The organism is Chryseolinea serpens (assembly GCF_900129725.1).
Classification (GTDB): domain Bacteria; phylum Bacteroidota; class Bacteroidia; order Cytophagales; family Cyclobacteriaceae; genus Chryseolinea; species Chryseolinea serpens.
Map to the genome: position 1 here is coordinate 516,569 of NZ_FQWQ01000005.1, position 57,671 is coordinate 574,239.

The following is a 57,671-nucleotide window of genomic DNA, read 5'->3' on the forward strand; positions in this document are numbered from 1 at the left end:
GACACGGTTCCAGCATTCAGTTGCAACGCTGCGGCGCGCTGACCCCGTTGTTCGATCTCGGCCACGACCTGGAGCGCTTCGTCTTTTTTAGAGTTATAAGTAACGATCACGTCGTTGCCTTTTCTGGCCAGGTTCAGGGCCATGTCTTTTCCCAGTCCACGGCTTCCGCCAGTGACTAAAGCGATTTTCTTTTGTGTTGTGTTCATATTTGCGTTCATTGGTTATGACATCACAAAATTGATCACAAAGCCACAAAGCGATTTATACGTTTTCGGGCATTCCTTATACTTTTAACAGCTTTGCTCCGGAAGTCCCTTCATCAGGTTTTGATTGGGGAGGGTGCCAGACAGGGAGATTAGCTTTGAATGGCCACAGAAAGCTCTCCTGCTTTTTCCATCACATCCCTATGTGCAAGCCCCCATTGCTCCAGTTGTTTCCAGACCGGCGCCAGCTGCCGGGCGCTCTCCGACAAATGGTACTCCACCCGGGCCGGCACTTCCGCATGGACGGTCCGGATCACCAGACCGCTCTTTTCCAGTTCCTGCAGATGCAAAGTGAGCATGCGATCGGACACGTTTGGCAGGCGTTTCTTCAGCTCGCTAAAGCGCAACGTCCTGCCTTCGAGTTTGTATAAAATGAGCAGCTTCCATCGGCCACCCAAAATGTCGACGGCATAGACCATGCCGCAGAAATCGATCAGCGTTTCGCGGTTGATGGTATTGGTGGAGGTTGGTTTGCGTTTTCCCATGGCTTTATTTTTTTGCGCTTACATTTTTGTGTGCTCCGCACAATGCGCTGTGCACTGTCCATGTAAACCCACACTGCGATAATTTTGTTCGGCCCATTAAAAAAACAGGGTCTCTTATGAAAATATTGATCGTCCTGGCACATCCCGAGCCTCAAAGTATGAACGCCACCATGTTTACTACCGCGATTGAAACGCTCACGGCGGCCGGTCACGAAGTGAAAACTTCCGACCTGTATGCTATGCGTTTTAATCCCGTATCCGATCAAAGCAATTTCACAAGACTTCAGAATGCGGCATTCTTTAAACAGCAGTTGGAAGAAGTGCATGCCACTGAGACCGTCGGCTTTGCTGCAGACATTGAACGTGAACAACAGAAAGTAGAGTGGTGCGATCTGATGATCTGGCAATTTCCGCTGTGGTGGTTTAGCGTGCCCGGCATCCTCAAGGGTTGGGTTGATCGCGTTTTTGCCATGGGACGTTTCTATGGGGAGGGAAGGCTCTACGAACAAGGTGTGTTCAAGACTAAAAAAGCCCTGCTTTCTCTAACCACCGGGGGTCGTGAGGAAGCTTACCGTGAGGATGGACTTCAGGGTGATATTCAGAACATTCTCAAACCCATCCACCGCGGCATGCTGCGGTTCACGGGGTTCAGTGTCTTGCGGCCACAGATCATTTATGGACCGGCACGACAATCGCCCGCCATGCGCGAGCGGGAACTTGATCAATGGAGGAGCAGGCTGGCGGAGGTGTTCAATGAATCACCGGTAGAAGTGGGGACGTATTGACGCGGGATGCCTGCCTTTTGCAAAGTGGAGCTACTCCCGCTTCAACACCTCGGCAGGATTTGACCGCGCCACCTTGAAGGTCTGTGAACCGACCATCAGGAACGCAATGGCCATGACGGATAGAAAACCGATCAGCATCTCCGGCCATCCGATCGGATCGTGATATACGAAGTTGGCCAACACCACCTTGTCGAAGAACAGATAAGTAATGGGAAGAGCAATGCCGGCAGCGATGCTGAGCAGCAGGATAAACCCTTTGCTGAGCAGGACGATCAATTTGCCCTCGCTTGCACCCAGCACTTTGCGTATGCTGATCTCTTTCAGACGCGTCTCGGTCGTGAACACCACCATTCCAAACAAGCCCATCGACGAAATACAAACGGCAAGAAACGCCAGGAAACCGATCACCTTCAACATCATGGAGAACGCGCTGTAGGCCTGCTCGATCTGGTCATCATAAAATTTTGCGTCCAGGGGATGAACCTTGTCCACTTTTCGCCAAGCCTCTTCGATGCGCGCACGGGTGGCCGGCAAGTCGTGGCTGTTGATCTTTACGTTCACGAAACCGTAGTTCGTATTCGCAAAATAGCGGAAGGCCATGGGCTCGATATTGTCTTCCACCGTCTCATAATGAAAATCCTTTACCACGCCCACGATCGTCAATTTCTTTCCGTCAATCGTAACTTCTTCACCGATGGCTTTGGCCGGATCGCTGTTCGCAATGTTGAATCGTTTCAGGAGACGCTCATTTACAATGGTCTCACTCTCCGTGGCACCCTCCTGTTTTGGTGTAAAATTTTTTCCCGCCAGAAGCGTGTGGCGATGAAGCGGCAAATAGTGTTCGTCGATAATATTCAGCCATACGCCAGCAGAGTCGTTCGTTTTTTCATACTTCATGGGCAACCCATAGATATGACCCAGGCTCATTACGATGAGCGACTGCGAAGCCCCTTCCACTTCAGGGAGCTCCTTCAATTCTTTTATGACTGCGTTGGCGCTGTTTCCCTGAAGGTTGATGTTCAGGATATTCTCGGTTGTGAACCCTAAATCGAAGGCCAGAAAACTGCTGTATTGTTTGTAACCCACCAGGGTTGAGGTGATGAAGATCAAGGAAAAAAAGTATTGCACCACGATCAATCCCTTGCGCAGGTTCACGTGGCGAAAGAGTTTCAGCGTCGATGCGTCCTTTAATACTTTGTTGGGATTGATCCGCGAGAATAGCAGCGCAGGAATAATGCCGGCCGCGATACCCACGGCGATGGCGAATGCAATAAAGCTGAGAACAATTCCGGGAGTAAGCTTTAGTACGGCAAGGTTTTCAAGAAAACTATGGAGTGAAATGAATTGCGTGCGCAAAAACAGGAACAAAAGAAACGAGACCACCAGGGCCATCAACGAAATGATCACAGATTCCATAAGGAACTGTCCCATCACATGACCTTTTCCGGCACCGATGATCTTGCGAATGCCCACTTCACGTGAACGCCTGAACGCGCGCGCCACCGACAGGTTTGTGTAGTTGAAACACGCGGAGAGGATCACCACGGCGGCGAGCCCTGCCAATATCCATATCGCTGCTGAATTCATGACCGGTCCGATCTGGTTGACCAGTTTTTTTCCGATCGCAATATCAGCCAGGGGCTGTAGCGAAAGGGAGATCTTTGAATCCACCAGACCTCTATTTTCAGCAGCGCTTATCTTATCGAGGCTGGTTTGTAGAACGGAAGGGTCGCTGTCTTTTTGGAGAACCAGGTAAACATAATTCATGTATAGGCTGCCCCAACTCATAAAACCTCCATCCGTATCCGGCTTTTGCAATTCCACAGTAGAAAAGGAAGCGAGCGACTCAAACCGCAGGTGCGACAGTTTGGGAATATCTTTCATCACACCGGTAATAACATAATTGAGCGTATCCACTTTAACAGATCTGCCCAGCACATCGGTCACGCCGAATATTTTCTTTGCCGACTGCTCTGTCAACACCAAGGAGTAGGGCTCTTTCAGGACCGTGGCGGGGTCGCCGTATAACAGGGGAAAGGTAAAGACCTTAAAGAAAGATGCGTCGGCCCATAAGCCGCTGATGGGCAAAGTTGCCGGGCCCGCCGTCACATCACCACCAAATCCCCGGCGAAGAAGGGTGAGCGCCTCGATGCCTGATAGCGTCTCGTCGATCTTTTTTCCCGCCACCACCGATGTTGAGGCGCAAACCATCGATCCGTTGGTGGTGATCACGCGGTATATCCTGTCCCGCTTTTCATGAAAGCTGTCATACGACATCAGGTCGGAAATGAAAACGATCACCACCAAACCCACCGACATGCTCACGGCAAGCCCGGCAATGTTGATAGCAGAGAATAATTTGTGCCGCACAATACTACGGCCCGAGGTTTTGATGTAGCTGCCGATCATAATCCACTGTATTAAAAGATCTACGAAATTTGGTTTACGAACCGTATACGACCTGAAAAACTTGAAAACATCGATGACGTAAATCAGCCTGGCCCTCCCTATCCCCTTTGATCTCGCATGCCGCTGAAAATATTCATTGAGATCTCCTTCCAGATCCTCTACGATCTCAGCCCGGCAATACCAATGAAGCAATCGCGTTGCCCAACGCGGTGGACGTATATCACCCCGCTTCATGACGCCCCTATTTTTAAAGCGCTATCCAAAATAATAAGCACCATTTGTATTAATTACGTAAATGTATGTAAAATGGTTGGATGCACGACGATCTGACCAAGCCAGTGCTGTGACCCGTCCTGAAAACTGACTACTAACTACTGAATGCCGAGAACAAGCTCCTGGCTCCCGGCTCCTGGATTCTGGCTCCTGAAAAAACGACCAATCACTCTAATCCCCCTCTGCTTTAAATATCCCTCCACCTTCCCAACACCCGCCGTGTGTTTTTTCACACATCGCCCACCCCAATCCTCCTTCAACGGTTGCAATAAAAATTATTCCCCCGTCAGCATATCATCCCATGTTTTTCGATCAAGATTCCTTTAAATTCATGTGGAACCTGAAAAACCCTATTTCCACCTATGAAAACGCGTTACGGCATTGTCTTCCTGATCCCACTACTTTCCATTCTTATTCTGCTCACCCGTTGTGCTGGTAAAAAAGTCCAGGCCGAAGCCATGGAGTCTGCGGCCGCACCGCTTCCTCACCCGTTCGATCCCCTCGGCGAAAGCGAGATCAGGACCGTGAAGCAAGTCTTGCTCGCGGAAAAGAAAATAGACAGCACGTATCGCTTCTTTGTCATCAATCTGAAAGAGCCGGCAAAGGCCGACATGCTCAACTACAAACCTGGCGACGCTTTTCAACGACAAGCCTTTGCCGTGTTGTATGATTGGAACACCAACAAGACCTTCGAAGCGGTGATTGACATCACGGCAAAAAAAGTAAAATCGTTCGAGTACATGGCGGGCGTCACAGCCGGTGGAATGGCAGGCGATACATTGGTAGACAAACTGCTCAAAAGCGACCCGGCCTGGATGGAGGGATTGAAAAAACGCAACATCCATCCTGACTCTATTAAGACTTCCTATGTGTTTGCCGGCGAGATGGGCATGGCACCGGCCGATCATCGTGAAATGATCTGCACACCACAATATATCAACAAGAAGTATCACGAGCTTTTGATCGATGGTCTTGTGGCCTATGTGGACCTCACCACGAAAAAGGTTCTCAAAGTTTTGGATGATGGGGGCAAGGGATATTACAAACCCGAAGACATCGGCTATTTCAATCCTGCCGTGGATACGGTGGTGGCACCTAAAACAAAACCGTTGCAGATGAGTCAGCCCGAGGGAACAAGCTTTACCATTGAAGGCTACGAAATAAAAAGCAAAAGCTGGACATTCCGTGTCGGCATCGACAACCGCGAGGGGTTGGTCATCCGCGACGCCAAGTTCAACGACAACGGCACACTCCGGCCGGTGCTGTACCGCGCCTCCGTAGCCGAAATGTATGTACCCTATGGATCCACCGACATGACACACGCCGCGTGGAACTACTATGACGTGGGCGCCTACCGCATGGGACAGGGCGATCCCAAAGTGATGAATGGCCTGAAGGCAGGCGCCGATGTGCCGATGAATTCAAAATTCCTGTCCACCTTCTTTCACGACGAACGCGGCGAGCCCATGAAGCTCGACAGCGTGATTGCCGTGTATGAAGAATACGGCGGCCCCATCACGCGCCACGGCCGCTTCTCGCATGAGGCGCGAAATCTCGTCGTCAAATATTTTACACGCGTATGGAACTACGACTATGGATTGAAGTGGATCTTTCACGAAGACGGCACCATCGACCTCAAAGCAGAACTCACGGGCATCGTGGGCATCAAGGGTGTGAACCGCACCAGCGACCTGCCTGGCGGACCTGATGAAACATTCAATGGAAATTATTACGGCACACTCGTAGCGCCTCACGTGGAGGCGGTGAACCACCAGCACTTCTTTTCATTCCGCTTGGATCTGGATGTCGACGGAACCGAGAACCTGGTGGAGGAGATGAACACCGTGGCCGTGCCGCCATCGAAAACAAATCCCTACGGCAATGCCTTTGCCAAACAGATGTCGCTGATCCGGAACGAAGGGGAAGGCCAGCGCAACCTGAACCCGGCCAGCAACCGCCATTGGATGATCGCCGACTCCAAGGCCGTGAATGCATTGGGGCAAATGAAAAGTTATGTGATCATGCCGGGCTCCAACGCCATGCCGTATGCAGGAACCGGCTCGGGCCCGCGAAAAATGGCCGACTTCCTGGAACGCCAGGTATGGGTGACCGCCTACAAAGAAAATGAAACACACCCCGCAGGCGAGTATCCCAACTCAAGAGCCATAAAAGACGGCATCACGCAATGGACCAGCGACAAAGAAGACCTGGTGGGCAAGGATGTCGTGCTCTGGTATAACCTGGGCATCACCCACATCGTGCGACCCGAGGAATGGCCCATCATGAACACGCATACGCTAGGCTTTACGTTGGCGCCTTTCGGATTTTTTGAAAGCAATCCCGTCATCGGAGGCAAACACGCGAAAACAAAAACCACGGTGGTTCAAGGGACAAAGGTGCCCCCGGATGTTTCGCTGTGCGTTCCTTTGCCCGGAGAGAAGGCGCAGCCGGTTCTCGTGAAGCGATAGAAAAATTAAATTTTTCCGACCAACTTCTTTCCGGCGGCTGCATCCAAAAGGATCTCGCAGTTGGGATGAAGCTGCACCACCGAAGCCGGTATATCCGTAGTGACCGGGCCGAGGATGGCTTGCTCAATGATGTCGGCCTTGTGTGCTCCTTTGGCGATCAGGATAAGCTTGCGCGTATACATGATATTTTTTATGCCGCGGGTCAATCCTCCCAACACGGTTTCGGGTGGTACTTGAGTTTCGCGGCGAACGCGTGCTTCAAAGTCGGGATCCATCGGCGACACCCACGTCTCACTTTCAAAGGGAGTGCCGGGCTGGTTTATGCCAATGTGCCCGTTGCTGCCAATGCCCAGCATTTGAAGATCGGCGCCACCGCGTTCGGCAAGCCGCTGTTCGAATAACCGCGCTTCCCGTTCAAAATCATCCGACATCGTCGGAGGCATGATAAAATTTTCGTCGGGGATGCCCAGCGGACCGGCGAGTTGGTTTAGGATCATGGTGTAGCAGCTGCCCGAATATTCGCGGGGAAGATTCGTAAGCTCGTCCACATTGAAAAGCGTGATGCGCGACACATCGAAAGGATATTGTTTATGGATGGCCGAGACTACGGCGTGCATGTTGATGGTGGTTTGTCCCGTGGACAGTCCAATCACCGCGTTGGGCTTCTCCAGCATCTGGGCAATGATGCGCCAGGCGGCGGTGACGTCAAATTGGTGTTCGTCTTTCGTGATCGTGATCTTCATGATACTGTATTTTGAAAAAATGCTTTTATAAATTCTTCAACTCCTCTTTAAAAAATGTCTCGATCGCGGCGGCAGCCTCGGTTTCGTCTTCGCCCTCCACGATCAGCGTAACCGTGTCGCCGCCCTTCAGCGCCAGCGACAAGATGTTCAGCATGCTGTTGAGCTTCACGGTCTTCTCGCCTTTTTTCAGACTGGTGGCCGACTTGTATTTTTTGGCCAGCCGGATCAGGTTGGTCGCCGGGCGGGCATGGAGGCCCTCGGCCGCGGTGATCAGGTAATCGTGTGTTATCATCGTTTTGTTACAGCTTGTAGATATTGTATAATTTCAGGAGTGCTGCGCATGGCCATCACCGTCCGGCATATTTCCTGGGCGGCCGTGATGCTGGTGTTCAGGATCAGATCTTTGACATAGGGTATCGACGCGGCGCTCATCGAGAATTCTCTCAAGCCCATTCCCAGGAGCAACAGCGTGGCCGTTACATCCCCCGCCATCTCACCACACATGCCGGTGTGATGATGGAATTTGTTTCCTTGTTCGATCACGTTTTGGATCAGCCGCAACACGCCGGGGTTGAAAGGATCGTACAAATGTTTCACCTGTTCATTCATCCGGTCTACCGCCAATGTATATTGACAGAGATCGTTTGTGCCGATACTAAAAAAGTCAACTTCGCGAGCCAATAGGTCAGCCATCACCGCCGCCGAGGGAATTTCGATCATAATGCCCACCTCGATCGCCGCATTGTAGGGCGTGGACGCCGATCGCAGCGCCGTTTTCACATCCTCCAAAATGGCTTTGGCTTGCTCGATTTCAGAGACGTTGCTGATCATGGGAAACATGATCTTCAGATCGCCGAACACACTGGCGCGCAAAATGGCGCGCAGTTGGGTAATAAAAATATCTTTCCGGTCCAGGCAAATGCGAATGGCCCGGTAGCCCAGAAAAGGATTTTGTTCAGCAGGCAAGTGAAGATAGGGCAGGGGCTTGTCGCCGCCGATGTCGAGCGTTCGCACGACGACGGGTTTGCCGCCGGCCTGCAACGCAACATTTTTATAGAATTCAAATTGCTCTTCTTCGGTTGGCAGCGTGTTGCGGCCCATGAAGAGCAGCTCCGTGCGAAGCAAGCCGCTTCCTTCAGCGCCAAACGCAAACGATGCTTCCAGGTCCGCCGCATTCGAAATGTTTGCCATCAATTTGACGCGCACGCCATCGGTGGTCACAGCGACAATATCTTTCAAAGCATTTAATGCACTCGCCTGGGTAGTGAATGCTTTTTTCTTTGCCGTATATTCATTCAGTATTTCCGTCGTCGGATTCACCACGAGCATACCCTCGCTGCCATCGACGATAACGACGTCGCCGCCCCTCACAGACGCGAGCGCGTCGCCACATCCCACCACGGCCGGTATGCCCCGGGCCTTTGCTACGATGGCGGCATGCGACGTCTTGCCACCGGTCCGTGTGACCAATCCGATCACTTTGGCAATGTCTACCGAAAGGATATCCATCGGGGTGATGTCTTCGCCGATGAGTATGGTATTTTCGCTTACGATAAGCTCGCTGGGTTTCAGCGTGGGATCGAGTTCCATCAAGATCCGGTTGCCGGCTTCTTCCACATCGGCCGCCCGCTCGCGGAGATAGGCGTCGTCCAGATTGTGTAACGTGGTCACGGCGGCGGCAATCACTTCCATCACGGCGTCCGTCGCCGTGACGTGTTCCGAAGTGATCTTTTCGACAACATCGGTGATGATCTGCTCGTCTTGCAACAATTCGATCTGGATCTCCAGCACTTCCGTGGGACCATCGTGCGCGACGAGTGTATCCATCACGGCTTCCACTTCCGCTACTGCCGAGGTCACGGCCTGTTCGAATCGCAGCACTTCTCTTTTTACTTCCGCTTCGCTTTGCAGGGTCACGCCCGTGAGACGCGGACGTTTTTTCTCCACGACCACTGCCTTTCCTATCGCGATACCCGGTGAAGCGCCGATGCCTTTCATGTATTGAGTTTGATTATGCCAGGATGTGAAGAATACTGCCCAGGAACCCAACGACTAACAAACCGAGTAACAGCCACGTGGGTTTCATGTTTTTCTTTACGAAATAAAACGTCAGAAAGGTAAGCCCGAGTGGGATGATGTTGGGAACGATCTGATCCAATATGGATTGCAAAGTAGCGGCGGTGTCGTCGCTACCCAAGGTGATGGGCGTTGTGATGTTCATCAACGTGGCCGTCATGGCGCCGATGACCATGAGGCCGAGGATGGACGAGCCCACAGTGAGTTTGTCCATCACGTTTGTCTTGGCCAGGTTTTGCAGGAAGCGCGTACCCGTGTTGTAGCCGATGAACGTGAGTTGATAGCGCAACACTAAATGCGGCACATTAAAGATCAGCAAAAATAAAATCGGCCCCAGCACATTGCCCTTGATCGCCAGCGACGCGCCCACACCAGCGGCAATAACTTTAAAGGTGCCCCAGAACAATGAATCGAACACGCCGGCCAACGGCCCCATGAGACCGGTCTTTACGGAATTGATAGACTCCTCATCAAAATCTTCCGATTTGCTTTTCCGCGCTTCCATCGCCGCCGTGATACCGAGGATCAACGTAGAACCGTAAGGACTCGTGTTAAAAAACTGCAGGTGACGTGTCAACGCAGCCGACATGCTTTGCTTGGTGGTGTATAATTTCTTCAACACCGGGATCATGGCAAAAGCAAACCCGCTGTTTTGCCAGGTCTCGAAATTGAAATTGGCCTCCAACGCCAGCGAGCGGAAAAATAAACTTCGTATCGTTTTCTTGGGAAGCTCGGGTGCAGGTTCAACGGGGCTTTCGCCTTCATCGGCATCGTCGTCTTCCGTGGAAGCCGACTTGTGTGTGATGTCCGTAATGATGAGGGCGACAATCACACCCAAAGCGCCAATGGCGATGACGGGCAGCTTCAAATAACTTGTCAAGACAAATCCCAGGAAGAAATAGGGAGCCACCTTTTTATTGAACATCAGGTTGAGCAATAACGCAAAACCAAGCGCGGGGAGCATGTTGCCGGCGACCTTCAAACCATCATTCACCCAAACGGGGATGCTGTCGAGGAACGCTTTCATCACGTCGGCTCCCAGCAGCAGGGCCGTAAAGGTGATGAGTCCCATCAACAGTGGTTTTAAGAGGCCCGACAGCACATGGAGTCGTTGCAGTTTTTTATAGTCGCCCTCTTCTGCGTAGGTGGCAAAGCGCTTGTTGAATACGGCGCGGAACACAAACAGTCCGCTGATGGCCATCTCTGCCAGGATGGAAATGGGCACGGCTAAAGCCAAGGCAATGGAAGGTCCTTTACCCGATAGGATTGCAAAAGCCGTACTCAACACACCTCCCGTGATCACATCTGGTGGAATGGCCGCGCCCACTTTGATGTTGCCCATAAAGATGAGCTCCAGCGTGGCACCGATCACGACGCCTTGCGAAAGATCCCCCAGCACCAGGCCAACCAACGGCCCCAACACCAACGGCCTGCTGAGCAAGGTGGTGCCCAGAAAATCTTCCGAATGGCCAAACATGGCAATGAGCGTGATGAGGATGAAGGAGACTAGCACGACGGGATGTTTAAGGAGTGATGTATGCTGTTTAATTATTTATCGAGTAGACTCTCCACCTTCTGCTTGCTATCCGTCGGCACTTGTCGTATTTCGAGTTCTATATTTTTTTGAATGAGTTCTTGCAGCACCGGCACATCGTCGTCGGTGATGGCAATGGCTTTCGAGATCAGCCGCGAGCCTGCCTTGCCGCGGATGCCACCAAAGTTTATGGAGGTGATGGCGGACACGCCGGCGGCCAGCGTGGCAGCATCTTTTATGCTGTTGATCAGGATGAGCACATTCGCCTTGCTGTTCTTGTCGTCATTCAAAAAAAGAATGGCGTCGGCCAGGGTCTTGATCACCAGTTTTGTGTTGGCCGGTTTGGCGAGGTTCAGGGTCATTTTCTGAAATTCGTCTTTGGCCACTTTGTCGTTGGCCACCAACAGGCAGTCCACACTGAGCGCGGGCACCCAGGTGAAGGCCACCTGGCCGTGTACCAACCGGTCGTCTATTCTCGTGAGTTTGATCATGATGCTTCTTCTTCGTTAGAGGTGGCCATTAGTTTGGTGACATAGACGATTTGTTCCCGGGCATTGACAATGGCAGCCTCGATCACTTCGGCTGCGGGCGTCTCTGCATCGGCCATCAACACCTCGATCAACAACGCCAGGTTGAACCCCGACACCACGTGGACCAGGTGACCCTGCGTGTAGCGCAACACCTGGTTGGTGATGCTGCCCCCGAGCAAGTCGGTGAACACGATCAGTTCGTCGTGGGGCTGTAAGTCTTTCAATATCTTTTCAAGATCGCCTTCAATGCCTTTGTTTTCTTCCACATAGGCTTCGATCAAAAACACATGATCGGTTTGGCCGATAATAATATCCAGCGAAGACTTTATGCCCGTGGCCAGGCGGCCGTGGGTGGCAATAAGGAATTTTCGTGTTGTATGTTCCATGGGTGATTCAGGTGTGTGCGGTGTGCGTTGTGTTTGATGTGCGTTGTGCTACGAGAGGTGTGATGGTTTCGCGAGACAATGCATCAATAAAAATGGAATGTTTTTCCTGACAATTTTTGCCACTTGTCAAAATAATTGAAATTGAATGCAAATCATCGGAAATCAAAAAAGAAAAGTTCACACCCTATCTATAAATTTGGTTATGAAGCAACGCTTATCCACGATCATCAAACACCAAGGCGCCTTATGGCTAAGCCTGGTTGTGCTCCTCATCCTGGCAAAACACACGCCGGCGAGTGCTCAGGAACAACCAAAGATCAAAGTACTGGTGGTTGGCTCCAACGACCCATACCACAACGCCATGGTGAAAGCCGCACAACCTTTCTTTAAAGGTCTGGCCGAACAAAATAATTTCGAGGTCGACTTCACGCGCGACGCGTCGGCGATCACCGAGGAGAACCTGGCGCACTATCAGGTCTTTATTCAGCTGCACCTGGCGCCGTTTGATCTCACGGAACCCCAGCAGTTTGCCATCCAACAATTTACGTCAAAGGGCAAAGGATATATTGCCGTGCACGCCGCCGGGCTCACCGGCACACGCTTCCTGAAGCCGGGGGAAGTTTATTGGCAATGGTTTGAACAACTCATGGGCAACGTGATCTACTCACCGCACCCGCCGCTGCAGCAAGGAACGGTAGTGGTGGAAGACCGCACCCACCCGGTGACCCGCAACCTGCCGCCAACCTTTTCCATACGCGACGAATGGTATGAATTCGACAAGAGCCCGCGCCCCAACGTGCACGTGCTGGCTACTGCGAACGAATCCACCTACAAGCCCGCCAAACCCATGGGCGATCACCCCCTCATCTGGACCAACCCGGAATATGACCGCGCATTATATATAGGTATCGGTCACGACTCCACTACGTGTGCCAACGCCGACTTCGCCATCCTCATGCGCGATGCCATAAAATGGTCCGCCTCCGAAATCGAAAACAAAGCACAACACAACCTGGACGAATCCCTGGGGCAACCCGTGACCGTTCTCGCCAACCAGGTTGCCTATTCAACCGAAGCACCCAAAAGCGCCATCGTGAGAAGTCACAAACCGCTGCCTGAAAACATGACGTTCAACCTCATCGGTGCCCTGACATTAAAGACCGTTTATTCCGGCAAACTCCAAAAAGCCGAACAAGTTGCCGACTGGCAGCCCGGCATCTGGTATAGCCGCATCGACTTCTCGGATTTTAACACACCGGGATATTATAAACTCCAGGTGGAAGCCGAGGGCAAGCCCTACGAATCTTATGCATTCACGATCGGCGAAAAAGCGCTGAGTAAAGTTGCGCTGCCCGCCATCGCCAATTTCTTTTATCATCAACGGGCCAGCTCACCGGAAGAGGCCGGTGCCGACAAACACATCCTGCTCTATGGCAGCACCAAGACTGTCGACCTCTCCGGGGGATGGGCCGATGCCTCCGGCGATGTGAGCAAATATTTCTCGCACCTGGCCTACACCAATTTTATGTCTCCACAGCAAATACCGATGGTGGATTGGTCGATGATCAACACGGTGGACCGGATCCCCGAGCTGCTGGATCAGACCGGCTCCAAAGACGCACTGACAACGGAAGCGCTGTATGGCGCCGACTACATCATGCGATCGCTGTCGCCGGAAGGATATTTTTATATGACAGTGTTTACCTATTTTGACAAAGATCCCAATGCACGACGCGTGGTGGGACTGCTGGCCGATAGTAAGACCACCGCCGACTATCAATGCGCCTATCGCGAGGGTGGCGGCATGGCCGTGGCCGCATTGGCCCGCATCTCGCGCTGGCATCGCGACGGCGCCTTCACCTCGCAGCAATACCTCGACGCTGCCGAGCGCGCCTTCGCCCATCTTCAAAAGTTCAGCACCCGCTATGCCGACGACGGCAAGGACAACGTCATCGACGACTATTGCGCCCTGATGGCCGCCACCGAACTCTGGATTGCCACCGGCAAACCCGCCTACCAAGCCGAAGCCCGCAAACGCGCCGGCAACTTGAACAAGCGCCTTTCGCCAAAAGGATACTTCATAGCCAACGACGCTAATCGCCCCTTCTGGCACGCCGCCGATGCCGGCCTGCCCGTGATCGCGCTAGCCCGCTACCTGGATGTGGAAACCAACACCTCCGATCGAAACAAAGCCTTGACAACAATAAAAAAAGCACTGGACTACAATTTGTCCATCACACACGAAGTGACGAACCCGTTCGGATATCCGCGCCAAAGTTTCTTGTATAAAGGCAAAGTGCAGAACGGCTTCTTCATCCCCCACGAAAACGAAAGTGGCTGGTGGTGGCAAGGCGAAGACGCACGACTGGGCTCCCTGGCCGCCGCCATGCTGGTAGGCGGACGACTGGTCTACCCCGACAAAGGACCCCTCGGTGTGAAACCTGAGCTCGCCACCTATGCATCGAACCTCGTATCATGGGTGCTCGGAAGCAACCCCTACAACATTTGCATGATGTACGGCTATGGCAAAAATAATGTCCCCTACATGGCCGCCATGTATGGCCATGGCTCCGGCCGCGGAGGCATCTCAAACGGCATCTCCGGCAAGGACGGAAAAGGAGACGGCTCCGGCATCGACTTCAAAATGGAAGACAACGGCAACGAATGGCGCTGGAGCGAACAATGGATCCCCCACTCCGGCTGGTTCCTGGCCGCCGTCACAGCGATGTCATCAAAATAAACAATAGCATCAGTCGCACGACAATTTACAAACTCAAAAAAGTTCAATAAGCCCTACGGGCTTAGGTGGCACCGGAAATTATTTTCTAATTGGGAGGGAAGCGTCTTCTTAAGCTGATTTAAAAAAGAAAGGCTGATGTCCAAAAAGACACCAGCCCTTGCCCGCAGCGAAGTCTCCCGCCTCGGGGACTTCGCTGCTTTGAAATAGACCTTCAGTAAATTATTTTACTCACACTAGTAATCACAGACGCAAGCCGCACCGCCTCAAAAACCCGCTCTTCCTTAGCGCCCAACTCAATGAGCGACGCCTCATGCGCCTTCACGCACATTTCGCATCCGTTCACCGCGCTGACGGCCAGGCTCATCAGCTCAAAAAATTCCTTGCCGCCCACGGGCCGCCCCATGATGTTCATCTTGATGCGTGCAGGGATCTCGTTGTATTTCTCCTTGTTCACGAAATGACGGAACCGGTAGAACACATTGTTGGCACTCAGCAAGGAGGCACAACCCACGGCTTCGGCGATTTCCTCCGCGGAAGCGCCTTCTTGTTGGGCGTTGGCCGCGAAGAACGTGCGCAGGATCGTGTTCCCCGCATTTACTGACAGGGCAACCCCTAACACAGCGATCTCCTTCTTGGTGAGGAACTCGCTTTCGAACGAGTTTTTAAAATTGATCTTCAGATCGGCCAGGTAGCGCGACTTGCCATTTTCCAGCAGGTCGAGGGCCTGGGTTTCGTAGTCCTTGCCAACCTTCAGGAATTCCAGGAACTCCTGCGTGCTTTCGGAATACGTTGTTACGGTTGATTCCATGATGATGTCGTTATAACTGTGAAATGAATAGGAATGAAACTTTAACCGGAAACTACATCTTCAACGTTTCTTTTCCTTTTTCCCAGTTGCAAGGGCAGAGCTCGTCGGTTTGGAGAGCGTCCAGTACGCGGATCACTTCTTTCACGTTGCGGCCCACGTTGAGGTCGTAAACGCTCACCCAGCGCACGATGCCCTGAGGGTCGATGATGAACGTGGCGCGGTAGGCGATCTTTTCGGTAGGCTCCAGGATGCCGAGGTCTTCTGCCAGTGACTTCGAAGTGTCGGCCAGCATAGGGAATTTCAGGTCGCGGAGATCGTCGTGATTTTTTCTCCAGGCCAGGTGAACGAATTCAGAATCGGTGGAGGCGCCGATGAGGCTGGCGTTGCGGTCGCGGAACTCGCCAAAGTTTTTGTTGAACTCGGCAATTTCGGTAGGGCATACGAACGTAAAATCCTTGGGCCACCAGAAAAGTACGGTCCAGCGACCTTCTTCATTCAACAGGTCGTCGGAAGAGATATCGAAAAATTCTTTTCCCTTTTCGAGGGAAACTACGGCTGATTTCTTGAAAGCGGGAAAGGGTTGTCCAATGGATAAAATGCCTTTTGTCATAAGTTTGTCTTGGAGTTAAACGTTTTTAGTGATTGATTTTCCGCAATGATACGATAGGATGAGTTATAAATTATATCGATATTTGTTATCGCAGTATTAATTTTATCTATGACAACGTTTTCGGTACACGCCACAATCGTATGAACCTGCAGCAACTCGAATATATCATCGCCCTCGACATCCATCGCAACCATGTGAAGGCCGCCGAACACTGCCACGTGACCCAACCCACGCTGAGCATGATGGTGAAAAAACTCGAGGACGAACTCGATGTCAAGATCTTCGACAAGAGTCAGCCCCTGAAGCCGACACCGGCCGGCGAAATGATCGTGTCGCGGGCGCGGCAGATCCTGCAAGACATCAAGAACCTGAAAGAATTTATCCGCAACGAAAAAGATTCCATCGAAGGCGAGTTTAGGTTGGGCGTGATTCCCACGCTGGCGCCCTACCTGTTGCCCCGCTTCCTGAACGAGTTCCTCGAAAAAAATCCCGGCACCTCGTTCACCGTCATGGAGTTGCAAACCCAGGAGATCATCCGCCTCCTCAAGACCAACCGCCTCGACATCGCCATCCTTGTCACCCCCCTCGACGACAAAGAGATCCGCGAGCTCCCCGTCTTCTACGAACCCATTTTGCTCTACACTTCCGAAGGCCTCAAATACTACCAGCAAGACAAAGTAAACCTCAAGTCGCTCACCTACGACAACCTCCTGATGTTGGAGGAAGGCCACTGCTTCCGCGGCCAGGTCGAAAATCTGTGCTCCGCCAAAGGCAAAAAAGTGCACCACCAACTCAACTACCAAAGCGGCTCCTTCGAAACCCTCAAAGCCATGGTAGACAACAACTATGGCTACACGCTCATCCCCGAGCTCTCCGTAAACGTAAAAAGCAAACATGTGAAGCATTTCACCTCACCCGAACCCGTCCGAGAAGTAAGCCTGGCCGTCCACCAGGGCTTCGTCAAAGAAATGCTCCTCTCCAAACTCCGCGACGCCATCCTAAAATCCATCCCCGCCCACTTCAAGAAAAACGAAAAGTATATCCGCGTCCGCTGGAATTGATCTGTGGCCGAGGGATGAGTCGCCTCGTAATGGGCCTGCACTTCGAAGAAGGCGCAGTAAAATGCGCGCCATGCACGTGCGCATTTCAAGGAAAGCTTGAGCGTGGCGCTCCTGATAAAACTACCTCATAACCCCGGGTACTCCGATTGCATCGGAGCACCCGGGGCTATGATAGGCAATCCCTTCGGGATTTTAATTCAAAAAGATATTTGCATAGACTACGGCCAAAGCCCGGGATTAGACGAACAGAAAATGGGCGCAATGCGAAAGATCAATCAACATTGTTGCCCCCCCAAATCATTCAATCAACCCTCACCCCAACCCCACTCCCGCACCTCTTCCAGCATGTTCCCATCAGGGCCTAAGCCTATCTTTGGCCTGGTAGTGGCATGTGCGGATAGGGTTAAGCCCTGGTGGGAACATGCGGGGCCCCCGCGGCCCCGGAGCGGAGCTATGAAATGGGAAAGAAATTTACGCGCAAAACCCACCTATCCCACAGGACGCTCAGGCCCACAAAGACAGAGCAAGAGCTAAAATCCAAGCAAAATGACGAACTTTCAATAACTATTGAAAGTTCGGAAACTTTCCTTATCTTTATCCGTATGAAATACACAGAAGCCAAAGAAGAACTCATCCAAGCCTGGGGCAACCTCGGCTATAGCTGGGGACTCAACAAAACCATGGCCCAAATCCATGCCTTGCTGATGGTATCACCAAAAGCCCTCTCCACCGAAGAGATCATGCAAGACCTCTCCATTTCCAGGGGAAACGCCAACATGAACATCCGCGCGCTGCTGGATTGGGGTATCATCGCGAGAATCTCGGTGGCGGGTGAGCGCAAAGAGTTTTTCAAGTCCGAAAAAAATGTCTGGGCGCTCGCGCGACAAGTGGCCAAGGAAAGAAGGAAACGCGAACTCGAACCCATCCTGAAAGTGCTGAAAGAAGTGAACGACGTTCAGACCGATGGCTCGGAAGAATCGAAAGAATTCAAAAAAGTGGTGAAGGAACTGAAGAACTTCGCTGAAAAATCCGACGGGCTACTGGAAACTTTCATCCGGTCGGAAGAAAGCTGGTTCTGGAACACGGTGTTGAAAATGATGAAGTAGGCATTTAAACTTTTTCCATATGAAACTTCAACCGGCCCTGGCAGATCTGCTCCGCCAGGCATACTCCGCAGAAAAAGCGGCAGCGTTTGCCTACCAGGGGCACGCGGGCGCTGTGAAAAATAAAGCCGAGAAAGCGGCCATCCACCAGATCGAGATCGATGAGTGGAATCATCGCCGGGAAGTGTTGGCCATCATGGGCTTGTATGGCATCAAACCTTCGCGCTGGTATGAGATCCGGTTTCATGTGGTCGGAAAAATAATTTCAGGAAGCTGCTACGTCATCGGGTGGTTTATGCCTTTCTATTTTGCAGGCCGGCTCGAGAGTGGCAATGTGTGCGAATACTTCAGAATGAAACAGTACTTCAATGCGATCGGCATCCACGAGCACGACCCCGTGCTGTATGAGATGGGAATAAAAGAGAAAGAGCATGAAGTATACTTTGGCGAGCAGATCAAAGACAACCGCCTGCTCCCTTTTTTTGAAAAACTTTTCGGTTGGAGCAGTGCGAGCAGCTTCAATAACATCGACCTCGACAACAAGTACCCCGTGGAGAAATCTGATTCGTACTGTCACAAATAAAAATTTAAAATAATGTTTCAATATTTCCTGAAAATACAAAACGTATAGTATTATGAAATACATCGACGTGACCATACAAACCCTCCTCTTCGTTTTTGCCATAGCGTTGCTGATACTTTCTTTTGACGACGGAGAACAGTGGTATTTCGTCGTTCTCTATGCGCAGGTCCTCTTGGGTCCGTGGCAATTGTTGGGTTCATTGACGTCGATCCTTTTAAAGACAAGACACTACCGGCTAAAGATCGTGCACCAGCTCCTTTCCTGGATCGTGCTGCTCGTACTCTATATCATCGGACGCAGCACCGGCGAGATGCCCCATCCGGCGTTGTTGATCCTGGTGCCCTGGACGCTGGCCTTCTACTATTACCTGATCACCTGGAGTGAAGTCATCGGAAAACGGGTCCAGGGTAAATTTCTTCCTCACCTCAGTTTTTAAATGAACTCGCTATGAAAACGCTAAAGGATTATCTCATCCCGCAAGATGAGCACACCTTCCATGTGCCGTATCGCGTTGCTTATCTCGTCTTTACCTGGCTGGTGACCAGCCTGATCCTGAATGCCTACACACAATTATTAAGTCCGCTCGTTCCCGCGAGCCATTTGACGCGGGAGTTGTGCATATGTGGAGGACAGATCCTGTTTCAAAGTGTCGTGGCGGTCGTGGCGAACAAAAACAAAGCGCTTGCCTACCTGGGGAATATGATGACGGTATCTTTCATCGGGGCGTTGTTGCTGCTGCCGGGCTTGATGTTTACACAGGGCACATATTCTGCCGAAGGTCACCTCGTCTGGTTCACGATCGTGGTGGGCATTATGTTCTTCGAACACATCCGGCGTGTGAAACTTTTGGGAATGCCGTGGTTTATGTCCCTGACTTGGGTTTTGTATCGTGTTCTTGTACTTTGGGTCATTCTATAATACTATATGAATAAAGTAGTTCTTGCAGGAGGAAGCGGATTTTTGGGTTCCGTGTTGGCCCGTCATTTTAGTACGCGCGCAAAAGAGGTAGTCATCCTCAGCCGGAGAAATCAACCTGCGTCGGCCAACATCCGGACGGTAGTGTGGGATGCAAAACATCTCGCCGATGCGTGGGCGCGTGAATTGGATGGTGCCGACTTGCTGATCAACCTCACGGGAAAAAGTGTGAACTGTCGTTACACACCCGAAAACAAAAAAGAAATACTCGATTCCCGTTTAGACTCCACGCGTGTACTGGGAGAAGCCGTGCGCCAGGCCGCTGTGCCGCCACGCGTTTGGATCCAGAGCGCATCGGCCACCATCTATCGCCACGCCGAAGATCGTCCCATGGACGAAGCCACCGGCGAGATCGGCGAAGGTTTTTCGGTGGATGTATGTCGTGCGTGGGAGAAGATCTTTTGGGAACAAAATGTGACGGCCACACGAAAAATATTGCTGCGCATCGGCATTGTTTTGGGGATGGGCGACGGGGCGTTTCCTCGTATGCTCAACCTGGTGCGCGCTGGTTTGGGAGGTAAACAGGGCAGTGGCCATCAATACATCACCTGGATCCATGAAGACGATGTAGCCGCCATCATGCAATGGCTCTATGATAATGAAGCACAACAAGGCACCTTCAATGTAACTTCGCCGACACCGGTGCTCAATGCAGACTTCATGCGCACGCTGCGGGAGGTTTGTAAAGTTCCGTTTGGTTTGCCCTCACCTGCCTGGTTGCTGAAACTCGGTGCTGTTTTTATTGGTACGGAGACGGAGCTGATTCTCAAAAGTCGCCGCGTGGTTCCGACCCGATTATTGGCCGAGGGGTATGTGTTCAAACACTCCGATCTAACCGGGGCTTTGACCGATGTTCTGAAACGAGTCTAGTATTGTCGTCTGGAACTTGCACCTGATTTGTGTCGGCACGAAGGTGTACCAACACATACCGCATCCCTATTTTCAGGGTATTCAACCTGAAATGCGAAATACGATCGAACGCATGGCGCGTTGCCGTCAAATGCATGTTCTCACATATTAACAAATTAATAAAACACTCATCTCCCCTTGCTTCGGACGCAGCATGATTTTACCTTAGTAAAGGATCGTTACAGGATATCCCCGTTCAGGTTGTTGGTAAATTGTTTAGTGCGTGTTGACGAAAAACAACCCGTTGGATTGCAAAAATTTAACACTCACACGATATGGCGACGAAATTTCACCTCTCTGTTATTTTGGTCGCGGTACTTTCGACCGGGCTCGCCCAAACGAAAGAATCAGCGGACAAAGAAGCCGGCAATGCCGAAACGAATCGATTCTACTATTTCGAGATCCCCTCGGCCATCAATGGATCAAACCTGGACCCTTCTGCCATCAGCAACGTGTCCTCCAATTTTACGGACAGCAAAATATCCTTTAAGCTCGGATTCCCGTCGCTGTTCAAGGATGCACCGAGCACGAAGGACTTGAAATATACTGGCTTTGTTCAACCTTGGTTCAAAGCGACCAATGGAGCCACCACACTTTACAAGGCGAACTCGGCGCCTTTGGAGTTTGGCGTTAACGCAGGACTTAGTATCGTCGCAGGACATTATTATTGGGTCTTCCTCGACGGCAAAGGGAATGAAACCCAGGAACATTCTTCAGAATCGATGTGGTGGGTCAACTTCATCGGGAGCATCGATCAAGGGAACTACAATTTATTCAATACGACCGCGAAGTATGACGAGATCTTGATCAAACAGACGGAGACGAACGGAAGCCTTTATGTAAGCCTGAACCGGTACTTCTATTCCCAGATGACTCGCTATAAGTGGAGAAGTTGCATTTGGTCGATCGGCGCGGGGTATGCAAAGACCAAATATTATTCGTCACTCAAAAACAGAACGCTCGAAACGGGCAAGTTGACTTACAATGCCGACTCAACGGCCTATCAAACCGTGGTGGAAACCACAAGCGGCCGCAGTGGAACGCTGGTCATCTTTGAAGGCCTGTCATATTTTGGCGAATTGTTCATCCCCATCGTACGCAACAAAACGTATGGCGGCGTGTACTGGGGCAATAGGCTTACCTACTACGGCATCGGAAGCGACGACTACATCGCCAACGGCGTTACGGGCTTTTACTTTAATCTAAAGGATAAAAAAGTGAATGGCGACAAGCCGGCAAAAGACGTGTTGAACTTCTCGGTCACGGCGCAATTCAACCAGTTGGACAAAAGGAGTGAAGAGGACTACATCGACAAAAACTTTTCGATCATGTTGCAAGCGGCCATTCCGCTTCGCTTCAATTGAGAGAAACAACCAAATTACCTTATAGATATGCGCAAATCTCTAGTGTCTGATGACGGTCTCTTGAAGGTGAACGTCATCTCCGGAACCTACGTCGTATTGCTCGCCTTTGACCTCCCCGAGGCATCCTGTCCAGGATTACACGGATTCTCCATTCACCGGCAGGATCACACCGAAAATGAATCCTTCTTCCTCGACGGCATGAAAGCATTCGCTGAGACAGATCCTGGATTCCCCGCGGGTTCGTTGTATTCTACAAAGGATCATCCCATCCAGGGATTTCAATGGGCCGATTACTCGGCAAAACCGGGCCACCGCTATACCTATACCGTAACGGCACTGAAGGGTACGCCAAAAAAATTGCTGGCGTTTGCGAGTGCAGCCGTCGCCATTCAAACGGAAAGCCCCGAAAACGGAAATCACGATGTCTATTTCAACCGCGGGACGGCAGCTTCCCAAGAGTACGTCAGGCGGTTTGGCAACCACCGGCCCGAAGATGTTCCCAATCATGCGGCATTCGACTGGCTATCGCGTGGGCTTTATGAAGCCATGAAAGATTTCATCACATCATGTGCGACCGATGGAACTTCCCTCAGAATTGCGGCCTACGAGTTCAACTATGATGACGTGTTGTCCGTGATCCGGGAGACCATTAAGAACGGTGTAGACATCCGCATCGTTTATGACGCACGCCAGGAAGATCCGGGAGAAGGGAATACAAAAAAAATTGAAGCGCATGACCTCACCGATTTTTGCAAACCGCGAACACAAGGAAAGTCATTCATTTCCCACAACAAGTTTATGGTAAAAGTGGATGGCCAGGGAAAAGCGGTTTCCGTCTGGACAGGTGGCACAAATTTTTCGGATGGCGGAATCTTCGGCCACTCGAACGTGGCGCACGTGGTAGAAGACACGGAAGTGGCCGACAAGTTCCTTCAGTATTGGGAGCTTTTAAACAGCGACCCGCGGACCGAAGCCTTGCGAGACGACAACGAGGAACTCACGCCGCTGCCCGATCTCCCTGTGCCCACCGGAACGACGGTAGTGTTCAGTCCAAGACAAAGCCTCGATGCCTTGAATCTCTATGCGGCGATAGCTTCCCGCGCCAGCAGCGGTTTGTTCATGACCTTTGCCTTTGGGATCAACAACATCTTTAAGGAGGTATACAGAAACGGCCAGGCCCCCTTCAGGCTGGCACTGCTGGAAAAGAAAACACGTCCCTTAAAAAACGGCAGCCCCGAAAAAGCAAAAGAGGAAGAAGAGATACAGGAGTTACGCAATCAACCCGAGAATGTGTTTGCCATCGGGGACTTCATCAGGACCAACGAATTTGACGGATGGGTAAAGGAAAAGCTCACAGGCCTCAATTCAAATGTCAAGTATGTCCACAACAAATTCATGCTGGTCGATCCCCTGAGCAACGACCCCATCGTCGTGGCCGGTTCGGCCAACTTCAGCGATGCCTCGACAACAGACAACGACGAGAATATGATCATCGTCCGGGGCAACACGCGCGTGGCCGACATATACCTCGGCGAATTCATGCGATTGTTTTCTCACCACTCCTTCCGCGAGTCGCTGCAGTGGCGAAAACTGAATGAACCACCAAAGCCACTCGACACCGGTGACGGCTGGTGGAAAGACAATTTCGGAAAGACGGCGCGTTCGGCCCGGCGCAAGTTCTTCGCCCAGGAAATTGAGGAGGTGGTTGCAGAGGTTGAATGATAACATCCCGTTCACAAACAAAACACCGGGTCCGAAAATCGGACCCGGTGAATAAGTCTTACCATGAAGGACCAGCACCGCAAATCTGCTCGCCGGCATTTGGTGTTAAGGGTGTCCAAAAATTGATGAAAAATGATGCCGCTGGCCGCTAATGCCATCTAAAAAGCCCCAAAAGCCGCTCTCCCCTGCGGCTTTTTTTATTTGCCCGAAAATCTGTAAATCTGGTTGTAACCATTTATTAACCTCCCGGTAACTAACACGAAATTGACAAAAAGCACAGAGTTGATGACAGACGAAATGATCATGGAGGCCGTAAAAAACGGTGATCTTCAGCAGGCATCGATGCTTTTTGAGCGGTATAACAAGCGCATCTTCAATTTTCTGGCCCGGTTGGCGATGGACCGCGCCCTGGCCGAAGACCTGACCCAGAATGTTTTTTTGCGGATCATCAAATACCGCGGCAGCTATAAAGAAGGAGCCCGGTTTCAATCGTGGATCTACCAGGTGGCCCGCAATGTTTTTTCGGACCACTACCAGGCGCATAAAAACAAGTACTCCGATTTTGTAGACGTGGAAAAACTGAGAGACAACATGCCCGAACCGGAAGACGAACCATGGGAGGAAAAAGAAAAGCTACTCCACCGTTCCATGGCCATGCTGCCCGACGAACAACGCGAGCTGCTGGTGCTCACCCGCTTCCAGCACATGAAGTACGAGGAAGTGGCACAGATCATGAACACCACCGTGGCCAACATCAAGGTGAAAGTGCATCGCGCCGTGGCCAAGCTTCGCGAACATTATTTTGAACTGGAGAAAAATTGAACGGATCCCCCGCGATCCCCAAGACGATATGGAAAAGGAAAAATTGGAAAGCCTGCTCATTGACTTCATCGACGGAAAACTTTCCGAAGAAGAAAGAAAGAACGTGGAGCAGGAATTGGTGCGCAACGCAGAAGCCTTTACGCTCTACGAACAACTCAAGGAAGTGATCCAGGCCATGAACAACGCGGCGCGCCTGGAACCGTCGGCTCACCTGAAGGTGGCCTTCGACAAGATGTTGCAGGAAGAGATGGGCAACCAGAAAACCGGCAAGACCGTGTTCTTCCGGCCCGCATTCTACCGGGTGGCCGCCGCCGTGCTGTTGTTGGTCTTGGGTGGAGGCATCGGCTTCTGGATCAGCAAACAACAGCAGCAAGCCCAACAGATGGCTGAATTGCAGCGAGAGATGAATCACACAAAGCAATTACTAATCGGTTTGCTGGACAATCAAAATTCAGCAAGCCAGCGCGTGGCGGGAGCAACAGTAGCCTACAAAAGTGTTGTCAAGGCCGACGACGAGATCGTGAATGCCCTGGTGAAGGCCATGAACGACGATCCGAACACGAATGTACGCATGGCCGCCCTGGAAGCGTTGCGCAAGTTCCAACACCAGCCCTATGTGCGCAAGATGTTGGTCGCCTCGCTGAGCACACAAAAAGACCCCATGGTGCAGATTGCTTTGATCCGCCTCATGGTGGAAATGAAAGAGAAGGGCGTGACGGAAGAACTGCAACGCATCACCACCGAAGAAGGCGTGTTGCCCGCGGTGAAAGACGAGGCCCACATCGGACTGATGAGGCTCTCTTGAAGAAGAAAAGAAGTGAAAGCATAATAGTAATATCAAATACGTATACGTAAAGTCACACCCACACCAGCACTATTACCGAGTAACGCTTTAAATACAAGTCAAAAACAAACAAAAACGAAAACAAGCATCTGCAATGAGAAAGATAATGACAACGATCGCCCTGGTAGTAACAACATTGGGGTATATCCAGGCACAGGAATTCAAACTCGCGAAGAGTACCGGCCGGTTGGAAATCAAAGAAGTGAACAATGTGGACATTGAAGGATACTCTGGCAACGAGATCATCTTCACCTCCCGAAGCGGCAAACGCGACGCCGACGATCGTGCCAAAGGTCTGCGCGCCATCAACGCCCTGGGCCTGGAGGACAACACAGGCCTCGGTCTGTCGGTCGTCGACAAGAATGGCGTGATCGAGGTACAGCAAATGAAGCGCATGGACGGCCCCGACATCACCATCAAAGTGCCCAAAGGCGTAACGGTTTCCTACACCCACACCTCGCCCCACGGCAGTGAAGTGAACATCAAGGACGTGGAGGGCGAGATCGAGATCTCCACGGTTCACAACGGTATCAACCTGACGAACGTGACCGGCCCCATGACGATCAATACCGTCCATGGCAACATTGAAGGTTCGCTCAGCGCTAACCTGAAGAATCCTATCTCCATCGTGTCAGTGCATGGCCACGTAGACCTCGCACTGCCCACCACGGTGAAGGCTTCGGTGAAAATGAGTACGGTGTACGGGGAAATCTTTGTTGACCCCGAGTTCAAGGTGGACGCGACCACGGCAGGTGGTCTCAACAAATACAGCAGCGACACCGTGACGGCCAAAATAAATGGCGGGGGAGTAGACATCACCCTGTCTTCCACACACAACAACGTGTATCTCCGGAAGAAATAACTTGAACTGTGCTCCCCCGAATGGACTTGCCTTGCGGCAGGGCGGGGGAGTACGGCTTCTAAAAATCTAATGCTATGAAAAGAAACACGCTAGGGATTTTGATCGCGCTGGTGATGCCGCTGACAAACTTCGCGCAAACCGCCATCAACAAGACGGTGGAGGCAAAACCGGGACAGCAAGTGGTGCTGCACTTCGATTACCCCGAAATGGTGCGCGTGAGCACCTGGGATAAAAACGAGATCAGCGTGCAAGGCACGGTGAGCATCAACTACGGAGAGAACGACGATGCGTTCGAACTGCTCTCATCGGTTTCGGGAAACACGATCACGATCCGGAACGAGATCAAGAACATGAAGAACCTTCCCCACCACATCACCATCGTGGACGGTGCCAACAAAATTGTTTTCAAGAACAAAGAAGAGCTGCACAAGTATGAGCAGGAGCATGGCCGCGGTGGATTTGACCGGATGTCGTATGGACTCGACATGGATATTGTCGTGGAGATCAAAGTGCCGCGAAATTTCCAAACACGCGTGGAGTCGGTCTATGGCATGGTAGAGATCAAGGACTTCACGGGACCACTCATCGTAGACGCCACCTATGGCGGAGTGGACGCGGCGCTGACCGAGCGCGCCACCGGTGAAGTGGCCGCCACAACAAACTACGGCGAGATCTACACCAACTTCGACGCCAAGTTCGGCTCGGAAGGTTTCAAACAGGGCGACTTCCACACCTACGTGGTGGCCAAACCCGGCACCGGCCCGAAATATGAATTCGACTCTAAATACGGCAACGTCTACATCCGGAAAGCGGTGCAGTAACAGAACAAACGATTTAGATAATGTCCCTGCGCGTGGTCGAGACCGTGCGCAGGGATTTTTTTTGCACGCTATTTTTTTATCGAAGCGGTTCGGTCATCGGTGCTCTATTATATAATTGTTAATAGGGCGGAAATATTTTTCCTGGTGTACTGTTGTTGGATCATTTTTATAATTTTGCTGCGTTGATAAAATTTTTTTGAGCGAAAAATAAAAATCTACCAATTTGATAGACATTTAAAATTTCCTTTTTACTTTTGTCCCGTTGCCGCGCAAGAAAGGCAACATCGAAGAGTAAGCGTGAATTTGTTTAGGCGTTGCTGATAGAAGCAATAATTTTTTAGACATCATTTCCCACCAAAGTGAAGCTGGAAATTTAAGAAATGCCCCGAGGCATAAACTTGTCTATTGGCCATGAACGGTGAATCTCAAATGAAATTGGTTGACAACCCATATGCGAATTCTGGTTGTAGTTAGTTAGGTAGGGTAAAGGGACGAGGGATTCAAACTCTGGTACAGTCTGGATCACCTCTCCCTTTTCGTTTCGACTGTATATAAAGGCACTCATTAACCTAAACAGGTTAAACCCCTTTTAAGGAGCCGGGCCACAAGCCCGGCTCCGGAAGGGCACCGTTGATCAGGCACAACACGCAGGCGTTATCCGTATTTACCTCCTGTATATTTATTCCCGTGCACGGCTTATATTTTTAAGGAAGTACTAAATTGCTTCCGGCAACGATGGAGATTCCCTCCTTTCATCGCCCAGACCAAACGCAATACTCATGGCATCCGTGCAAACCAAAGCAATACTTCCTGAAGACTGGGCCGTTGTGGTCCTCGGTTTTGTGATCATCATTCTTTTCCTGGCGGGAATGACCGTTCCCGTGCCCGCATTTTCCTGGAGCAACATGCAAGAGTTGTCGGAAAAGGTTTTCACGGCGCAGAACCTGGCGAAGATCGGGGCACAGTTCGTTCTGGTATTTGTATTTTCCGTGGCGGGTGCGTGGCTCACCAACAAACCGGTGAAGCAGGCAGCGCTGGTCTTCCCGGTTGTCTATTTATTGACCGTGGTAGCGCTGGTGCTGGCCGGCAACAAAGGCGTGAAGGACCTGAACCTGGAGGCGGTGATCTTCAGTCTCTCCATCGGCTTGCTCGTGGGCAACGTCATCAACCTGCCGCAGTGGTTTCGCGAGGCGCTGTCCACCGAGTTGTTTGTGAAGATCGGGTTGGTGTTGTTGGGTACGGGGGTGATCTTCTCCGATATTCTGAAGGCGGGTTCGTTGGGCCTGGTGCAGGCGCTGGTGGTAGTGCTCAGCGTTTGGTATTTCGCGTTCTGGCTTTGCAAAAAATTGAAAGTCGATGATGAACTGACCATGATGATCAGCAGCGCGGTTTCGATTTGTGGCGTGTCGGCCGCGATCGCCACGGCGGGTGCCATCAAGGGCGATACAAAAAAACTTTCTTATGTCATCTCGCTGGTGCTCATCACAGCCATTCCCATGATGATCGTGATGCCCTACATCGCGCGCTACTATGGCTTCTCCCAGGAAGTGACCGGCGCCTGGCTCGGCGGCAGCATCGACACCACGGGAGCGGTAGTGGCTTCGGGCACCTTGGTGGGTGAAACAGCGTTGAAGATCAGCACCATCGTCAAGTTTTCTCAAAACGTGTTGTTGGGCCTCGCAGCGTTTGCCATCAGCGTGTATTGGACGTATGCCAGCAAAGGGCCGGATGCCAAGCAGGAACAAAAGCCCACACTCGGCGTGATCTGGGAAAGGTTCCCTAAATTTGTTATCGGATTTGTGGGCGCGTCGCTGCTCTTTTCATTTTTCCTCAGCCCCGAAAAAGTTGGCGCAGTAAAAGACGGTCTCAAGAGCATCCAAACCCTGTGGTTTGTTCTGGCCTTCACCAGTATTGGTCTGGAAACAAAATTCTCCGACCTGTTTAACTCCAATTCACAAAAGCCCATGTATGCTTTCCTGGGCGCGCAGCTTTTCAATGTTATTGTGACGCTAATCGTTGCGTATTTCTTGTTCGGTTGAACAAGCCAGGAGCCTAATGCCTTCTCGACGGCCTGTATTGTACCAGTCTGTTCATTTTCACCGTGGCTTTTCCACAGACGTATCCTATTCCCACAGCAAGCGGATAATCGCTGGCCCAGTGCACGCCGTTGTTCATCATGGCTGCGCCCACCAGAACCATGATGGTGTAGCCAACTGGACGGATCCAGCGCTTTTCGGGATAGTTCTCGGCCAGCACGGTCACCGTTGCCATCATCGTGGCCATGTGCCCGGAGGGAAAAGCATCATAGCGCGGCGTGTTGTTGGTGAACTCCTTGAACCCTGGCAGCGGCCGCCACACACCCGTTGGCGACGTGGCTGCAAACGGACTCTCCCGGCCCGTGATTCGTTTGATGGTTTGGGTGATCAGACCGAGCGTCAATTGCACTTGCAGTATTTGTGAAGCCGTCTGTACCGCGCGCCGGTCCTGATTTATTTTGCCATAAAGATAAAGACCTCCGCAAATGGCAATACTGGTAAAGCCTTCGCCAACCGAGTAGAGCGATGTGTTTACGTTTTGAGGAAGCTGATAGACCGGAACATCTTTTGAACCCAACCTAAACCCGACCAGCGTCTTATATTCCGTATCCGGGCTGATGTGCAGGGATTGACAAAGATGCTGCATACCCACTTCCGTGTGATGGTCCAACGGCAGCAAAGCCAGGGTAGAGCCAATGATCAATCCCCATGCGGGAAGGGCTTTCTTTGAAAACGATTCTTTGCCTGCCAAAACAATACTTTTCGGAATACCCGTCACAAAAGCAAACGGGCGCGGCGTTTTATAGATCAGCAGTTGATCCCCATAAGGAACGACCGTCGCTTTATACGTTTTTGAGGAATCGCTGGAGTAAAGCAAGGTGTCATACGACTGTGCCTTACCTGTTTGCACAAAAAACAGGATCAAAATAACGGCAATACTCCATCTTCCTCCCGGCAAGGAAATTTTTGAGGATTTCATTATTATCGATGCTGGTGTACATATTAAGATAGAGAAAAAGCCAGACGCGTCAAAACAGAAAGCCGGGCGTTGAAGGCCACCAAAAATGCGATTGAAAGAAAAAATTAAAATAAAACTCTATAAAAACTATAGACTTTATTTGTTTTGAGAAATTTTTATATCTTTACCCCCATGAAACGGCGCTGGTTCAAGTGTTTTTCACTTGGGCCACTTTTTCACACCAGTCTTCAGACTGGCATTTAATTTTTTTTTGAAAGAAAATGAAACATACTCAACTGCACACACCAAACCAGAAGGACTCCACCATCCGCACGCGCCCTCACCGGCGCCTCATCTGTTGTTGTTTGCAGTATAAAATCCCTCATAACATGAAGGACTAACCGGCACTCCCGGTCAACTGAACAAAATCAAAAAGAATTTTCTCATCTCACCGGATCCCAACAAAAGATCCCCAACAGAAGAGAATTAACCAAATGGCTGGCGAATGCACCTGCTTGACAGAACTATTGGTGGTAGGTCTGTTAAAAGGGTGCATTCCGTAGCCACCAATCGAAAGGAGAAATGAAATGACGCGCAGCGGATGGAAAAGATTTCTTTTTATCGGGATGCTTCTCACAACGGGCTTGACACTCGCGCAGGAACACAAGCAGAACGCTGAAGCCAATGGCTCATCTCCTTCGGCCTCTGCCCGTAAAGCCAACCCCGTCGCCAGCACCCGGCAGGTCTACATAGCAGCGGGCGAAAAGTCAATTGACGCGGTCTCGCTCTGCAAACAAAAACAAAAAAATATTCGCGCCTGTGGCGTGGCCGTTGACCCGTATCAGCCGGAGTTTGATTTATATACCAGCAAAGTAGTGCTGCTGCGGATCGCGAAAGCGCATACGTGGCAAGACGATAAGAGTCTTCAAGGGTTGAAGGCGATTGCTTCGGCAGAACCTTACGCGGTTATTGTGATAGCGGAAGAGGGAGCGGTGGTGAATGATTTTCCGGCGTTGCCTTTTCCGGTGGTCGCGGTGGCGGCGAAGGATTCGTCGTTTGTGATCCAGGCGGCGGAGAGGAGGCAGCAGGTTTCGATTTTGGTGCGGTGATGAAATGGCTGCTTGGGAATTCGTTGATGAAGAACTCCAACGAAGACGTGGGGTTTTGATTTTGGTTGGTAGAGAGGCTGGTTTGCGGAATTTTGTTGGTGAGGAACACCAACAAAGGCGGGGTTTCCGAAAAAAACTTGTTGGTGGGACACCAACAAGTGGGTGGGTAGCTTGTGAACTTGTTGGGTAGAAACATTAACAGGGCACGGGTTCTGAATGAGCTTGTTGGTGGGAAAACCAGCAAGTGTTGGCTGGCCTGTGAAGATGTTGATGGTAAGAAAAAAAGGAATGGCTATGGAAAAAGATATGAAAGCGATTGAATTGCCGACGGTGCCGCTTTTCGATGTGGGAGAGGGGGAGCCGATTATTTTGTTGCATGGGTTGTTTGGGAACCTGAGCAATTGGGGACAGGTGGCGTTTGAGTTTACGGCTACCCATCGTGTGCTCATCCCAAGGTTGCCACTGTACTCCACACCCTTGACGCGCGAGCGACTGGATAATTTGGTGGACTATGTGGAGAATTTTATTGAGGAACTAGGGTTGGAACAGGTTACGCTGATGGGCAATTCTTTAGGAGGGCACATCGCGTTGCTGTATGCGTGGCGTCATCCGGAGAAAGTGAAGAAGCTGGTGTTGGCGGGCAGCTCGGGGCTGACGGAGAATTCTTTTGGAGGTACGTTTCCGAGAGTGAAAGACTATGACTACATCCGCGAACGGGTGGAGAATACATTTTATAAACGCGAAGTGGTGACCAAGCAATTGGTGGATGAAGTGTATGAGACCGTGCAAAGCCGCACCCGTACACTCAGCATCATCGGACTGGCGCGGGCGGCGCAGCGTCACAATGTCACCGATATGTTGCGCGAGATCAACACGCCCACCTTGCTGATTTGGGGACGGCAGGATACGATCACGCCGCCGGAAGTGGCGCTCGAGTTTCACGACCTGTTGCCGCGGTCGCAAGTGATTTTTTTAGACCAGTGTGGGCATGTGCCCATGATGGAACATCCCAAGCTTTTCAACCGACATGTCAGAATTTTTTTGGAGCAATAATGCCATCAACTATGCGGCGTTGGCCATACCCGCATTCTTTTTGTTTTTGGGGCTGGAGTATGTCGCGGCCATCCGGCAACGGAAGACACACGTTTTCAACTTCGATAGCTCGGTGGCCAACATCAGCATCGGCATCGCCGAGCGTTTGCTCAACCTGTTTTTGACGGCCAGCTTTTATGGCGTGTTCACCTATATATATGAGCACTTTGCTTTGTGGGCTATTCCCAATACGTGGGGAGTGTGGGTGATGTTGATCCTGGTCACGGATCTGGTGTGGTACTGGTATCACCGGCTGGGACATGAAATAAATTTATTTTGGGCGGCACACATCGTGCACCATCATAGCGAGGAATTCAACTACAGCGTTTCGGCGCGCATCACCACCTTGCAATCCATCGTGCGCAATGTGTTTTGGTCGGTGTTGCCACTGGTCGGATTTCATCCGGCGATGGTCATGACCATTCTGGTGGTGCATGGCACATATTCTTTCTTTACGCATACGCAACTGATCCGTTCGTTAGGGTGGCTGGAACACATTCTGATCACGCCCTCGCATCACCGGGTGCACCATGCTTCCAACGAAAAATACCTCAATAAAAACTATGGCGACCTGTTTGTGTTTTGGGACAAGCTGTTTGGCACGTTTCAAAAAGAAGAAGAGCAGCCGGTATATGGGCTCACACATCCCTTGAAGAGCTATAGTTTTATCTGGCAGCACTTTCATTATTTTCTGGAGCTGCTATACGCCACAAGACAAGTCAGCGGCATCGGCAACAAACTGAAAATTGTTTTTGGTCCGCCCGAGATGTTGGATCAAAACATCCGGCCGTTGTTGGAAAAACGTTTCATCCCTGACCGGCGCGAGACCAACGCATTGGTCCGGTTTAAGGTTTATCTCGTCATTCAGCTGGGATTGGCCCTCGTGGTGCTTTTCTTTATCACACTGTTCTATCAACAAACTCAACCGCTGGAAAAAGTGGTGGGCACGCTTTTTATTTTGATCACGCTGGTAAACTGCGGTGCCTTGCTGGAGCAGCGCCGATGGATCTATTACCTCGAATACCTGCGCCTGCTGGTGGTGGTAACGTATGCATCCTATATAATAGAGCGCCCGGAACTTTTGGCGGGAGTTTTGGTTGTCAGTCTGGCCATGCTGTGGCCCATGCAGAAATGGTATCTGCGATTGGTGTATGGGCAGGGTTGAAAAAAAATAATTTTGCGATAAAGAAACCTTCATGACCCTTGCATCGTTTTGTATTTTATATTAGGTTTGTCTATCGATTTGGTAGAGATTAAAACAAGCCGATCGAATCATTTATAAAGAAGAGGGGAGAGAACAGGCTCTGCGAACCTCTAGCAACTTTCTGGAAAGAATAAGTGCTACATCCTGCCCGAAAACAATATGGGTATATAAAATGAAAAACATGAACACAACACAATCTTCGCACAACGTGCATCCTCATCCGTCAGCATCGCCTTCCCATCAACATACGTGTTGCCGTGCAACGGGATCGTGTTGTTGTTGCTGAACCATCTTTCGGAATTCTCTTTTTCTTTGTGAAAGAATAGCCGGGTGAATCAGCCTGCTGGAATTCCACTGTCATCATCATCATCAAAGTTTAAAACACTGTCACCATGAAACGTGCACGATTCGTGTATCCCTATCGATGTTAAGCGGATTTGAGATCCTCTCTCGGATAGTCATCATATCATAAAATACAGTGTCACATTTAATCAACAAAATTTTTTTAACCACCAAATTCGAAATCATCATGTCAACGTATAAAAAATTTACATTCCAGGGCGCACTCACACAGGAACAGATCACCTTCTTCCAGGATAATGGCTTTATTCATTTTGAGAACTACGCTTCACAAGACACCGTGCAGGAGATCATCCGCTCCACGGAAGAAGTGCAAAGGCAGTGGGTGGCCGGAGGCGTGGAGAAGGTGAATGGCATACCGATCAAATACGGCGTGGACGAGAATGGAAAAAAAATCGTGCAGCGCTTTGCCTTCACCAATCAACATAGTGAAGCCGTACGCCGCTTTGCCGCGCATCCCAACCTGGACGCGTTGAAGGCCCTCATGCCCAAAGGCGCACGCCTGGGGCTGGAAGAAAAAGATGGCGTGGTGTTCAACCACTACGTGAACACCGAAGGCAGCAACTTCTTCCACATGGGCTGGCACACCGACAGCGCCCGCGACATCTTCTATGGCAAGAAGGTGGCCCCCATGCTGAACATCGGTTTCTATCTCGATGACTCCACCGCCCAAAAAGGTGGTCTGCGCATTTTGCCCGGCACACACAAACAAGGCTTGTGGGACTTGTTGTTTCGCAAAAAATATTTCGTGAACAACTACGCCGACGAAAAAGAAGTGCTGGTGGAAGCCAAAGCCGGCGACCTCGTGATCCACGACGGAAGGATCTGGCACCGCGTGGCACCCTCGCCGGTGACCGGTGAAGCCAGCCGCCGTCGCGTGATGTATATCCCGATGATCGTCGGAAAATATCAACCCAAAACGGAAAAGAGCGCGACGCCTTTGTACCTGCATCTGCTTCCGTTTGTGAGCACGAAAAAACATAAAAAGCTGGTCCCTGCTTTTCGCAAAGCAGCGTGATGATAGGGCGTTGCCCGCGGCGACACGGGCAACGCTTACTTTTTATTAGGATGATTTTTAACAGAGAATACCGATCGAGATAAAAAGAATGTCAATCGTTTTAAAACCAAATCAAAAAATGAATTTTCGTGTCAACGGTTTGACGCTGATGCCCTGTTGTTGTTAATCCACTGCCCACCACCATGGCGCAGCCGCGCCGCTTTTAATTTTTTTTTTAATTCACCTAAACCCGCCGTCGCTATGTTTAGCACTGTTGAAAAACCCATTGGAATCTTTTATAGTTATGAAGAATGGTTCAATCCCCTGTTTCGCGAATTGGAACGAAGGGGTTTGCCGTATGTGAAGCTCGATCCCGCCCGGCAATGGTTCGATTTGTCGGAAACGGATGTGTCCTATAGCCTGCTCTATAATGATATGAGCTATCCCTCGTATGTGGATGGCCCATCACAGGCCAACCTAAACCTGCAACCCTACCTGAGCCACCTGGAACAACACCATGTGCCCGTCATCAACGGGTCGGTAGCCATTGCGTTGCAACGATCAAAGACACAACAACTTTTATTGTTGCGCAGCCTGGGCCTGAGTTTCCCGACGACCCGGATCGTGACGCACGCCAACCAGTTGACCGTCGCGACGAACGGATTCAAATTCCCCATCATCCTGAAAGGCAACGCCGGCCGCGGAGCGGAAACCGTGCTTGTAAAGTCCATCCAAGACCTCAAAGAGGGTTGGGAAGATGGAACGCTGGCCTTGCGGGATGAACAACCGTGGATCCTCCAGGAATGGATTCCCGCCAAGGGCAACCACGTGGTGCGCGCCGAAGTGATCAACGGCAACTTTCAATACGCCGTAAAACTTTATCGCACGCCCCACGACATCGACTTCTGGACGGCCGACAACGAACCCTTCCAACCTTCCCTAACGATCGTTAAAGCGATCGAAAAAATTGCGCGTGCTGCGCGGTTGGAGGTGGCCAGCGTGGAATTTGCCATCGACCGGCGCGATAATCAACCCTATTTCTACGCCATTCACGCCCATTCCAATTTCATTGTGGGCCACCGGCCTGGGGGGCACGATGCCTATGCCAGCCTGGCCAATCATATCGAATCGCGACTGCAAAAAAGACGGGAAATAGAATTAATTCTATAAATCCGCTTACGTCTATTGACTTGATAGTGTTTAATACTAAATTTGCCTGAAATCCACCAAAACGATAGAGTTAATATGAATCATGTTTACCGACTCCTCTTTCTTCTCCTGTTAGCTACTGGCGCCCTCGCCCAAGACCCCGCAATCATTACCGGAAAAATTACCGACGGCGAAACCGGAGAAGAGCTGGCGGGAGTGAATATTTTAATAAAAGGTACCGTGACCGGCACCGTGACTGACCTCAAAGGCGGGTTCACATTAAAAGCAAAATCCCTTCCCGTAACCTTGACGGCCTCTTTCGTAGGCTTCAAAACACAAGAAGTTTCCATTACGTCACCCGGCCAAACTGTGAACCTGGTGCTGGAGCCCAGCGCATTGCTGGGAGCCGAAGTGGTGGTAACGGCTTCGCGCGTGGAGGAATCACAATTGAAATCGCCCGTGGCCATCGAAAAGATGGATACGCGCGCCATCAAGGACTCGCCCGCGCCCAGCTTCTATGATGCCCTCGAAAATTTGAAAGGTGTTCAAATGACCACGTCAAGCCTCACCTTCAAAGTGCCCAACACACGGGGCTTCAACATCCCGAACAACTTCCGCTTCATGCAGGTGGTCGACGGCGTGGATATGCAATCCGCCACCCTGGGCGTGCCGCTGGGAAATGCCATCGGCCCCACGGAACTTGACATCGAAAGCGTGGAGATCACACCCGGCGCGGCCTCTGCATTGTACGGTATGAACGCCATCAACGGTATGGCTAACCTCATCACCAAGAGCCCTTTCCTCTATCAAGGGTTGAGCGTCTATCAAAAAACAGGCGTGAACCACGTGGATGGTATCGACTATGATCCCAGCCTGTTGTCGGAAACCGCTGTGCGTTATGCGCATGCCTTCAACAACAAACTGGCCTTTAAAATAAACGGCAGCTACCTGCGCGCCACCGACTGGCGCGGCAGTTCCACAAACGACCAAAATCCCAACAGCACACCGAGCACTGGCAATCCCAACTATCCCGAATTGAATGTGACCGATCACCCGGCCTACGATGCGTGGAATAAATACGGCGACGACAGCGGCAGCAATGCCGTAACCGTGAGTGGCATAAACTACAACGGCGCAGCAAACCAGTCCTTCATCGTCAGAAGAACAGGCTACTGGGAAAAGGATTTGGTGCCCGGCAAAGTGGACAACAAAAAGATCGACGCGGCCCTTCACTACCGCATCGGCAACAACGCCGAACTCTCGTACACCTATCGTTTTGGTGAAATGGACGGCTTGTTCCAGCGCGGAAACAAGATCCAATTGAACAACGCCCGTGTTCAAAACCACAAATTGGAATTGAAGGGCGCCAACTACTTCATTCGCACGTATGTCTCCATTGAAAATACGGGCGACTCCTATAACTTGAAGCCTTTGTCGGACAATTTGGATCTCTCGCACCTTTCCAATAAAGACTGGACAACCAAGTTTAAGGGGTCGCTTCAAACGGAGTTGAACAACGGCACAGACCTGGCCGAAGCCATGCGCCGTGCACGTGCTGCGGCAGATGCTGGCAGAGTAGAGCCGGGCACACCCGAATTTACCGCACTGAAAGATCAGATCATCAACATCAACAACTGGGATCACATCAGCTCCGTGCCTACAGGAACAGCAACCGGTGGCGCGGCCCTCTGGCAACGCAGCCGCATGTATCACACCGATGCACAGTGGGATCTTTCCAAAAAGGTGAGGATCTTCGATCTGCTGGTGGGCGCCGACTTCCGTGTTTACGAAGTCATCCCGGATGGCAACAACTTTGTTGACTTCTCCCGCCCCATCGCCGAACGCACCCAGGCAGAATCCGACGGCAGCTATGGCAGCAATGTGTATTACAAAAAATACGGCGCCTTTGCGCAAGTGACCAAGACCCTTTTCAAGGAACACCTCAAGCTCTTCGGGTCGCTGCGCGTGGACCACAACCTGGAATTCAATCCCAAGATCAATCCCCGGATCGCCGCCGTCTATACCGTGGCCGAGAAACATAATTTCCGCGCCTCGTTCCAGAACGGCTACCGTTTCCCCTCACTGTTCGAAGCCCTTTCGTTTGTGAACAACGGTAACATTCGCCGCGTGGGTGGCTTGTCTTACATCAACGACGGTTTGAACTACCTCGACAATTCGTATACCCTGGCGTCCATCAACACCTTCAACGCGGCCGTCAACACCGATGTGAAAGGCGGGCTGAGCGCAAACGACGCGGCGTTGAAGAACCGTGCTTTGCTGGAGGCCACCAACCTGTCGCCTACCCGTCCGGAAAAAATCAACTCCTTCGAAGTGGGCTACAAAAGCGTGTTGTTCAATAACACCCTGGTGATCGATATCGACGCCTACACCAACACCTACGATGGTTTCCTCGGCCAGGTGGAAGTGGCCGTGCCCTACCTGACCACCGACGGAAAATATCCCGACGACAACAAGCAGGTGCAAGTCGGCTCCGACGACGCCGTGATCTCGATGCTGGCTGCTAACCGGACCCCGCGTCAGAAACGCTATCGCGTATATACCAATGCAAAACAGAAGTACCATAACTACGGTTCGTCCCTGGGGTTGACCTACAACTTCTACAAGAAATTCACCGTAGGGGGTAACCTGAACTACAATAACATCTCTCAAAATAATCAGCCGGATGTGTTTGTCACCGGCTTCAACACGCCGAATTGGGCAACCAACATTACGTTCGGCAATCGCGAGGTGGCCAAGAACCTTGGGTTCAGCGTGGTGTACAGATGGCAGCAGTCGTTCCTGTGGCAAAGCCCGCTGGCGAACGGCACCATCCCGGCATATCACACGTTCGATGCGCAAGTGTCGTATAAGCTGCCGCAGTTGAAGTCGACGTTGAAACTGGGTGGAACGAACGTTTTGAACAACCGGTATATTCAATATGCGGCAGGGCCTACGATTGGGGCGTTGTATTATTTGTCCATTACGGTGGATGGGTTGTTGAAGAAATAGTGATCCCAAAGGGAAAAGAGCTTGTTGGTAGGACACCAACAAGCGTGGGTGGGTTTTTGGTTGAGGGGGTCCCAAAGGGAATAGGTTGTTGGTGAAGAACACCAACAACGGCGTCTTGACAAGTGAGGGATCGCTCTTTTGGAGGGCGATCTTTTCTCGTTAGGTGGGGGGCGATGGAGGAGGTAGGGGAAATAAAAATAAAGACAAGCGAACTATGGAAGTAGCTGAAAAAAATGTGACGAGTAATAGGAGGGCCATTTTGGGTGTGATGGTGGCTGCGGGGGTGTTGGTGGTGTTGGCTTCGGTTTTTTATTTTGATGTGATTGTGGATCGGGGGGGTGAGTGGCTTGAGGGTGTGGGGCCGGAGTTTTTTCTTTTTGTGTTGGGGGGATTTATTGCGCAGATGATCGATGGGTCGTTGGGGATGGCATATGGGGTGAGTGCGTCCACGTTTTTGATGTCGTTTGGGGTGCCGCCGGCGGCGGCGAGTGCGAGTGTGCATACGGCGGAGATCTTTACCAGCGGGGCGTCGGGGCTTTCGCATTTGCGTTTGCAGAATGTGAATAAGAAGTTGTTCCGGAGCCTCTTGCTGCCGGGCATTGCCGGGGCGGTGACGGGAGCTTACTTGCTTTCTTCTTTCGAGGAATATAACTACATCCTAAAGCCCATTGTGGCAACGTATACGCTGGTGCTCGGCGTCATTATCGTGCGCAAGGCCATTCGAAAGCATCAGCCAAAAACGAAAACTAAAAATATTCCGGCGCTCGCCTCGTTTGGAGGGTTCATGGATTCCATCGGCGGTGGTGGGTGGGGGCCAATCGTGGCTTCGACGCTGATCGCCAAAGGCCGGAATCCGCGCTACACCATCGGGTCGGTGAACCTGGCGGAGTTCTTTATCTCGTCGGCCAGTTCCATCACGTTCTTTGCGACCATTGGCGTGGGATATCTTCATATTATCGTGGGACTTATCCTCGGTGGGCTCGTTGCCGCACCCATCGCCGCGCAGCTTACCCGGAAGTTGCCCGTAAAAAAAATAATGATCATTGTGGGTGTGGTCGTCATCCTTGTCAGCGTCCGTTTGATCGTGAAAGCCTTCCTTGCCTGACGGGTTCGTAACCAAAAAAGAATTTCTGTGTTAAGTTTTTGTTGAGCCTTCAGCGCCTCATTCGTTTGCATGGTCGGCGAAAAAGCGTCAAACGTCGTGTCTCAACGGGCCAGGCATGCCCTTTACAGAAGGGTGATCCGCTTGCCCTGGAACCTATTTCAACGTTTTCCGATGCAGTGACCGTGCGTGTACGATAGAGACAAGCACCGGACGCGTTAGCGTGCGCACATCACAATTGATTTTTGTTGGCGTATAAATTCTTTTATCTTGCGCCCCATTTATAGATTTGTAACCGACCCGGACCTTTTGAAATTGAATGGCACTACTCGAAAAGCAACTTTACGTTAAGAAGTCAACGATCCCCAACGCAGGCCAAGGTCTGTTCACAAAGAAATTCATCCCCAAAGGCACGCTCATCGTCGAATACAAAGGCCGCCGCAGCACCTGGGCTGAGGTGAAAGACGAAGACGGCAAGAACGGCTACATCTTTTTCATCAACCGCAACAACGTGATCGATGGCCTGCCCTACAAAAGTGCGCTGGCTCGCTACGCCAACGACGCCCGCGGCCTGGTGCGCATCAAAGGACTGCTGAACAACTCCGAATATTCCGTCGACGGTGTGAAAGCCTACATCGAATCCAAGAAAGACATCCCGGCCGGTTCCGAGATCTTCGTGGACTATGGAAAAGATTACTGGAAAGTGATCCGCGAAAACGTGAAGTTGTGGAAACAAGAGGAGAAAGAAGCCAAACGGAAGAACGGCACTCCCCTGAAATCAAAGAAAGGCGCGGGCAAGAAGAAAGCTCACGCCACGGCTAAGCGAATGGAGCACGGGCACTGATCAGTGCAACGCTCTCTCCTGCTCGTCTAACCGCTGTGCAGCACTGGCGGCGTACAGATCAAATCCTTTCCGGGCCGCCTCCGCGGCATAGGCCTTCAACAGGCGTATCGAATTGCCATTGACCTGCAAAGCTTCCGCCAAAATGGTGTAGGCACGAAACCCGTTCAGATCCTGGGCGCGATAAAATTCCGCGGCCGCAATAATGCCCTCTTCAAAGTAAGGATTGTAAGTAGCCAGGATCGCATATTGCTTTTCCGCCGTCACCGAGTCTGCACTGGATTCTGCGACCACTGCCGTGTATAGAAATTTCTCCAGGCTTTGTGAATCATCGAACGTGATGTCCTTGTTAATCTGCCGTGCCAGCGCGCGCGCTTCTTTGCGGTGGGCCAGCATGAGCAACTCGAAATGGCGCACGTTGTTGTAAAGATTTTTATCGGTCAGTTCCAGCCCGGCAATGCGGTTGAAGAGATTGATGGCGGGTGCCAGGCGATCGGCCTCGAAGTAGCGGCGGCTAAGATCCAGGAGCGCCTGCGCTTTATAGTTGGCGTTGTCGAATGTGTTGGCGAGCCGGTTGAAGTCCGTGGAGTCGCCCAGTCCAATGCGGTAGCGGCAGTATTGATATTTTTCTGCATCCGTCCCCTGGAGCACGTCCTGCAGCGGCATCGTCAGGATCTTTTTCATTTGCACGGAGATGGCTTGGCGTGTCACATCGCGGTCGCGCGACACCGAGTCCCAGGCCATCAGCGCTTCCGGGATCCGGCGGGCTTCTGTCAGGGCAATGGCACTATAGAAACGCGCTTCCTTGTAGGCATACGTGTCGGCATACGTAAAATAGCTGTTGGCCAAATTCGGATTTCGTTGCTCCAGTGCCCACAATCCCATGATGTAATTGAATTTTCCCTGGTACTGTTGGCTCAGGTACACCTGCTCGGCCAATATTTCCAACGCTTTCGACACATTTCCCCGGTGATAATAGGCAAACGCCAGAGACGACTTGAGCGCCTCACTAAAATCGCTGTTCAACGAATCGCTGGCCATGCGATAGGCTTCGTTGATGAAAACCGTATCGACTGTCGTCGCATATTTCATGATGTAGTTGTTCAACAACGTAGCGGAATACAGGTTGAGTTGTTTGGCGGCGAGAGGATCCACCTTCGTCTTGAATTCCTGCGTTTGCGCAGTAGAGAGCGCCAGGGCGTTGCTCATCACCGCAGGTGCGGTAGCATCGAAAAGCTTTAGCACCGAATCGGTGTTCACCGGCACGTGCTCGGTGGCGGCCAGGGCGAAGAAGTTGGTTTCGGCCGAAGCCTGCGACAGGCGGTTGCGCCGTGCACGCTCCAGGTAGAACACGGACGAATCCAGGTTGTGGAGCTTGGCGTAGACGTAGCCGAGGTTGTTTTCCAGCGCGCCGTTGCCCGGCATCACATGGAGGCCATGCTGATATTCGGGGATGGCGCCTTCCAGGTTGCCTTCGCGCACATAGGCGTTGCCGGCGTTGGTCAGCGAAAACGGTGTGGGGTGTTTGGCGTTGGCGTAGGCATAGTTCAGGTGAGCGCCCTCAAAATCGTAGCCCGCAGCCTTGAGACGACCCAGGGCATAGTTGGAGTGGTTGTTTTGGAACGCCTGGGCGCGGCCTTTGTCGTAGAACGATAGCGCATAGGTGGAGTTGCCCATGAGCGTATACAGATCGCCCGCACTGTTATATAATCCACCCGTGCCGTGAAATACATATTCTTGCCAGTTGGAGTAGAAGACAAACGCCAACATGGCGATCATGCCCGCAAAGCGATACGTGAAATAGGGCATGCGGGTGGGCTGGTACAACACTTTATACACCGCCATGTTGCGCGCCAGCATCAGCACAAAATTCGAGAAGACATAGATGAAGAAGATCAACCCGTAGCCCAGGTGACTGAAGATGATAAAGTCTCGGATGATCTTCAGCGCCGGGTCGTTCGCGTTGCCCAGCAGCTGGGCCGTTGTGGCAAAGGCCATCGCACCCATCGCCAGGAAAAAATAGCCGCCAAAGGGATGGTAGGGAAAGATGTTGGCATACAAAGATTCGCGTTTGCGAAATCCCCACACCCCCAGCACCGCCGAGATGGTCAGCAACAAATACAAGTTGATATACAGGAATTTCCACTGCACAATACCCAGCTCGTGCAGGCAGGTGATGATGAGGTTGGCGAGGTAGATTACGCTGATGATCAAAAAATGGCGCAAACTTTTTGAAGTCCCCTGGTTGGAGATAAACACCAGCGACGCAAAAATTTCATGGGCAACGATGATGATGAACAACACCGTCACAATGATTGCGGGCGTGTAGCCTGTGAGCGTAAGTTGATAGAATGGAAAGGGAACGGTTGAAAAGATAGCGATCACCAGGGCCAGAAGGACCGTGAGCGAAGCGAAAAAGATCAGCCGGTAAACAAACGCGACCGTCGTCTTGATGCGATTGAAAAAAAACGCCGGCGCCACATAGAGGAACAACACGACGGCGACAGGAATTTTATCAAACCTTCCAAAAAGGCCCAGCACCTCCAGCCGGAACCCGGCAAGCAAAGCAATGAACAAGGCCATGCCGATAAAAAACCAGAACCGCTCGATGGTGGTGATCACGGTGACAATGATGACCGCCGCGGCGACCAGGATGATCAGAAAAAGATAAGAGGCTGTGGTGTTGGGAACAATGTCGCTGCCGTCGAGGTATTCGAAGATGACGTAGCTCTCACCGGGCACGCTCAGCTCGAAAGGCCCGAGCCGGAAACTGTGCACGGTGGTCTCGACCACTTTCTGTTCCTGCAATTTCTCCCAATGGATAACACCCTCCGGGCCGCGATACCAACTGTACCACAGGAAGGCCAGGGAGAATATAAAAATGCCGCCGGCCAGCGCCCAGACAACGCGGTACTCTTTCAGCCAGTTTTTCCAGAAGTTGAGGGGTTCCCTATCCATCTTAAATTAATTCGATATGCACTTACAAGATAAAAAATAAAAACCCGGAAGGTGCTTCACCACTTGCCGGGTCCATCAGCGATTCAATCATACACATTCGGCGCGGGCTTGTCCACTGTGCCGACGACAACCCAACAGGCCGGTAGTCGCACGTCCGGTGCAGGAGGGCGAGCCTATAACGCAAGGCAACTTATTCCAGTACTTTGGGTACGCGGAAATAGTCGGAATCTTTTTTCGGGGCATTTTTCAGGGCGCGTTCGTGGCTGAGGTGTTCTTTCACCTCGTCTTCGCGCAGCACGTTGATCTCGTGGCTCATGGTGGTGAGGGGCTCCACACCGGTGGTGTCCACTTCTTTGAGATGCTCTACCCAGTCCACGATGGCGGTCATGTCTTTCATCATTTTCTCGGCGTCCTTTTCGTCGAATTCCAGACGCGAGAGGTGGGCGATCTTATCGAGCAGGGCACGATCAATTTTCATTTTTCAGGTGCTGTTTCAATTCTTGGTCTATGATGGTAAATACCCGCTGTTTCAGTGTGTCGATGTCCTTTGCCGTCAGGCCCGCCGTTTCAACCGGTGTGTGAAAGATCACTCTCAGCGGATGCCAGCGCAGCAGGAATTCATCCGGCGGCAAAATTATCCAATTATATGGAATGGTGACAGGCACGATGGGAATTTGTTTCTCCACCGCCACGCGGAATGCGCCGTCTTTGAAGGGGCCCATAACCGGGTCTTTTTTCGTCACAATGCCCCCTTCCGGGAAAATGATGAGGTTTTTGCCTTCGTCGATGGCTTCCATCGAGCGCTTCACAGACGTGTAGCGGCTTTTCAGCTTTTTGCGGTCCACCGTGATGTGGAGCTTGCCATACATCCACCCAAAAAGCGGAACCGTCTCGATGCCGCTTTTGCCCACAAAGATGGCATTGTGGGGCGCGAGGCCCATGGCGGGGATGTCGAGATAAGAAAAATGGTTGGAGCAGTAAATGTACTGTCGTTTTGGGTCCAGCTTCGCGCGATATTCCGTCCGGAAGGGCACGCCGATAAACGTGAAAAGCAACCGCGCCCACCACCGGTTCAAAATGCCCACCAACTTATACTGGCTGGGGAACACGATGGGGATGAGAAACAACGGCAGCAATACCAGGAAGAGAATGCCAAACACCAATGATCCCCAGGCGGTGTGAATGCCTCTTAAAATTTTCATATCGTTTCCCGTGAAGGCTTGCCAGCCACTTTGTCTGCAAAGGTAAGGTTAGTCGCCATTGAATGTACTGCGCCGCGGGATAACGATCAACTCTTTTTGACGCCCGTCGATATACCGGAACTTGCCCTCACCATCAAAAAAGCCGTCTTCCTCCAGTTTGATCTGGATGTCTTTTTTCCATTCGTCGATGTGCGTGGTCACGTTCAGCTCGATGGAGTAGGCGGTGTTGTAGTGCAGGGCATAGTCGCCCGACCCCGGCACGCCCTGCTGCATGTCCCATTGCCCGATGGTGGTGCCGGCTGCATGACCGTGATAGCCGATCGGGTGCGTGTAGATGGAGGGTGTTAGTCCCTGGCTGATGGCTTGCTTGCGCGAATCTTCCAGGATCTGGTTGCCCGTTTTGTTCAGGGCAAAGTTGCCGGTGAGTATGTCTTGCAGCGCGTTGCCCTGGCGCAGCGCTTTTTTCAAATAGTCAGGTGCGTCGGTCTCTCCAGCCTTGAGAATATAGGCATGCTGTTGCGTGTCGGTGTTGAGGCGCAGGTAGGTGATGCCGAAGTCGACATGCAGCAAGTCGCCGAGTTGGATCACTACGGGTTGGAGACGTTTGGTGAAAATGGCATCGGGTTCGCTGCGCTGAATGGACACCGACGGATGAAACCACGTGTCGAGTTTTAGCGCACTGATTTTTTCGCGATACCACCACACCACATCTTCGGTGGTGGTGACACCCGGTTGAATGACGCGATCGGAAAATCCTTCTTCGATGATCTCGTGTGCGATCCGGCAGATCTGTGGATAGATCACCATTTCTTTTTCACTCCGCGTCTCCAGCCAGCTCACGGCCAGCCGCTCGGCAGAGGTGATGCGGGGATGTAATTTCTTGTTCAGGGATTTGAGCAGCAGCTCGTAGTCGTTGGCGGTGAGGCCGTCGGCGTGGCCATAATGTTCGGCTTTGTTGACGCCAATCTTTTTGGGATCGCGTTCCTGGATGATGCTGGCCAGTTGAGCCCATTGGTCGGGTTGCTGGTCGGGATCCCACGCGCGTTTAAAAACTTTCCCTACGTCATAGCGCGCCACAGCGAGGTATTCCATTTCCTTGCCTTCGCCGCGATCGAACACCACCAGCATCGTGGTGCGCCGCGCGGCCATCCACGTGGCGGGTAACAGGGTTTTGATGACCGGGTCTTCGTTGTATTCCCGCGACATCACGATCCACATGTCGAAACCTTCCCTGCGCATGAGGCCGGGAAGCACCGTTCTCAGCCGGTCGTCCAGGATCTCGTCGATCACTTTGGCTTGTTCGCGTTGCGATAGGATAAGCGGGTTTTGTGCGAATGCGGAAGGAAGAAGGAGCGTTCCAAGGAGGAGTAGTAAATATTTCATGACGAGGTTCGAAGAGTAGGTGGTTCAGTAGATTTTTTGAAGATGTTTTTGAAACGATGCGCTATTCTTCGTCTTTAAAAGCAATGATACAGCGTTCTTTCTTTAACAACTCCATCGCCTCATTCACATGCAGGGTCGACTTCACATCGTCGAGCTGCTCGTTGATGCGGCTTTTGATCTCTTTCATGTGCATGGCTTCAATAAACCGGCGCACGTCGTTGTGCGTTTCCAGGATCAGCTTGGGCACTTCCGCGGGCTTGTCGTGGTCGTCTTTGGCCACCATGGTAAAGTAGCAGGAGTTGGTGTGGCGCACGGTGCTGTTCTTCACGTGTTCGGCCTCCACGCGGATGCCCACGATCATGGAAGAGCGCCCCACATAGTTCACCGACGCATGCAACGAGACCAGCTCACCCACTTCCACGGGCTTCAAAAACTCCACCCGGTCCACCGACACTGTCACACAATACGTGCCCGCGTGCTTGCTGGAACAAGCATAGGCCACCTTGTCCATCAGCGACAGCAAGATGCCCCCGTGAATTTTTCCTCCAAAGTTGGCGTAGGAAGGGATCATCAGTTCGGTGATAGTGGTCTGCGATTTGCTGACAGGTTTGGCGGCGTCGGGCATGGGAATTTTACTTTGTGAAAAGATAGGAAAAAATGATGGGCTGAATGTACTACAAAATTCAAAAAGGGGACAAGGGGGTAAAACGAAAACGCCACGGTCTTCGTGGCGTTTCTTTTTGCTGGCGGAGTAGGTGTTCGGCGTGGCCGGAATTTTCTGACGGTACTCAGTGCTTGGGCATTTGTTTCACCGGGTCATACTGTTGCACGTTTTGGTCGATCGCAACATTCTGTGCTGCTGTCATTAACCATTTTCCGTTTTGGTTTACATAGACAACGGTTGCAATGCAATCGCTGGCAGGTTTTTCTCCATCAGGAGCGGTGAAAGCGCTGAAGTGCCAATACAGGTGCGCGATGGCCACGTCTTTTGTAATAAACCGGATGGCAACCGATTTTTTCTCTATTACCGACTCTTTAAACAAGGTTTCATGATAGACCTGGTGCGCATATCGCGACTCCTCCCGGCCTTTCCACCACATTCCGGGGGCATTTACCCAGTCGGTGTCTTCCGTCGTATAGTTTTTCAAATCATCATAATTGTGATGGTTCCAGCTATAGATCATGGCATCGACCTGCTTATGAATGGCGGCTTCATCTTTTACACGATCCTGGGCAAGGCTAAGTCCATTGATGAATAACAGGAGGGCAGTGGTTGTGATTATTTTTTTCATAACTGATTGTTTAGGGTAAAGATATCTCAGCGCCGAGGCCTGCGCATAGTACAAAGGCGACATCTTAATTAAACAGCCGGATAAAAAATTTAACCTGCGATCTCAGAAACTCCGATTCAATATGGGAAGGATTGACCCCGGCAAATTCCTGGAAGTCGCGGATGAGGTGCATCTGGTCAAAATACCCGCATTGAAGGGCAACCTCAACCCAGCTAATGTCAGGCTGTTGTTGTTTGAGGATCCAGGCTTGTGAAAATCTTACCAAACGGGAGAAATGTTTCGGTGGCATGCCGATCCGTTGCTTAAATACCCTTTCAAATTGCCGTGTGCTGAGGCAGGCTTGAGATGCCAGCTGATCTATTTTGATCAGTCCACGTTCTTGGATCAGCAGGGGGAGCACATGATCGATGGGTAAGTTTTCTTTTAATTTGTCCAGCTGTTTCAGTAGAAAATTTTCGACGATCGTCTTCATTTTGTGAAAAGAAATGGCCTCTTGCAGTTGGTCATTTACTTCTCTCATTTTATTTCCCAGCAGTTCCATCCCGTCAAACTCATCTTGGCACACGAGCTCATTCATCGGGATGCCTAAAAATCGATATAATCCTCCCGGCTGAAATCCCACCTTGATAAACAAATGATGACGCCCCGGCGTGATGATATGCCTGTTGATGTTGGGCCCCGTCACGATGGAAGTCGGCAGCGTCATTTTTTTTTCCGTGGCGATACACGCTGTCTCCGAACGATCTCTGACATAAAACATGATGCAATGTTCGGGAAGCGGTGGGATAGAAAAGGGCTGCGCCGTTTCCGTGGCGTCAAACTTCATTTCGTGGATCATGATATTGTTCACAAATCCCTTTAAGGCCGGATGAGGTTCGTAGAGTTGTTGAAACATGATGACCGCTTTTTGTGCTTACTACCGTTGGCTACAACAAGGGAATAACGGCTAACGTTGGCGATTATGAAGTAACGGGGATGGCAGTCGCAGGTATCGATGATGTTGTAAATGACTTTAGCAAACTGCTGCGAAGCTGTCAACCGGGACAACCGAAGTTACGGAACGAAAGGTTGGAACACAAATGACGAATTCCGCCAGGCCTATGCGAAGCGATGGTCCCGAGAATATTTTTTGTTTGTAGTTAAACTTCATTAGCAGGAACGGGGACATGGAGTTTCACCGGGATCCGGTTCATCAGCAAGCGCAATCGAAAGAACATGGCCAGCGCCGTCAGCGTAAGCCCAATGGAAAGCCCCAGCCAGATCCCCGACGATCCAAAGCCTGCTTTAAACGCCAATCCATACCCTAGCGGAAGGCCAATGATCCAGTACGCAATAAAAATAAACAGTGATGGTGTTTTCACATCCTGCAATCCGCGCAGCGCCGAGATGCACACCACCTGCGTGCCGTCGGAAAGTTGGAAGAGCCCGGCAATGATCATGAGCGACGCGGCGATGCGGAGCACTTCGGCGTCGTCCACATACAATGCGGGAAGCCAATGCCGGCCAAACACAAAGCCCAGCGCACACGCCGACATGAACACCAGCGCCATGCCAAGCAACGTGTAGGCCGCCCGCTTCATATTTTTCACATCATTTCTCCCGAGAAAATAACTCACGCGAATGGTGGCCGCCGCCGCAAGACCGGCCGTGGTCATGTAGCTGATGGTGGCCAGGTTGATGGCGATCTGATGTGCCGCCTGCGTCTTCGTGCCGAGCCATCCCATCATCACCAACGAAAAATCGAACGCGGCCACTTCAAAAATAAATTGCGCCCCGCTGGGCACACCGATGTGCAACATTCTGCTGAACAGCGCACGCGAATAATTTCCCAACACAAACCCGCCGCGAAACCGCCGGAATTCCGGAGCAAAATAAATATAGCCCGCGATGGCCAGCGCCATAAACACCCGCGACGAAAACGTGGCCCATCCCGAACCCACAAGCCCCATGGCCGGGAACCCGCCATGCCCGTAGATGAGCATGTAGTTCAACAAGACGTTCACCACGTTGCTGCCGACCATGATGATCATGGCCACACGCGTATTGGATAATCCCTCGGCAAATTGTTTGAAGGTTTGGAAAATGAGCACGGGAATGAGCGAGAACGTGATGATGCTCAGAAAGGGAATCGACTTATCGATCACCTCCTGCGGCTGGCCGATGTGATAGAGCACGCGCTTGCCCACATAGACCACACCCGCCAGCAGCAAGGCGTTGATCACGTTGATGACCAACCCATGGCGCAACGTTTCCACGATGCTGCGATCATCCTTCTTCCCATCGGCTTCTGCCACCAGCGGCGTGATGGCATACGACACCCCGATACCAAACAGCAACAACACATTGAAGGCCACCGTGGCCAACCCGGCAGCGGCCAGCTCGGTAGCGCCCACGTGACCCACCATGATGTTATCGGTGAAGCCCATGAGCACGTGGCCCAGGTTGCTGAGCATGACGGGGTAGGCGAGGTGGAAATTTTCCTTGATGTGGGTCTTGATGGTCATGGGGAGATAGGCGAAGCAGGTTTGGGATGGACGTTAACGGTCTTTCAGCCGGGCCACCAGCAGCAGGCCGGTCATGCTGATGGCGTCGGTGATCTCGCCGCGCAGCACCATCGCCACGGCTTCCGACAGCGGCAGCTTCCACACCTTCATGTCGGCTTCGGATGCTTCGCGGGCGGAGTCGCCCTGCGAGAGGTCTTCGGCCAGGAAGATGTAGCCTACCTCGTCGGTGACGGAATTGGAGGTGTGGATCTGCGTGAGCTCGGTCCATTTTTTTGCGGTAAGGCCCGTCTCTTCCTGCAGCTCGCGGCGGGCCGAAAATTCGGCCTGCTCGTGCGAAGGACTGCCGCCTTCGGGGATCTCCCAGTGAAACGCATTGAGCGTGTACCGATATTGACCGACCAGCCAAGTGTTGCCCTCGGCATCGACGGGCACAATGCCGATGGCTTTGTTCTTGAAGTGCACCTTGCCGTAGATGCCCTTTCCCCCGGAAGGGTTTAACACCTGATATTCAGTGACCTTGATCCACGGGTTCTCGTACTTCTCTTCGCCGGAAAGCGTGGTCCACGGATTTTTTATTTCGTTTTGGGACATGATTCGCCGTCGGTTTTGCGGTGATGCTCAAAGCTATTCAATTCTTTTTTGCAGGAAATCATTTACGCATTAAGTTTGTGACATGCTCAAGTCGTCGTTCACGAAAGATCTGATCGAAGCCGGATGTGACGAGGCCGGGCGGGGATGCCTCGCCGGCCCGGTGGTGGCGGCAGCGGTGATCCTTCCCAAGAAATACCGCCACAAACTCCTCAACGACTCCAAGCAACTCACCAAAGAAGAACGCGAACTCCTGCGCGAAGACATCCAGCGCGATGCCATGGCCTGGGCCGTAGGCGAGATCGATCACCAGGAAATAGACCGCATCAACATCCTGAACGCATCGTTCAAGGCCATGCACGTGGCGCTGGACAAACTCACGCTGCGCCCCGAATTGCTGCTCATCGACGGCAACCGCTTCAAGCCCTATGGCGAACTGCGGTTCGAATGCATCATCAAAGGCGATGGAAAATATTTGTCCATTGCCGCCGCCTCCATCCTGGCCAAAACGTATCGCGACGACCTGATGATGCGCCTGGCGGAAGATTTTCCCGGCTACAGCTGGCATACCAACGTGGGCTATCCCACCGAAGCCCATCGCGACGGCATACGTCAATTGGGCATCACACCACACCATCGTCGCTCGTTCACCCTGTTGCCCGATCAATTGGAATTATTTTAACCGATCGTTGTTCTTGTTTTTGATCTTCGATCGATAAACCTGTTTCGTATTCCAGCACACCATCTCATATTCTTTTAATTCTCCCCACCATGTGCCTCATCTTCCTCGCATTCAAGAATCACCCGGCGTATAAGCTCATCGTTGCGGCCAACCGCGATGAATTCTACGAACGCCAAACCGAAGCGGCGCATTATTGGAAAGACAGACCCGACGTGCTGGCCGGCCGCGATCTGGTGGCCGGTGGCACCTGGATGGGCATGAACACCAAGGGAAAGCTCGCGCTGCTCACCAACTACCGCGACCCCAAGAACATCGACCCACATGCCCCCTCACGCGGCCTGCTCGTGTCGGACTACCTGACGGGCCGCGACCGCCCCGAACATTATCTGCATGCGATCAACGACGGCGAAAAAGAATACAACGGCTTCAACATTATCGTCGGTGGCCTGAACGAACTGTGGTACTACTCCAACTACACGCACATGATCGAAGAGTTGATCCCCGGCTTCTACGGGTTGAGCAACCACCTGCTCGACACCCCGTGGCCAAAAGTGGAGCGCGGAAAAGAAAAACTGAAAAGCATTCTGGACCAACCGACCATTCAACCCGAGCAATTGATGGACGTGCTCTATGACCAGACGTTGGCGCCGGAAGACAAACTGCCCGACACCGGCTTGTCTTTGGAACGCGAAAAAGCATTGTCGTCCATGTTCATCAAAACACCAAACTACGGCACGCGGTGCACGACCGTGGTGCTCGTGAACTATGATAATGAGGTAACGTTCTGCGAACGGGTGTATAACACAACCACCTTCGAGCACACCACGGGGACCTTCCGCTTTAAGGTTTGAGCGTTAGCGGGGGCGTATTGTTACTACATAGTCTTGCGCGTGGTCAGGGCTAAAGCCCGGGCGACGAGTAGCTTCTTAACCCTGGCCTAAAGGCCTAGTCGATGCACTCATTTATCTCCGGAAAAGGCGAATTCGAGATCTACGTTAGCAAGCCCTGAACTGAATAATAGTGACCATGCACCAACAACCTCATTGGAGGGTTACCCTTGGACCAAGCTCCACATGAACTGACAAAAAAAAATTTGCACTCAAGCCCGTAGGGCTTTTCCATCATAACGCCCGGTGCAACCGGGCGAACAGCGACTATGTATAACAACCCGCCTGGGCGGGTTACCTTTCGGGTGGGGTCTTTCTTGCAGATACGATTCACACCATTACGCCTTCAGAACCTGCATTTACTCGTACTCGGCATACCCACTCTGAACCTTCGATGGAACCCGCACAATTTTCACACCTAGAACATTCATACCAATATAGATTTGCGACTACGAATTAGCTTCCCCGCACTAAAGGGTAACCCGCCCAGGCGGGTTGAGATACATGGACTCGCTTCGCCCGGTTGCACGGGCGTTATGATGGGGAAGCCCTACGGGCTTATTCAGTTTAACGTCTTGAACTCGCCCTTTTAAATCACGATAAATGGGTGTCTTTATCCCTGGCCTTTTAGACCAGGGACAAAGACACCCCCGTTCATCCGGGCTTTAGCCCTGACTTGCTCCTATGGCAGGCGCCAGAAGCCCCAACTCAAGACATTCATCGTCGAATGCATTAGAACTTCGTATCCGCGAAATACCCCTATACCAATTCCAAAACGCCCTAGCTATAGCGTTGACAAGGGGAGATTTTAAGCAAGAGATCAGTTATCACAGGGTTAAGCGGCAAATTTTGTATATAAATGGAAATAAAATAATGAGAAGCGTTATTTTATTCATTAATTGCACCTCAACAACGTGTACGTTTTACACTTTGGATGGATAATCCCGAAAGGTTGAAAAAGAAAGATCAATATCCCCTGCCCCTGAAAATCGCCCGGTGGCTTTTTCCAAAACTGGAGGCCTATGCGCCCGGGTTGGCCCACCGGTATTTTGAAAAGATCTTCTTCACCCCCTTGCATTACCCCGTTCCCGAAAAGGAGAAAAAGGCGGAAACATTTGCTACCCGCTTCACCGTGACGGCCGCGGGCAAGACGATCCAGTGCTATTCGTGGGGCGAAGGACGGCCTGTGTTGCTCATCCACGGCTGGGCTGGACGGGCCACGCAATTCCGGCGTTTCGTAAAGCCCCTCATGAACGCAGGCTATAAAGTGGTGGCGTTCGACGGGCCTGCCCATGGCCAGTCGGAGGGAAAAAGAACCAGTCTCGATGAATTTGAAGCCGCCATCCGGGCGGTGTATGCCAAAATAGGGGAGCCCGTGGCCGTGATCGCGCATTCGTTTGGCGGCGGGGCGGCGTTGTTCTCGGCGATGCACGGCGTAGCCATAAAAAAGCTGGTCATGATCGCGTCACCGTCCGTGGGCGACGAGATCATCAACACCTATCTGCGTACCATCAATGGCACCCGGCCTACAGGCGAATATTTCAAGAAATTTATCCTCGACACCACCGGAAAGCCCTTCGATGAGTATACCGCCCAGCATTTTGTGACCCAATTGAAGACTCCCATCGACCTGTTGATGGTCTACGATGAGGAAGACCGCGAGGTGCCCATGGTCCACGCCAACACCCTGATGAAGCTTTACCCTTCGGCCATGCTGATCCGCACCAAAGGCCTGGGACATACCCGCATCTTAAAAGACGACCACGTTATCGCAGCTTGTGTAACATTTGTGCGAAACGGAGCGTCGGGCTAGCAAAACTGTATTTTATTTGAGATAAAATGGGCCGCCCGGAAAAAAACGGTAACCTGCGCCTCCGGCAACAGGTTTAAGGAAGGACGGGCGCTAAACTTTTATGCCACCGGGCTGTAATTAAAGACGGGCACCATTAACTAATTGGGCAATGAAAATCATCGAGACGCACGAACTGACGAAGGTTTACAAAATGGGCGATAACATCGTGAACGCCCTCCAGGGAGTTTCCATTTCCATCGACAGAGGCGAATACGTGGCCTTTATGGGCCCCTCCGGCTCGGGAAAATCCACGCTGATGAACATCGTGGGCTGCCTGGACTCGCCCACGACGGGAACCTACAGCCTGAACGACAACCAGGTGAGCGAAATGACGGAAAATGAGCTGGCCGAAGTCCGCAACAAGGAGATCGGCTTTGTGTTCCAGACCTTCAACCTGCTGCCCCGCGCCAGTGCCCTCGACAACGTGGCGCTCCCCCTGATCTATGCCGGCTATGGCAAGGCCGACCGTGACGAAATGGCCATGGCGGCCCTGGAAAGCGTGAGCCTCGCCGACCGCTATCACCACAAACCCAACGAGCTTTCGGGTGGCCAGCGCCAACGTGTAGCCATCGCCCGCGCGTTGGTGAACAGCCCCTCCATCATCCTGGCCGATGAGCCCACCGGTAACCTGGATACCAAGACGTCATACGACATCATGAGCCTTTTCCAGGAGCTCCACGACAAGGGCAACACCATCATCATGGTGACCCACGAAGACGACATCGCCCACTACGCCCACCGCATCATCCGCCTCCGCGACGGTCTGATCGAATGGGACCGCCGGAACGAAAACGTGTCGCGCAGCAGCCCTATGGCCGCACAGCACTAACATTTTCTCCCTTCCCGCGCATCGCCTACCTTTAGTGCATGAAGATCTACACGAAAACCGGAGATCGCGGCACCACATCCCTTTTTGGAGGAAAACGCGTTTCCAAAGCCGACCTGCGGATCGACACCTACGGCACCGTGGATGAATTGAACTCCTGGATCGGCCTGGTGCGCGACCAGGAAGTGAATCAAAACCGAAAAGAGTTGCTGGTCGAAATACAAGACCGCCTGTTCACCATCGGCTCCATGCTGGCCACCGAGCCGGGCAACACCAAAGTGAACATCCCCACCCTCCGCGAAAGCGATATTCAATATTTAGAAAAAGAGATCGATGCCATGGACGCCGCGTTGCCACCCATGCGCTTTTTTGTATTACCGGGAGGCCATACCGCCGTGTCGTTTTGCCATTTGGCGCGAACCGTATGCCGTCGCGCCGAGCGTCTAACCATAGCGTTGCAGGCCACCGAGGAGGTGAACGCCCTGGTGATCCAATACTTGAACCGCCTGTCGGACTACCTGTTTATGCTGAGCCGCAAGATGGCTCAGGAACTCAAGATCGAGGAGACGCCCTGGAAACCTAGAATGGACGAGTAGGGAAGAATTCGCTAAGTAAAGAGGCTCTCGTTACAGGCTTTTTCTCCAAAAGCGCGGAGAGCGAAGATGAAAATCGATGCGTATACCGGAATCTTTGGAATTCGCTTGTTCGGATGAGGGCGCCGGTCCAGGGGTTTATCACCACGGCGTCGTAGTTCTCGATGCTCTCGTTTGGTCCCCCTTTCACGATGTCTTTTAACTCGGCGATGATCAATTCATAGTCGCCAAGGAACTCGGTTTTTTCTGACGGTTTTATCCAGGATAAAAAGAAAAAGTATTTACTGCTTCGGCTGAGCGTAAGGCCATTATTCCGCCCGAGCGCGAGCGCCTGGAAAAAGTTGAGGGCGAACCTGCATTCGTCCGGTTCACAACTTTTAAATCCGGTTATGTCACTAAGTCTTCCGAAACGGTCAAGTGTAAATTGAATAGTAGCGTAGGTATGTTGCTTGTCAAACAAAATGGAATAGTTCAACATGAAGCTGAATGGTCTTCCTTGCGAAACATCAAACCATGTTCCTGAACCGTTGTCGGAAATGAAGTGAGATTGATTTGCGTTCCACTGGATATGATCATGAAAAAATGCTGAACCGAAGTAACACACCAAAACACTGTCTGCTGTTGCTTTTATTTTCAAAAAATCATTGTCATAGGGATCTGGTGTGTTTCCGCAAATGATTTTTTCTCCGGTTTCATAGTTGATTTCTTTTATGAGGTCCCCTTTTTTATTGTAGTATTTCCAGAGACCTGCGTAGTCGCCTTCTTCAAAAGCGCCGACACGGTTGAGTGTATTGGTATCAAAATAGTAATCCCGAAAATAGGTTCGGTCAATGGAATCCAACCGGTTAAATTCTCTGGTGGAGTTTAAGTACTCAAAGCACTTGGTCTCAATGCGCGAAGAGTCTGTCTTCACAATGATGATTTCTTGTGGAGGAGGCTCCGGAAGAGGCTCATACGTGATGTGTCCCTGAGGTTTTTTCTTGATGCAACCTGCAACAAGCAAGGAGAGGGCGACTGCGAGGTAAATTCTCATAACGTGATTTCCATGATGAAATCCAGGAGGCGGGTAAAAGTAACGCAGCCGGCTCTAATGACGCATTTTGGGCAAAAAAACTAACATTTGTTAGTCGAATTTGGAAATTAGTCCTACCTTCGGGTCCTTAAAAATTCAGATATCCATGGTAGAGACGATGAAAATTGAGGTAGAGCGGGTGGCCAAATCGCGGCTTCCCCAGGTGGATTTTTCAAACCTTCCGTTCGGGAAGATCTATACGGACCATATGTTTATGGCCGATTTTCGCAACGGCGAATGGGGTAATGCCCGCATTATGCCTTATGGCCACATGCTCATTAGTCCAGCCACCCCGGCGCTGCACTACGGACAATCTATTTTTGAAGGCTTGAAGGCCTATCGCGGCACAGACCGTGAGGCGCTGGTTTTCCGGCCGATGGCCAATTTCAAACGCCTCAACCTTTCTGCCGAAAGACTCTGCATGGCGCAGGTTCCGGAGGAGCTGTTTATGGAGGGTATGCGCGCCGTGCTGGACATCGACCGGGCCTGGATCCCGTCGACACCGGGAAGCGCATTGTACATACGACCTTTCCTTTTCTCAGCCGATGAGTTTATCGGTATCCGTCCTTCACTCGATTTTACTTTCATGATCATTGCTTCGCCGGTGGGTGCTTATTATTCGGCGCCGGTGAAGGTCAAGATCGAAACCCACTATACCCGCGCCGTGGCCGGGGGCACAGGCTATGCCAAAGCTGGCGGCAACTACGGTGGCGCCATCTACCCTACAAAACTTGCCATGGACCAGGGCTATCAGCAGTTGTTGTGGACCGATGGCAAAGAGCACGCCTACATTGAAGAG

The 57,671-nt window shown here is 51.7% G+C and carries 52 protein-coding genes and 1 riboswitch (2 of these 53 running past the window's edge); of the genes, 30 read left to right on the forward strand and 22 right to left on the reverse strand.

Going from position 1 to position 57,671, the window contains the following annotated elements; genetic code table 11:
* Together BUB30_RS30235 and BUB30_RS30240 are read right to left on the reverse strand one after the other, a co-directional pair.
* On the reverse strand, positions 1-206 hold the 5' end (the start) of the coding sequence (locus BUB30_RS30235) for an SDR family NAD(P)-dependent oxidoreductase (protein ID WP_073142075.1). The gene continues 565 nt to the left of window position 1, outside the view; only the first 206 of its 771 coding nucleotides appear in the window; it begins with the start codon at positions 204-206; its stop codon lies off the left edge, out of view.
* 149 nt (positions 207-355) lie between these two features.
* Positions 356-748 (reverse strand): winged helix-turn-helix transcriptional regulator, encoded by a 393-nt coding sequence (locus BUB30_RS30240; RefSeq protein WP_073142077.1) that lies wholly within the window; start codon positions 746-748, stop codon positions 356-358.
* 116 nt (positions 749-864) lie between these two features.
* Here BUB30_RS30240 and BUB30_RS30245 point away from each other — a divergent pair, with 116 nt between their 5' ends.
* The gene (locus tag BUB30_RS30245; protein ID WP_073142079.1) at positions 865-1,533 is read left to right on the forward strand and encodes an NAD(P)H-dependent oxidoreductase; all 669 of its coding nucleotides are present in this window, start codon (positions 865-867) and stop codon (positions 1,531-1,533) included.
* 30 nt (positions 1,534-1,563) lie between these two features.
* On the opposite strand, the gene BUB30_RS30250 is transcribed toward BUB30_RS30245, so the two are convergent.
* Entirely contained in the window at positions 1,564-4,176 is a 2,613-nt protein-coding gene (locus BUB30_RS30250; RefSeq protein WP_221408821.1) for an ABC transporter permease, read from the reverse strand.
* 401 nt (positions 4,177-4,577) lie between these two features.
* Between BUB30_RS30250 and BUB30_RS30255 the strand changes: the two genes are divergently transcribed.
* On the forward strand, positions 4,578-6,683 hold the full coding sequence (locus tag BUB30_RS30255) for a copper amine oxidase (RefSeq protein ID WP_073142082.1): 2,106 nt from the start codon (positions 4,578-4,580) through the stop codon (positions 6,681-6,683).
* A 5-nt stretch (positions 6,684-6,688) separates the two neighbouring features.
* Here BUB30_RS30255 and BUB30_RS30260 read toward each other — a convergent pair whose 3' ends face one another.
* Genes BUB30_RS30260 through BUB30_RS30285 form a run of 6 tightly spaced genes read right to left on the reverse strand, consistent with a single transcriptional unit; the run spans position 6,689 to position 11,952 of the window.
* Entirely contained in the window at positions 6,689-7,426 is a 738-nt protein-coding gene (locus tag BUB30_RS30260; RefSeq protein WP_073142084.1) for a 6-phosphogluconolactonase, read from the reverse strand.
* Between the two features lie 25 nt (positions 7,427-7,451).
* Positions 7,452-7,718, reverse strand: coding sequence for an HPr family phosphocarrier protein (locus BUB30_RS30265; protein ID WP_073142086.1), 267 nt, complete (start codon positions 7,716-7,718; stop codon positions 7,452-7,454).
* Positions 7,715-9,424 carry a phosphoenolpyruvate--protein phosphotransferase gene (gene ptsP, locus BUB30_RS30270; RefSeq protein WP_073142087.1) on the reverse strand — a complete coding sequence of 570 codons (1,710 nt, stop codon included), beginning with the start codon at positions 9,422-9,424 and terminating at the stop codon, positions 7,715-7,717. Before ptsP ends, BUB30_RS30265 begins: the two co-directional genes overlap by 4 nt.
* Before the next feature lie 13 nt (positions 9,425-9,437).
* Entirely contained in the window at positions 9,438-11,015 is a 1,578-nt protein-coding gene (locus BUB30_RS30275; RefSeq protein ID WP_073142089.1) for a PTS system mannose/fructose/sorbose family transporter subunit IID, read from the reverse strand.
* Positions 11,016-11,050: 35 nt separating this feature from the next.
* Positions 11,051-11,527, reverse strand: a complete 477-nt coding sequence (locus tag BUB30_RS30280; protein ID WP_073142091.1) for a PTS sugar transporter subunit IIB — start codon at positions 11,525-11,527, stop codon at positions 11,051-11,053.
* Positions 11,524-11,952 carry a PTS sugar transporter subunit IIA gene (locus tag BUB30_RS30285; protein ID WP_073142093.1) on the reverse strand — a complete coding sequence of 143 codons (429 nt, stop codon included), beginning with the start codon at positions 11,950-11,952 and terminating at the stop codon, positions 11,524-11,526. Before BUB30_RS30285 ends, BUB30_RS30280 begins: the two co-directional genes overlap by 4 nt.
* Before the next feature lie 202 nt (positions 11,953-12,154).
* Here BUB30_RS30285 and BUB30_RS30295 point away from each other — a divergent pair, with 202 nt between their 5' ends.
* On the forward strand, positions 12,155-14,692 hold the full coding sequence (locus BUB30_RS30295; RefSeq protein WP_178377232.1) for a ThuA domain-containing protein: 2,538 nt from the start codon (positions 12,155-12,157) through the stop codon (positions 14,690-14,692).
* Between the two features lie 211 nt (positions 14,693-14,903).
* Here BUB30_RS30295 and BUB30_RS30300 read toward each other — a convergent pair whose 3' ends face one another.
* Positions 14,904-15,500: a carboxymuconolactone decarboxylase family protein gene (locus BUB30_RS30300; protein ID WP_073142094.1), complete on the reverse strand. Its 597-nt coding sequence runs from the start codon at positions 15,498-15,500 to the stop codon at positions 14,904-14,906.
* Between the two features lie 52 nt (positions 15,501-15,552).
* A complete protein-coding gene (locus BUB30_RS30305) occupies positions 15,553-16,110 on the reverse strand; it encodes a peroxiredoxin (protein WP_073142096.1) in 558 nt (185 codons plus the stop codon).
* 140 nt (positions 16,111-16,250) lie between these two features.
* Here BUB30_RS30305 and BUB30_RS30310 point away from each other — a divergent pair, with 140 nt between their 5' ends.
* From BUB30_RS30310 to BUB30_RS30370, 13 genes are all read left to right on the forward strand, one after another.
* A complete protein-coding gene (locus BUB30_RS30310; protein ID WP_073142098.1) occupies positions 16,251-17,171 on the forward strand; it encodes a hydrogen peroxide-inducible genes activator in 921 nt (306 codons plus the stop codon).
* Between the two features lie 602 nt (positions 17,172-17,773).
* Entirely contained in the window at positions 17,774-18,277 is a 504-nt protein-coding gene (locus BUB30_RS30315) for a GbsR/MarR family transcriptional regulator (protein WP_073142100.1), read from the forward strand.
* 19 nt (positions 18,278-18,296) lie between these two features.
* Positions 18,297-18,857: a ferritin-like domain-containing protein gene (locus tag BUB30_RS30320; RefSeq protein WP_073142101.1), complete on the forward strand. Its 561-nt coding sequence runs from the start codon at positions 18,297-18,299 to the stop codon at positions 18,855-18,857.
* Positions 18,858-18,909: 52 nt separating this feature from the next.
* Complete coding sequence (locus BUB30_RS30325) at positions 18,910-19,293, forward strand: hypothetical protein (protein WP_073142103.1); 384 nt, start codon at positions 18,910-18,912, stop codon at positions 19,291-19,293.
* Between the two features lie 11 nt (positions 19,294-19,304).
* A complete protein-coding gene (locus BUB30_RS30330) occupies positions 19,305-19,775 on the forward strand; it encodes a hypothetical protein (protein WP_073142105.1) in 471 nt (156 codons plus the stop codon).
* Between the two features lie 6 nt (positions 19,776-19,781).
* Complete coding sequence (locus BUB30_RS30335) at positions 19,782-20,702, forward strand: TIGR01777 family oxidoreductase (RefSeq protein ID WP_073142106.1); 921 nt, start codon at positions 19,782-19,784, stop codon at positions 20,700-20,702.
* Positions 20,703-21,016: 314 nt separating this feature from the next.
* Entirely contained in the window at positions 21,017-22,105 is a 1,089-nt protein-coding gene (locus BUB30_RS30340) for a hypothetical protein (RefSeq protein ID WP_073142108.1), read from the forward strand.
* Positions 22,106-22,132: 27 nt separating this feature from the next.
* Positions 22,133-23,827 carry a phospholipase D-like domain-containing protein gene (locus BUB30_RS30345; RefSeq protein ID WP_073142110.1) on the forward strand — a complete coding sequence of 565 codons (1,695 nt, stop codon included), beginning with the start codon at positions 22,133-22,135 and terminating at the stop codon, positions 23,825-23,827.
* Positions 23,828-24,112: 285 nt separating this feature from the next.
* A complete protein-coding gene (locus BUB30_RS30350) occupies positions 24,113-24,649 on the forward strand; it encodes an RNA polymerase sigma factor (protein ID WP_073142112.1) in 537 nt (178 codons plus the stop codon).
* A gap of 28 nt (positions 24,650-24,677) precedes the next feature.
* Entirely contained in the window at positions 24,678-25,454 is a 777-nt protein-coding gene (locus BUB30_RS30355; protein WP_073142114.1) for a HEAT repeat domain-containing protein, read from the forward strand.
* Positions 25,455-25,587: 133 nt separating this feature from the next.
* The gene (locus BUB30_RS30360; protein WP_143165149.1) at positions 25,588-26,355 is read left to right on the forward strand and encodes a DUF4097 family beta strand repeat-containing protein; all 768 of its coding nucleotides are present in this window, start codon (positions 25,588-25,590) and stop codon (positions 26,353-26,355) included.
* A 74-nt stretch (positions 26,356-26,429) separates the two neighbouring features.
* Positions 26,430-27,176: a hypothetical protein gene (locus tag BUB30_RS30365; RefSeq protein ID WP_073142118.1), complete on the forward strand. Its 747-nt coding sequence runs from the start codon at positions 26,430-26,432 to the stop codon at positions 27,174-27,176.
* A gap of 779 nt (positions 27,177-27,955) precedes the next feature.
* Complete coding sequence (locus tag BUB30_RS30370) at positions 27,956-29,215, forward strand: YeiH family protein (protein WP_073142120.1); 1,260 nt, start codon at positions 27,956-27,958, stop codon at positions 29,213-29,215.
* Positions 29,216-29,228: 13 nt separating this feature from the next.
* On the opposite strand, the gene BUB30_RS30375 is transcribed toward BUB30_RS30370, so the two are convergent.
* The gene (locus tag BUB30_RS30375) at positions 29,229-30,191 is read right to left on the reverse strand and encodes a phosphatase PAP2 family protein (RefSeq protein WP_073142121.1); all 963 of its coding nucleotides are present in this window, start codon (positions 30,189-30,191) and stop codon (positions 29,229-29,231) included.
* 566 nt (positions 30,192-30,757) lie between these two features.
* On the opposite strand from BUB30_RS30375, the gene BUB30_RS30380 reads away from it, so the two are divergent.
* From BUB30_RS30380 to BUB30_RS30415, 8 genes are all read left to right on the forward strand, one after another.
* A complete protein-coding gene (locus tag BUB30_RS30380) occupies positions 30,758-31,279 on the forward strand; it encodes a hypothetical protein (RefSeq protein WP_073142123.1) in 522 nt (173 codons plus the stop codon).
* Between the two features lie 294 nt (positions 31,280-31,573).
* Entirely contained in the window at positions 31,574-32,332 is a 759-nt protein-coding gene (locus BUB30_RS30385; protein WP_073142490.1) for an alpha/beta fold hydrolase, read from the forward strand.
* The gene (locus tag BUB30_RS30390; RefSeq protein WP_073142125.1) at positions 32,307-33,536 is read left to right on the forward strand and encodes a sterol desaturase family protein; all 1,230 of its coding nucleotides are present in this window, start codon (positions 32,307-32,309) and stop codon (positions 33,534-33,536) included. The genes BUB30_RS30385 and BUB30_RS30390 overlap by 26 nt, the downstream gene beginning before the upstream one ends.
* Before the next feature lie 108 nt (positions 33,537-33,644).
* Positions 33,645-33,749, forward strand: a riboswitch (SAM riboswitch).
* Positions 33,750-34,104: 355 nt separating this feature from the next.
* Positions 34,105-34,953: a phytanoyl-CoA dioxygenase family protein gene (locus tag BUB30_RS30395; RefSeq protein ID WP_073142126.1), complete on the forward strand. Its 849-nt coding sequence runs from the start codon at positions 34,105-34,107 to the stop codon at positions 34,951-34,953.
* 240 nt (positions 34,954-35,193) lie between these two features.
* On the forward strand, positions 35,194-36,102 hold the full coding sequence (locus BUB30_RS30400; protein WP_073142128.1) for an ATP-grasp domain-containing protein: 909 nt from the start codon (positions 35,194-35,196) through the stop codon (positions 36,100-36,102).
* A gap of 75 nt (positions 36,103-36,177) precedes the next feature.
* On the forward strand, positions 36,178-39,090 hold the full coding sequence (locus tag BUB30_RS30405; RefSeq protein WP_073142129.1) for a TonB-dependent receptor: 2,913 nt from the start codon (positions 36,178-36,180) through the stop codon (positions 39,088-39,090).
* A gap of 214 nt (positions 39,091-39,304) precedes the next feature.
* The gene (locus BUB30_RS30410) at positions 39,305-40,195 is read left to right on the forward strand and encodes a sulfite exporter TauE/SafE family protein (RefSeq protein WP_084138478.1); all 891 of its coding nucleotides are present in this window, start codon (positions 39,305-39,307) and stop codon (positions 40,193-40,195) included.
* A 316-nt stretch (positions 40,196-40,511) separates the two neighbouring features.
* Positions 40,512-41,036, forward strand: a complete 525-nt coding sequence (locus BUB30_RS30415; RefSeq protein ID WP_073142133.1) for an SET domain-containing protein — start codon at positions 40,512-40,514, stop codon at positions 41,034-41,036.
* Here BUB30_RS30415 and BUB30_RS30420 read toward each other — a convergent pair whose 3' ends face one another.
* From BUB30_RS30420 to BUB30_RS30460, 9 genes are all read right to left on the reverse strand, one after another.
* Positions 41,037-43,991: a tetratricopeptide repeat protein gene (locus BUB30_RS30420; RefSeq protein ID WP_073142134.1), complete on the reverse strand. Its 2,955-nt coding sequence runs from the start codon at positions 43,989-43,991 to the stop codon at positions 41,037-41,039.
* Between the two features lie 190 nt (positions 43,992-44,181).
* Positions 44,182-44,469 (reverse strand): Asp-tRNA(Asn)/Glu-tRNA(Gln) amidotransferase subunit GatC, encoded by a 288-nt coding sequence (gatC, locus tag BUB30_RS30425; protein WP_073142136.1) that lies wholly within the window; start codon positions 44,467-44,469, stop codon positions 44,182-44,184.
* A complete protein-coding gene (locus tag BUB30_RS30430) occupies positions 44,459-45,193 on the reverse strand; it encodes a lysophospholipid acyltransferase family protein (RefSeq protein WP_073142138.1) in 735 nt (244 codons plus the stop codon). Before BUB30_RS30430 ends, gatC begins: the two co-directional genes overlap by 11 nt.
* A gap of 48 nt (positions 45,194-45,241) precedes the next feature.
* Positions 45,242-46,576 (reverse strand): M24 family metallopeptidase, encoded by a 1,335-nt coding sequence (locus BUB30_RS30435; RefSeq protein WP_073142140.1) that lies wholly within the window; start codon positions 46,574-46,576, stop codon positions 45,242-45,244.
* A 61-nt stretch (positions 46,577-46,637) separates the two neighbouring features.
* Positions 46,638-47,201, reverse strand: coding sequence for an acyl-CoA thioesterase (locus BUB30_RS30440; RefSeq protein WP_073142141.1), 564 nt, complete (start codon positions 47,199-47,201; stop codon positions 46,638-46,640).
* A 163-nt stretch (positions 47,202-47,364) separates the two neighbouring features.
* A complete protein-coding gene (locus BUB30_RS30445; protein ID WP_073142491.1) occupies positions 47,365-47,868 on the reverse strand; it encodes an SgcJ/EcaC family oxidoreductase in 504 nt (167 codons plus the stop codon).
* A 64-nt stretch (positions 47,869-47,932) separates the two neighbouring features.
* Complete coding sequence (locus BUB30_RS30450; protein ID WP_084138480.1) at positions 47,933-48,763, reverse strand: helix-turn-helix domain-containing protein; 831 nt, start codon at positions 48,761-48,763, stop codon at positions 47,933-47,935.
* Between the two features lie 244 nt (positions 48,764-49,007).
* Positions 49,008-50,372 (reverse strand): MATE family efflux transporter, encoded by a 1,365-nt coding sequence (locus tag BUB30_RS30455; protein ID WP_073142143.1) that lies wholly within the window; start codon positions 50,370-50,372, stop codon positions 49,008-49,010.
* A gap of 33 nt (positions 50,373-50,405) precedes the next feature.
* Positions 50,406-50,963, reverse strand: a complete 558-nt coding sequence (locus BUB30_RS30460; protein ID WP_073142145.1) for an NUDIX domain-containing protein — start codon at positions 50,961-50,963, stop codon at positions 50,406-50,408.
* Between the two features lie 82 nt (positions 50,964-51,045).
* Between BUB30_RS30460 and BUB30_RS30465 the strand changes: the two genes are divergently transcribed.
* From BUB30_RS30465 to BUB30_RS30485, 5 genes are all read left to right on the forward strand, one after another.
* The gene (locus BUB30_RS30465; protein WP_073142146.1) at positions 51,046-51,642 is read left to right on the forward strand and encodes a ribonuclease HII; all 597 of its coding nucleotides are present in this window, start codon (positions 51,046-51,048) and stop codon (positions 51,640-51,642) included.
* A gap of 89 nt (positions 51,643-51,731) precedes the next feature.
* Complete coding sequence (locus BUB30_RS30470) at positions 51,732-52,493, forward strand: NRDE family protein (protein WP_073142148.1); 762 nt, start codon at positions 51,732-51,734, stop codon at positions 52,491-52,493.
* Between the two features lie 988 nt (positions 52,494-53,481).
* Positions 53,482-54,342, forward strand: a complete 861-nt coding sequence (locus BUB30_RS30475; RefSeq protein WP_178377233.1) for an alpha/beta hydrolase — start codon at positions 53,482-53,484, stop codon at positions 54,340-54,342.
* A 148-nt stretch (positions 54,343-54,490) separates the two neighbouring features.
* Entirely contained in the window at positions 54,491-55,210 is a 720-nt protein-coding gene (locus BUB30_RS30480) for an ABC transporter ATP-binding protein (RefSeq protein ID WP_073142151.1), read from the forward strand.
* Positions 55,211-55,248: 38 nt separating this feature from the next.
* A complete protein-coding gene (locus tag BUB30_RS30485) occupies positions 55,249-55,803 on the forward strand; it encodes a cob(I)yrinic acid a,c-diamide adenosyltransferase (RefSeq protein ID WP_073142153.1) in 555 nt (184 codons plus the stop codon).
* Here BUB30_RS30485 and BUB30_RS30490 read toward each other — a convergent pair.
* The gene (locus BUB30_RS30490; RefSeq protein WP_143165150.1) at positions 55,787-56,833 is read right to left on the reverse strand and encodes a toxin-antitoxin system YwqK family antitoxin; all 1,047 of its coding nucleotides are present in this window, start codon (positions 56,831-56,833) and stop codon (positions 55,787-55,789) included. The genes BUB30_RS30485 and BUB30_RS30490 overlap by 17 nt on opposite strands.
* A gap of 145 nt (positions 56,834-56,978) precedes the next feature.
* Here BUB30_RS30490 and BUB30_RS30495 point away from each other — a divergent pair, with 145 nt between their 5' ends.
* Positions 56,979-57,671, forward strand: the 5' portion of a protein-coding gene (locus BUB30_RS30495) for a branched-chain amino acid aminotransferase (RefSeq protein ID WP_073142156.1). 372 nt of this gene lie beyond the right edge of the window; 693 of the gene's 1,065 nt are visible here — the first part of the coding sequence; the start codon lies at positions 56,979-56,981; its stop codon lies off the right edge, out of view.

Coding starts and splice junctions, on each gene's coding strand:
- BUB30_RS30240 (WP_073142077.1), bottom strand. CDS start 748: ATGGGAAAACGCAAACCAACCTCCACCAATACCATCAACCGCGAAACG.
- BUB30_RS30245 (WP_073142079.1), top strand. CDS start 865: ATGAAAATATTGATCGTCCTGGCACATCCCGAGCCTCAAAGTATGAAC.
- BUB30_RS30250 (WP_221408821.1), bottom strand. CDS start 4,176: ATGAAGCGGGGTGATATACGTCCACCGCGTTGGGCAACGCGATTGCTT.
- BUB30_RS30255 (WP_073142082.1), top strand. CDS start 4,578: ATGAAAACGCGTTACGGCATTGTCTTCCTGATCCCACTACTTTCCATT.
- BUB30_RS30260 (WP_073142084.1), bottom strand. CDS start 7,426: ATGAAGATCACGATCACGAAAGACGAACACCAATTTGACGTCACCGCC.
- BUB30_RS30265 (WP_073142086.1), bottom strand. CDS start 7,718: ATGATAACACACGATTACCTGATCACCGCGGCCGAGGGCCTCCATGCC.
- ptsP (WP_073142087.1), bottom strand. CDS start 9,424: ATGAAAGGCATCGGCGCTTCACCGGGTATCGCGATAGGAAAGGCAGTG.
- BUB30_RS30280 (WP_073142091.1), bottom strand. CDS start 11,527: ATGATCAAACTCACGAGAATAGACGACCGGTTGGTACACGGCCAGGTG.
- BUB30_RS30285 (WP_073142093.1), bottom strand. CDS start 11,952: ATGGAACATACAACACGAAAATTCCTTATTGCCACCCACGGCCGCCTG.
- BUB30_RS30295 (WP_178377232.1), top strand. CDS start 12,155: ATGAAGCAACGCTTATCCACGATCATCAAACACCAAGGCGCCTTATGG.
- BUB30_RS30300 (WP_073142094.1), bottom strand. CDS start 15,500: ATGGAATCAACCGTAACAACGTATTCCGAAAGCACGCAGGAGTTCCTG.
- BUB30_RS30305 (WP_073142096.1), bottom strand. CDS start 16,110: ATGACAAAAGGCATTTTATCCATTGGACAACCCTTTCCCGCTTTCAAG.
- BUB30_RS30310 (WP_073142098.1), top strand. CDS start 16,251: ATGAACCTGCAGCAACTCGAATATATCATCGCCCTCGACATCCATCGC.
- BUB30_RS30315 (WP_073142100.1), top strand. CDS start 17,774: ATGAAATACACAGAAGCCAAAGAAGAACTCATCCAAGCCTGGGGCAAC.
- BUB30_RS30320 (WP_073142101.1), top strand. CDS start 18,297: ATGAAACTTCAACCGGCCCTGGCAGATCTGCTCCGCCAGGCATACTCC.
- BUB30_RS30325 (WP_073142103.1), top strand. CDS start 18,910: ATGAAATACATCGACGTGACCATACAAACCCTCCTCTTCGTTTTTGCC.
- BUB30_RS30330 (WP_073142105.1), top strand. CDS start 19,305: ATGAAAACGCTAAAGGATTATCTCATCCCGCAAGATGAGCACACCTTC.
- BUB30_RS30335 (WP_073142106.1), top strand. CDS start 19,782: ATGAATAAAGTAGTTCTTGCAGGAGGAAGCGGATTTTTGGGTTCCGTG.
- BUB30_RS30340 (WP_073142108.1), top strand. CDS start 21,017: ATGGCGACGAAATTTCACCTCTCTGTTATTTTGGTCGCGGTACTTTCG.
- BUB30_RS30345 (WP_073142110.1), top strand. CDS start 22,133: ATGCGCAAATCTCTAGTGTCTGATGACGGTCTCTTGAAGGTGAACGTC.
- BUB30_RS30350 (WP_073142112.1), top strand. CDS start 24,113: ATGACAGACGAAATGATCATGGAGGCCGTAAAAAACGGTGATCTTCAG.
- BUB30_RS30355 (WP_073142114.1), top strand. CDS start 24,678: ATGGAAAAGGAAAAATTGGAAAGCCTGCTCATTGACTTCATCGACGGA.
- BUB30_RS30360 (WP_143165149.1), top strand. CDS start 25,588: ATGAGAAAGATAATGACAACGATCGCCCTGGTAGTAACAACATTGGGG.
- BUB30_RS30365 (WP_073142118.1), top strand. CDS start 26,430: ATGAAAAGAAACACGCTAGGGATTTTGATCGCGCTGGTGATGCCGCTG.
- BUB30_RS30370 (WP_073142120.1), top strand. CDS start 27,956: ATGGCATCCGTGCAAACCAAAGCAATACTTCCTGAAGACTGGGCCGTT.
- BUB30_RS30375 (WP_073142121.1), bottom strand. CDS start 30,191: ATGAAATCCTCAAAAATTTCCTTGCCGGGAGGAAGATGGAGTATTGCC.
- BUB30_RS30380 (WP_073142123.1), top strand. CDS start 30,758: ATGACGCGCAGCGGATGGAAAAGATTTCTTTTTATCGGGATGCTTCTC.
- BUB30_RS30385 (WP_073142490.1), top strand. CDS start 31,574: ATGGAAAAAGATATGAAAGCGATTGAATTGCCGACGGTGCCGCTTTTC.
- BUB30_RS30390 (WP_073142125.1), top strand. CDS start 32,307: ATGTCAGAATTTTTTTGGAGCAATAATGCCATCAACTATGCGGCGTTG.
- BUB30_RS30395 (WP_073142126.1), top strand. CDS start 34,105: ATGTCAACGTATAAAAAATTTACATTCCAGGGCGCACTCACACAGGAA.
- BUB30_RS30400 (WP_073142128.1), top strand. CDS start 35,194: ATGTTTAGCACTGTTGAAAAACCCATTGGAATCTTTTATAGTTATGAA.
- BUB30_RS30405 (WP_073142129.1), top strand. CDS start 36,178: ATGAATCATGTTTACCGACTCCTCTTTCTTCTCCTGTTAGCTACTGGC.
- BUB30_RS30410 (WP_084138478.1), top strand. CDS start 39,305: ATGGAAGTAGCTGAAAAAAATGTGACGAGTAATAGGAGGGCCATTTTG.
- BUB30_RS30415 (WP_073142133.1), top strand. CDS start 40,512: ATGGCACTACTCGAAAAGCAACTTTACGTTAAGAAGTCAACGATCCCC.
- BUB30_RS30420 (WP_073142134.1), bottom strand. CDS start 43,991: ATGGATAGGGAACCCCTCAACTTCTGGAAAAACTGGCTGAAAGAGTAC.
- gatC (WP_073142136.1), bottom strand. CDS start 44,469: ATGAAAATTGATCGTGCCCTGCTCGATAAGATCGCCCACCTCTCGCGT.
- BUB30_RS30430 (WP_073142138.1), bottom strand. CDS start 45,193: ATGAAAATTTTAAGAGGCATTCACACCGCCTGGGGATCATTGGTGTTT.
- BUB30_RS30435 (WP_073142140.1), bottom strand. CDS start 46,576: ATGAAATATTTACTACTCCTCCTTGGAACGCTCCTTCTTCCTTCCGCA.
- BUB30_RS30440 (WP_073142141.1), bottom strand. CDS start 47,201: ATGCCCGACGCCGCCAAACCTGTCAGCAAATCGCAGACCACTATCACC.
- BUB30_RS30445 (WP_073142491.1), bottom strand. CDS start 47,868: ATGAAAAAAATAATCACAACCACTGCCCTCCTGTTATTCATCAATGGA.
- BUB30_RS30450 (WP_084138480.1), bottom strand. CDS start 48,763: ATGTTTCAACAACTCTACGAACCTCATCCGGCCTTAAAGGGATTTGTG.
- BUB30_RS30455 (WP_073142143.1), bottom strand. CDS start 50,372: ATGACCATCAAGACCCACATCAAGGAAAATTTCCACCTCGCCTACCCC.
- BUB30_RS30460 (WP_073142145.1), bottom strand. CDS start 50,963: ATGTCCCAAAACGAAATAAAAAATCCGTGGACCACGCTTTCCGGCGAA.
- BUB30_RS30465 (WP_073142146.1), top strand. CDS start 51,046: ATGCTCAAGTCGTCGTTCACGAAAGATCTGATCGAAGCCGGATGTGAC.
- BUB30_RS30470 (WP_073142148.1), top strand. CDS start 51,732: ATGTGCCTCATCTTCCTCGCATTCAAGAATCACCCGGCGTATAAGCTC.
- BUB30_RS30480 (WP_073142151.1), top strand. CDS start 54,491: ATGAAAATCATCGAGACGCACGAACTGACGAAGGTTTACAAAATGGGC.
- BUB30_RS30485 (WP_073142153.1), top strand. CDS start 55,249: ATGAAGATCTACACGAAAACCGGAGATCGCGGCACCACATCCCTTTTT.
- BUB30_RS30490 (WP_143165150.1), bottom strand. CDS start 56,833: ATGAGAATTTACCTCGCAGTCGCCCTCTCCTTGCTTGTTGCAGGTTGC.